This is a genomic window from Ideonella aquatica, assembly GCF_018069755.1.
GTDB classification, from domain to species: Bacteria; Pseudomonadota; Gammaproteobacteria; order Burkholderiales; family Burkholderiaceae_C; genus Ideonella; species Ideonella aquatica.
This window is the reverse complement of the sequence record NZ_JAGQDE010000005.1, coordinates 167,500-222,336: the sequence shown is the minus strand read 5'-3', so window position 1 is coordinate 222,336 and position 54,837 is coordinate 167,500. Positions and strand designations below refer to the sequence as shown.

Genomic DNA, 54,837 nt, shown 5'->3' with positions numbered 1-54,837 from the left:
CTATGCGTGGTGGATCACTGCCGGCATCGCTGTGCTGTGTGTGCTGGTGCCGTTTTTCTACGCGTTCACCCGGCCAGGTGGCGCGCCGGATCAGTTCAACGCGGCGGCCAATCTGGCCGAACTGGTCGGGATGGCCGGCAGCCTGTCGACGCTGTCGTTTCTGGTCGTGGCCGTGATGTTTCGCGAGAACGGGCCCGCGGCCAGAAGGCGCTTGCCTGCGGCCATGAAGCAGGCCCTGGACGAAGGCCTGATCCTGACGGCCGGCTATTGGCTGCTGTTCATCGCGATGTCCAGCACGGGTGGGGACGGCGATGGGATTCTGCGCGGCTGGTTGATCATCCTGTACCCGCCCATTCTGGTGGCCTATGTCATGCTCAACTCCCGGCGTGGGCATGACCGTGGTGCCATCGGCTAGACGTCAATACAGCATCCAAGGAGGAGGACCGACGATGAAATCGGGCATGGGGGTCGCCGTGCTGGCGCTCATGGTGGGGCTGCTGCTGGCCGACAGCCTGTCGCCCACCGGGGCGATTGGGGTGCTGACGGCCATTGGCGCCGCCCTGTGGGTGCGCCAGCAGCGCCGGCTGGAGGCCCTGGAAGCGCAGCTCAGGCAGCAGGCGGCCCGGCTGACCAGCGTGGCCGCACAGGCCGAGCAGGCAGACAAGCGTGTTGATGCCGCGGCGGCTGCCGCGGTGAAGGCGCCCACGGCTGAGGCGCCGGCTGCGCCGACCGTGCCCGCGGCACCGACCGTCCTGGTGGCGGCAGCGGCCATGCCGGCCCCGGCCCCGGCGGCGGCAACTGCAGCGTCGCCCACCCATGCACCTGTGGCCACTCCTGTGGCTGCACCGGCCCCCGCGTCGGTGCGCGCACCGCAGGCCGCATCGCCGCTGGAGCCGGATGAGCACAGCCCCCTGGTCACCAGCTCACTGGGGGCCAGCCTGCAGGCCTGGTTCACCGGCGGCAACACCATCGTGCGGCTGGCGGTGCTGGTGCTGCTGGTCGGCGTGGCCTTCCTGGTGCGCTATGCAGCCGAGAACGCGCTGCTGCCGATCGAGCTGCGCCTGACCGGTGCGGTCGGGCTGGGCATGGCGCTGGTGTGGGCCGGCTGGCGTCTGCGCGGCCAGCGGCGCGGCTACGCGCTGACGCTGCAGGGTGGTGGCGTGGGCGTGGTCTACCTGGTGCTGTTCGCGGCGTTCCGGCTTTACCAACTGCTGCCGGCGGGGCTGGCGTTCGTGCTGCTGGTGGCGGTGGGTGTGTGCACCACGCTGCTGGCCCTGCGACAGGACGCGCAGCCGCTGGCGGCCTTGGCCTTTGCCGGCGGCTTCCTGGCGCCGGTGCTCACCTCCACCGGCCAGGGCAGCCATGTGGCGCTGTTCAGTTTCTACCTGGTGCTCAACCTGTCGATCGCCTGGCTGGCCACGCAGCGCGCCTGGCGGTTGCTGAACGTGCTGGGTGCTGGCTTCACGGTGGCGATTGGCAGCGCCTGGGGCTTGTCGAGCTGGGAAGCCGCGCTGCTGCCCAGCACCGAGCCCTTCCTGCTGGCACACCTGGCGCTCTACCTGTTCATCACCGTGCAGTACAGCCTGCGCCTGCTGGCGCAGCAGGACGATCGGCTGCCGCTGGTGGACGGGGGCTTGTTGTTCGGCGTGCCCATCGCCGCCTTCGGCCTGCAGGCTGGCATGGTGGCGCATCTGCCCTTTGGCGTGGCGGTGAGCGCGGCGCTGCTGTCAGCCGTCTACCTGGGCCTGACCCGCTGGTTGTGGCGCCGAGCCGGCGAGCGTCTGCGCGTGCTCAGCGAGGGCCTGCTGGCCCTGGGCGTGGTCTTTCTGGCCTTGGTGGCGCCGCTGGCCCTGGATGGCCGCTGGACGGCTGCCGCCTGGGCGCTGCAGGGCGCCGGCGTGGCCTGGGTGGCCCTGCGGCAGCGGCGACCGTTGGCGCTGGGGCTGGGCCTGCTGTTGCAGGGGCTGGCAGCGCTGTCGTTCTGGCTTGTCGGTGCGCTCACCGACGACACGCTGGCCTGGCCGCTCAATGCGCGGCTGGCCGGCGCGCTGCTGCTGTCGGCGTCGGCCCTGTTCTGTGCCCGTCAGCTGCTGCACGCCGCCGACCCGTCGAAGGGCGGCCTGTGGCGTCTGGGCCCGCCGAGGCTCAAGCACCTGCACCACCTGCTGCTGGCGGTGGGCGTGGCCCATGCGCTGGCCGGTGTCGGGCTGGAACTGATGCGCGCGCCGTGGCGCGTGCCCGAGGCCGAGCAGATGCTGCGCATGTGGCTGGCGCTGGCGGCCGTGGGGCTGGCGACCCTGCGCTGGCGGCTGCAGTGGCTGGCGGCGGGCACGGCGTCGCGCTGGCTGATGGGCGCGGCGCTGGTGCTGTCGGCCGGGGCGCTGCTGGAGGACGCCACCGGGCTGTCCACCGGCACCTGGCCGAACTGGCGCGACGGCGGCCTGGCTGAGCTGGCCTGGCTGTGGCTGGCCGCGCTGTGGCTGCTGCGCCGGGACGACCAGGCCGCGGACGCTGCTGCACACAGCCCGGCGATCAGCCACCTGCTGCTGTACGGCCACGCGCTGGTGGCGGTGGCGGCGCTGGCCCATGCCGTGGGCGGCGCCAGCATCGCCCGCCACGAGGCCTGGACGGCCGCGCTGCCGCTGGCCGCGCCGCTGCTGCTGATGCTGGCCCTGTTGGCGCAGGCGCGCCGCGGTGCCTGGCCGGCAGCACGCCACGCCGACGCGCTGCGCCGCGGGCTGGCCTGGCCGCTGGCCGGGCTGGCGCTGCTGTGGTCGTGGGCGGTCAACCTGCTGGTGGACGGCGCGATGTGGCCGCTGCCCTACCTGCCGCTGCTCAACCCGCTGGACCTGGCGCACGGCTTGTTGGTGCTGTATGTCTGGCGCCTGTGGCGCGATCAGCCGCCACGCGATGTGGACCCGCGCGGCGTGCTGGTGCTGCTGGCGGCCAGCGGCTTTTGGTGGCTCAATGCGCTGGCGGTGCGCACGCTGCACCACTGGGCCGACACGCCGCGCTGGCTGGAGGGCGCGCTGCAGTCGGGCACCGTGCAGGCCACGCTGAGCCTGCTGTGGACGCTGTGCGCGCTGGCGGTCATGTTCACCGCCAGCCGGCGCGCGCTGCGCGTGCTGTGGATTGGCGGCGCGGTGCTGCTGGGGGCGGTGGTGCTGAAACTGCTGCTGGTCGATCTGTCGCACACCGGCGCGCTGATGCGCATCGTCTCGTTCATCGGCGTGGGGCTGTTGATGCTGGTGATCGGCTACCTGTCGCCGCTGCCACCGGCCCATCCGGAGCGCCAACCATGAGGATGTCTCTGCGCTCCTTGCGCCCGGTGGCGGGCCTGGCTGCCGTGCTGGCCGCGCTGGCTGTGCCCGCGGCTGAGGACAGGCCGCAGGCCTATGCCGTGGCGGTGGACCTGCAGCCGCAGGGCAGCGAATCGCTGCAGCGCCTGCGGCTGCCGTTGGCGGTGCTGCAGGCCTCGCGGGCTGCCGGCTGGGCCGATCTGCGCGTCTTCGATGGCGAGGGCCGCGCGCTGCCCATGGCCTGGAGCGGAACGCCGCAGGCCGCGCCGCCGCCGCTGCGCGAGCTTGCCTTGACGCCACTGCGCTGGCCAGGCACCGCGCCACGCAGCGGCAGCGAGGCCGCCGGCGTGGTGGTGGATGCCGGTGATGTGCGCGTGCAGATCAGGCGCCCTGTGCCGGGTGCCACCGCCAGCGTGGCCGGCCAGCCCGAGGTCTGGTTCCTGGACCTGGCCACACTGGGCGAGGAGCGGCCGCGCGCACTGCGCCTGGACTGGGCGCCGCTGCCCGATGGCCAGGGCCTGGTGCGCCAGGTGCGCGCCGAGGCCAGCACCGATGCGCAGCAGTGGCGTGCCGTGGGCTCGGCCGTGCTGGTGGAGCTCCCCGCCGCGGCGGGCGAGGCACGTCACATGGTGCACAGTCGGCTGGCGCTGGCGACGCTGGACGCCACGCTGCGCTACCTGCGCCTGAGCGCCGACGGCCCCTGGCCGCTGCGCGCGGTGCAGGCCGAGGTGCTGGGTGACGCGCCGGACGACGAGACCAGCCTGGACAGCCTGCGCCTGCCGCTGCCCGAGGACGGCGTGCTCGATCCCGGTGCCGCGCTGCCGCTGCGCGGGCTGGCGCTGCACTTCGAGGGCGGCACCGGCGTGGCCCCGTTCAGCCTGCAGCGCCCGCTGGCGCCGGCCGTCGCCGGCCAGCCAGTGGCGTGGCAGGTGGTGGCCAGTGGCACCGCCTACCGGCTGCAGCAGGGCGGCTCGACGATCGAGTCGCCGCCGCTGCCCCTGTCGGTGGCCCCGGCGGCGCGCTGGCAGCTGCGCTTCGCCCCCGAAGCGACGCTGCGCCCGCAGGCCGTGACGCTGCGCTGGCGCGCGCCGGAGCTGGTGGTGGCCACTTCTGGCCGGCCACCCTACCGCCTGGCCGTCGGCCGGGCCGACGCCAGCCCCGCCATGCTGCCGCTGGCCACGCTGATGCCCGGCTACCGCCGCGGCGACGAGCACCGCCTGCCCCAGGCCAGCCTGGGCCCGCTGGTCGCGCGCGATGGCGCTGGCAGCCTGTTCAACGCGGACCCGGCGGCCCTGCGCCGCTGGCTGTTGTGGGCTGCACTGGCGGGGGCGGTGGTCGGCCTGGGCGTGCTGGCCTGGCGGCTGGCGCGCGAGATGAAGGCGCCGCCGGGCTGACCGGCGGCCCCGGCGCTCAGCGCCCCATCAGGTTGGTGGCCTCCCCGCTGAGCCGCCCGAATGCGTCCGAGGCCAGCCAGGCCTGGGCCTGTGGCCGGCCGAACACCACGGCGTCCAGGAAGGCGGCCTGGAGGTTCTCGAACCAGGCGCAGTAGACGGCCTTCAACTGGCCGCACTGGCCCAGGTCGTAGGTGCCATGCACCGGGCCGCCATCGGCCGAGCGCTGGGCGCTCCAGGCGATCAGCTTGGCGCCGCGCGCCGCGCTGAAGAAGGACGTGGGCCGCGACACCAGGAAGGCGTCCAGATCGCCACCGCGGTCGTCGCGGCCGGTGAGCCACAGCACGCCGGCACCGTCAGCGATCCCGTTGAAGCTGTGGTGCTGGTCTGCCGGATTGGCCTCCAGGGTGTCGACGAAGCCGCTGTTGAAGCCCGCCCAGGCCGGCCCGCGTGGTGAACTCAGCAGGTAGGCCTTGACGTTGGGCAGGCCGACGGGCTCGATCACCACGCCGTTGTAGCGCTGCTGAGCGCCGGCCATTTTCAGCGTCACCTCGCTGCCGCCGGACCAGCCACCCACCACCACGCGGCTCCAGTCCAGCGCCACCGGCAGCGTGGCAGCCAGCCGCTGCAGTTCGGCCGCCACGAACTGGGCGTTGAGCGGGCCGTGCACCTTCCAGCCCAGGAACTCGCGACAGGCGTCAGGCAGGACCATCCCGGCCTGGGCGCAGGTTTGCAGGTCATCCGCGGTCAGGGTGGTCCAGGGCATGCGGCCGATATGGACCACGGCAAAGCCCAGCCGGGCCAGCGCTTCGCCGTGCTCGGCGCTGCTGGTCTGGCCCCTGGAGACGCGCGAGCCCACCGGCGCGCCGGGGTCGCGCCAGCTGGTGGTGCCACCGCCGTGGTGCCAGATCACCACCGGCAGCGGCGCGCTCCCACGCACCACCGGCCAGCGCAGGCGCAAGGGCACCGGGTGGTCATGGCGGGCCGAGTCGGTCCAGTCGAAGTCCTGCGTGCGCAGCCGGGTGTGGTGATTCAGAGGCACATAGGCCGAGCCGGGGTCGGGGGTGGTGCGGGCTTCGCGGCGGTGCAGCTCCAGATGGTTGTCGCTCATGATGCGCGCATTGGGTCCGCCCAGCCAGGTCCAGGCCGCCGGTACGCCGCCGAGCACCGCATCCATCCAGGCCTGCCCCGTGCTCAGCAGGCCGGCGCAGACCGAGGCGCGCACCGCATCGCCGTCGGCGCACAGGCTGCTGTCCAGGTCGACCGTGGCGTGGTCGATCTCGGGGCGATCACTCCAGGCCAGCAGTTTGCGGCCGGGCGCGGCCTGCAGGAAGGCTGCGATCCGCGCCTGCGAGGGGCAGCGGTCCTGGCCGTTGTAGTCACCCATCGCGGTGTTGAAGAGGAAGGGGCGGGCGTCAATGCCATCGAAGCTGTCCTCCTGAAAGCCCGAGTCGCCGTCCTCGTCAAAAGCACAGGCCCAGGTGGGCCGCCGTGGCGCATCGGCCATGAAGCCGATCACGCCGGGCACGGCGGTGGGCGGGATCACCAGATCGCCGAAGCGCTGATAGGCCCCGGCCAGGTTCATCGTCGGCTGCGTGCCCGCCGACCAGCCGCCGACGACGATGCGCGTCAGGTCCAGGGGCTGGCCCATGTCCGCTGGCAGGGCGATCCGGCCCTGGCGCAGCGCCTCGACGACGAAGGCGATGTTGGCGGGCGCATGAACAGTCTGGCCCAGCTTGTGCATGCAGGTCTGGCGCTCCTGGCGCGTCAACCGGCCGCTGGGGGGCGCCCAGCCAGCCTGGCGGCACTGGCGCACCGCCGCTGCGTCGAGCTGTTCCAAGGGCATGCGGCCGATGTGGATCACCGCGTAGCCGGCCCGGGCAAAGCTCTTGCTGCGCTCCGGGCTGCCGAGCTGCCCGTCCGAGATCCGCGGCGATGGCCCCCGCGGGTTCCGCCAGAACGTGGCGCCGCCGCCGTGGTTCCAGATCACCACCGGGATCGGCGCCGTGGCGCCCACGGGATAGCGCAGCCTGAAGGGCACCGGGTGGCCGGCACGGGCGGGGTCAGGCAGCTCATAGTCCGCCGTTCTCGTGTCGTGGCTGGCGACCGGCACGTAGGCGCAGTCGTTGGTCTGACCTGGCCCGCAGGCACAGGCCGATGCCGTCAGCAGCGACGCAGCGATGCTCAGGATGCGCTTCAAGACGATCTCCTCCGCAGCTCCTGCCGAAATCTTGGGCAGGTTGGGCGCGACAGGCAACGCCTAGAACGTGTGGGGAAGCCTTGACCCAGGTCGCCCTGCCCGCCGTGCTCGGTGGGCGCGCACTGTCCCCAGGGATGCGGCCACCCGCTCACTCGTGCCGCAGCGCCTCGATCGGGTCCAGCCGCGCCGCCCGCCGCGCCGGGAAGTAGCCGAAGACCACGCCGATCAGCGCCGAGAAGGCGAAGGCCAGCAGGTTCACGCCGGGGTTGAACAGAAAGGGCACCTGCATCAGCCCGGCCAGGCCCACCGCCGCAGCGTTGGCCAGCACGATGCCCACCAGGCCGCCCAGCGACGACAGCACTACCGCCTCGACCAGGAACTGCAGCAGCACCTCGCGCTCGAGCGCGCCGATGGCCAGGCGCACGCCGATCTCGCGGGTGCGCTCGGTCACGCTGACCAGCATGATGTTCATGATGCCGATGCCGCCCACCAGCAGGCTCACCGCGGCCACCGCGCCCAGCAGCGAAGTCATCAGCTGCGTGGTGCCACTCAGCGTCTGGGCGATCTGCGCGGTGTCCAGCACGTTGAAGTTGTCGTCCTGGCCGTCGGCCAGCTTGCGGCGCTCGCGCAGCACCCTGGTCAGGGCGGCAGTGACCTGAGTGGCATCGGCGCCATCGGCCATCGACACCAGCAGCGTGTTGATGCGGGTGGAGCCGGTGACACGGCGCAGCGCGGTGCGCAGCGGCACGATGAGGGTGTCGTCCTGATCCATGCCCATCGCCGCCTGGCCTTTGGACGCCAGCATGCCGATGATCTCGCAGGAGAAGGTCTTGACGCGGATGCGCTGGCCGATGATGTCGGCGTTGGCACCGAACAGCTCGCGCTGGACGGTGGCGCCCACCAGGCACACCGCGGCACCGGCGGCCTGCTCATCGGCGGTGAAGATGCGGCCGCTGGCCAGGGTCCAGTTGGCGGCGGCGAAGTAGGCGTCGGTGCTGCCGGTCACGGTGCTCGACCAGTTCTTGCCGTTGGCCACCACGGTGACGCCGCTGCGCACCTCGGGCGCCACCGCCTTGAGGCCGCCCACCTGGCTGGCGATGGCCTCGACATCGGCCTCCTTGAAGGCCGGCGCGCCCGCGGTGTTGGGGCCGAAGGCCAGTCGCTGGCCCGGCCGCACCTGCAGCAGGTTGGAGCCCAGGCTGGAGATCTGCTGGCGCACCGCCTGCGTGGCGCCATTGCCCAGCGTGACCATGGTGATCACCGCGGCCACGCCGATGACGATGCCCAGCACGGTGAGAAAGCTGCGCAGCAGGTTGCGGCGGATCGCCCGCAGCGCCAGGAACAGGGTGTTGGCCCACATCAGGCGGGCTCCTCGGTCACGGGCTCGTCGCGTTCCACCCGGCCGTCGCGGAAGTGCACGATGCGCCGCGCGAAGGCCGCCATCTCGGGCTCGTGGGTGACCATCAGCACGGTGATGCCCTGCTCGTGGTTGAGGCGCTGCAGCAACTGCATGATCTCGCGGCTGCGCTCGGTGTCGAGGTTGCCAGTGGGCTCGTCGGCCAGCAGCACGGTGGGGCGGGTGACGATGGCGCGGGCAATCGCCACGCGCTGCTGCTGGCCGCCGGAGAGCTCGGCCGGCGTGTGGTCGGCCCAGTCGGTCAGGCCCACCTCGGCCAGCGCGGCGCGGGCGGCGGCGTGGCGGGCGGCGGTGCTTTCACCGCGGTAGACCAGCGGCAGCTCCACGTTCTCCAGCGCCGAGGTGCGCGCCAGCAGGTTGAAGCCCTGGAACACGAAGCCCAGGTGGCGCCGACGCAGGCGGGCGCGGGCATCGCGGTCCAGACGCTGCACCGCGATGCCGTCAAACAGGTACTCGCCGCCTGTGGGCGTGTCCAGGCAGCCCAGCAGGTTCATCACCGTGGACTTGCCCGAACCGCTGGGGCCCATCACCGCGACGAACTCGCCCTGGTCAATGTCCAGGTCGATGCCCTTGAGCGCCTGGAAGGCCACCGCGCCCTGGCCATAGGTCTTGGTCACGCCGCGCAGGCGGATCAGCGGGCCGTCGTTCATGGGGCGGGCGTGCTGCGCTGCTGGGTGATGACCTCCAGGCCTTCGCTCAGGCCCTCGCCGCTGACCTCGGTGACGCGGCCGTTGGACAGGCCCACGGTCACCGGCAGCGCCACCGGCCGGCCGTCCTTCAGCACCCACACCTGGCGCGGCTGGCCGGCGCGGGCGCCGGGCGCGCTGCTGCCGGGCTTGCGCTGGTTCATGCCGGGCGGGCGTGGCATCAGCTGCGCGACGATGCTGCCGCCGCCCGACGGGGCGACCGAGGCGGCGCCAGCCGCCGCCGGCTGAAAGCCCAGCGCGGTGTTGGGCACCAGCAGCACATCGGTGCGCTCCGTGGCGGCGATGGTGGCGGTGGCGGTCATGCCCGGGCGCAGGCTCAGGTCGGGGTTGTCCACCTGCAGCTGGGTGGTGTAGGTGACCACGTTGTCGGTGATGGTGGAGCCGTAGGCGACGCGGGTGATCGTGGCCGGGTAGTTGCGGCCGGCCCAGGCGCTGACGGTGAAGCGCGCCTTCTGGCCCACGCGCACCTGGCCGACATCGGCCTCGTCCACATTGACCGACAGCAGCAGTTTCGAGAGATCCGGCGCCAGCGTGAACAGCGTGACCGCCTGCAGCGAGGCGGCCACCGCATTGCCGGGCTCGACCGCGCGCGTGAGCACCACGCCGTCGATCGGCGAGCGGATCGAGGCCTTGGCCAGGTTGGTCTCGTCGGTGCGCAGCGTCGCCTGGGCCTGGGTGACGCCCGCGGCCGCGCTGGCCTCGCTGGCGCGCGCCTGGTCGAGCGCGGCGCGGGCATTGTCCAGCTCGGTGGCCGCGGGGAGTTGGCCGCCCGACAGGCGCTGCACCTCCTCCAGCCGGGCCAGCGAGGCCCTGGCCAGCGCGGCGCTGGCTCGGGACTGGGCCAGCGCCGCCTGGGCTGCCTGCAGCGCGGCGCGCGACTTGCCCACCTGGTCGCTGAGCTTGGCGGTGTCCAGGCGCACCAGCACCTGGCCCTTCTTCACGCGGTCATTGACGTCGACCAGCACCTCGGCCACGGTGCCGCTGAGCTCGCTGCCGATGCTGACCGAGCGCGTGGGCTGCAGGGTGCCGTTGGCGCTGACCGTCAGCGCCACGTTGCCGCGGGTGACCGCTTCGGTCAGGTAGTGCGGCGCCTGGGCGGCCTGGCGGTCGGCGCGCCACCACAGCGCCAGGGTGCCGGCGGCCAGCACGGCGCCCACGGCCAGCCAGGGGCCGGGGCGGCGCCACAGCGGGCGCTGGTCGCCGCGCAGCCAATCGGGAAGGTGTTCAGACGCAGTCATGGGGCAGGGGTGTGTTCAGCGGGCGGCGGGGGCATCCCAGCCACCGCCCAGCGATTTCCAGGTGCGGATCAGGTGGGACGCCTGGTCGGCGCGGGCAGCGATCCAGGACAGGTCAGTGGAGAGTGCGGTGCGCTGTGCCTCGAGCAGCGCTGCGGTGTTGATCAGGCCGGCCTGCTGGCGTGCCTGGCTGAGCCGCATCGCCTGCTGCGCGGCCTGGGCCGACAGGCGCAGCGCCGTCTGGCGCTCGGTGGCGCCGCGCAGGGCGACCAGGCTGTCCTCGGTGTCCTTCAGTGCGCTCAGCAGCGCGGCGTCGTAGCGGGCGCGGGCGGCCTCCAGCGCGGCGTCCTGCTGGTCGCGCTGGGCGGTCTGGCGGCCGCCGTCGAGCAGCGTCCAGTCCGCCGCGGCGCCCAGCGTGGCCAGCGCCGCACCGGGCTGGCCCAGGCCGGCCAGCGTGGCCGCCTGCAGGCCCAGCGTGCCGGTGAGGGCGAGGCCCGGCCAAGCGGCGCGGTCGGTCTGGCGGCGGCGCAGCCAGGCGGCCTGCACACCGGCCTCGGCCGACAGCAGGTCGGGGCGGCGGCGCAGCAGGTCGGCGGGTTGACCGGTGGCCAACTGGCTCAGCGCCTGATCCAGCTGCGGCCAGCCGAGGTCCATCAGGCTGCCGCTCGCCTCGGGCAGCGGCGTGGCCGGGCCGTCGCCGGTCAGCACCGCGATCGCGTGCTGGTCCTGGGTCACCTGGGTGTTCAGGGCCAGCAGGCTGGCGCGGGTGCTCTCCAGCGTCTGCACCGTCTGCTCCACGTCCAGCGCGCTGGCCAGGCCGGCCTGGGCGTTCCAGCGCACCAGCGAGGCGGTGTGCTCCAGGCTGCGCAGGCTGGCCTGGGTGATCTGCTGGCGCGCCAGGTCGGCCTGCCACTGGGTCCAGGCCAGGCCCAGTTCGGCCAGCAGGGCCAGGCGGGTGGCGGCCAGGTCGGCTTCGGCAGCGCGCTCGTCGGCGCGGCTGGCGGCCAAGCCCAGCGACTGGGCGCCCCACAGGTCGGCCTCCCAGCTGGCGCTGAAGCCCAGCGACAGGCTGGTGCTGCCGCCCATGCCGTCGGCCTGCTGGCGTTGGGCCTGGCTGCCCAGTGACAGACTGGGCCGCGTGGCGGCCTCGCTGGCGGCGCGCAGCGCGCGGGCCTGGCGCAGCGCGGCCTGGGCGCTGCGCAGGCTGGTGTTGCGCGTCAGCGCGCGCTCGGCCAGGGTGTTGAACTCGGCGCTGCCCAGTTGCTGCCACCAGGTGGCCAGCGCGGTGTTGGCGACTGGCCGGTCGGTGTCGGTGGCGGTCCAGCGGGCAGGCAGCTCGGCGGTGGAATCGGGGGGCGTGGCGGCGCGCTCGACGCTGGCGCAGGCGGCCAGCAGCAGGGGCAACAGCGCAGTGAATCGACGTGGGCTTGGCAAGGACATGAGGGCGGGGCGGGGCAGGTCGGGCCCGGCGATGCATGGATCGTCGCGCGCTCGTCAGGCCGGCTCGCGTCTGCCTTGTAAAGTAAATCGGCCACCCGAAGGTGGCCGATCGTCAAGGCAGGCGCGCGGGGCGCGGCGTCATTGGCTGACGAAGGCGCGCTCGATGACGAAATCGCCCGGCGTGGTGGTGCTGCCCTCCTTCAGGCCGCGGGCTTCCATCATGGTCTTCAGGTCGCGCAGCATCTCGGGGCTGCCGCAGATCATCACGCGGTCCTCGGCAGCGTTGAGCGCCGGCACACCCAGGTCGGCGGCCATCTTGCCGTTCTCGATCAGGTCGGTCACGCGGCCCTGGTTCTGGAAGGGCTCGCGGGTGACGGTGGGGTAGTACTTGAACTGCTTGCTCACCATCTCGCCCAGGAACTCGTGCTGCGGCAGTTCCTTCGTGAGGTAGTCGTGGTAGGCCAGTTCCTTCACCTGGCGCACGCCGTGCACCAGGATGACTTCCTCGAACTTCTCGTAGGTGTCCGGGTCACGGATGATGCTCAGGAACGGCGCCATGCCGGTGCCGGTGGACAGCATGTACAGGCGCTTGCCCGGCACCAGGTAGTCGATCAGCAGCGTGCCCGTGGGCTTCTTGCCGACGATGATGCTGTCACCCACCTGGATGTGCTGCAGCCGGCTGGTCAGCGGGCCGTCCTGCACCTTGATGCTGAGGAACTCGAGGTGTTCCTCGTAGTTGGGACTGACGATGGAATAGGCGCGCAACAGCGGCTTGCCGTTCACCCGCAGGCCGATCATCGTGAAGTGACCGTTCGAGAAGCGCAGGCCGGTGTCGCGGGTGGTGGTGAAACTGAACAGGCGGTCGGTCCAGTGGTGCACGCTCAGGACGCGCTCTTCGTGAAAGGCACTCATGGGTGGGGCAGGGCAAGGGATGGGGGCTGGCGCCTGCGGCTGCGCATCAGGCATGCGCTGGCCGCTCGGCAAAAACCCTGTATTGTCGCCGATTGGCGCCATGGCGCTTGCGCTGCGTCAATTCCGCGGCCCATGCACCGCCGTGCGGCGCTCAGTGCTGGTCGCCGACGATGTGCAGGTCGAAGTCCACCAGGTGGCTGGCATCGAGCGGGCCGCGCGTGCCGTCGGTGGTCAGCGTGCCCTGGACCGTGCCGCTCCAGGTGACGCCCGGCAGGCCGCGGACAATGCCGCCGGTGGCGATCGGCTGGACCCGGTAGACGGTGCTGCTGCCGGGCGCCAGCGTGGCCACCGTGGCCCAGCGGCCGGTGGGGGCGGGCAGGGCGGCGTTGCCGCGCCAGCGGTCGCCGTTGCCGGTGCGCCCCGCGCCCTGGTCATAGGCCACCAGCGTGATCCACCAGGGGTAGGTGCCCAGGTTGATCATGCCGCCTGGCAGGCTGCCGACGGGCTGGGTGCGCACCTGCAGCTTGCGGCCGTCGGCGCTGACGCGTACCGCGTCCAGCCGCCAGGCGTAGGCCGGGCCGGTGTTGGCGGCGTTGTAGGCCAAATCGATCGGCGTGGCGGCGGCCCACAGCGGCACAGCGGCCAGCAGGGCGGTGAACAGGCGGCGGGTGAGCAGGCGCATCGAAGGTCTCCCTGGGGTGGAGACCCGATCCTGGCGTGCCAGCGTGATGGCCGCCTTAAGGCCGCAGGCTCAACGCCCCAGCCAGTCGGCCAGCACCTGGGCCTGGTGCTCGCCCAGCGTGGGCGGCGCCTGGCGGTAGCTGACCGGCGAGGCCGACAGCCGGATCGGGTTGGCCACGCCGGGCACCGAGCCAAAGGCCGGATGCGGCAGGTCGATCTTCAGGCCGCGGGCGATGACCTGCGGGTCGGTGAACACCTCGGCCAGGCGGTTGATCGGGCCGCAGGGCACGGCCTGCGACTCCAGCAGCGTGATCCACTCGGCGGTGGTCTTCATCACCGTGGCCTGGCGCAGCAGCGGAATCAGCACGGCGCGGTGGGTCACCCGCGCGGGGTTGGTGGCAAAGCGCTCATCGGTGGACCACTCCGGGTGACCCGCCGCGGCACAGAAGCGAGCGAACTGGCCGTCGTTGCCGATCGCCAGGATCATGTCGCCGTCGGCGGTGGGGAAGTCCTGGTAGGGCACGATGGTGGGGTGCGCGTTGCCCATGCGGCGCGGCGACGCGCCGGTGGTCAGGTAGCTGGCCGCCTGGTTGGCCAGTGCGGCCACCTGCACGTCCAGCAGGGCCAGGTCGATCTGCTGGCCTTCACCCGTGGCGTGGCGGTGGTTCAGCGCCGCCAGCACGGCGATCGTGGCGTACAGGCCAGTCATGATGTCGACCAGCGCCACGCCCACCTTTTGCGGTCCCGCGCCGTCTTCACCGTCGGGCCGGCCGGTCAGGCTCATCAGCCCGCCCAGACCCTGGATCAGGAAGTCGTAGCCGGCGCGCGGCGCATAGGGCCCGGTCTGGCCGAAGCCGGTGATCGAGCAGTAGATCAACCGCGGGTTGATCGCCTGCAGGCTGGCGTAGTCCAGGCCATAGGGCGCCAGGCCGCCGACCTTGAAGTTCTCCAGCACCACGTCGGCCTGCGCGGCCAGCTCGCGCAGCAGCGCCTGGCCCTCGGGCGTGGCCATGTCCACCGCGATGCTGCGCTTGTTGCGGTTGGCGCACTGGAAGTAGGCGGCCTGGCGGGTGTCGGCGCCGTCGGCATCCTTCACCCAGGGCGGGCCCCAGGCGCGGGTGTCGTCGCCGGCGCCGGGGCGCTCGACCTTCACCACATCAGCGCCCAGGTCGCCCAGCAACTGACCAGCCCAGGGGCCGGCCAGCACGCGCGAGAGGTCCAGGACCTTCAGGCCCTGCAGGGCGCCGGGGCTCATCATCAAAATGCCGCGATGCCGGTCATCGCACGGCCGAGGATCAGCGCATGGATGTCATGCGTGCCCTCATAGGTGTTGACCACCTCCAGGTTGACCAGGTGGCGGGCGATGCCGAACTCATCGGAGATGCCGTTGCCGCCCAGCATGTCGCGCGCGGTGCGGGCGATGTCCAGCGCCTTGCCGCAGCTGTTGCGCTTCATGATCGATGTGATCTCGACCGAGGCGCTGCCCTCGTCCTTCATGCGGCCCAGGCGCAGGCAGCCCTGCAGGCCCAGCGTGATCTCGGTCTGCATGTCGGCCAGCTTCTTCTGCACCAGCTGGTTGGCGGCCAGCGGCTTGCCGAACTGCTTGCGGTCCAGCGTGTACTGGCGCGCGGTGTGCCAGCAGAACTCGGCCGCGCCCAGCGCGCCCCAGGCGATGCCGTAGCGGGCGCTGTTCAGGCAGGTGAACGGACCCTTCAGGCCACGCACCTCGGGGAAGGCGTTCTCCTCGGGGCAGAAGACCTTGTCCATGACGATCTCGCCGGTGATGCTGGCGCGCAGGCCCACCTTGCCGTGGATCGCCGGGGCGCTCAGGCCCTTCCAGCCCTTTTCCAGCACGAAGCCGCGGATCTGGCCGTCATCGTCCTTGGCCCAGACCACGAACACATCGGCGATGGGGCTGTTGGTGATCCACATCTTGGCGCCGCTCAGCTCATAGCCGCCGTCCACCTGGCGGGCGCGGGTGACCATGCTGCCGGGGTCGGAGCCGTGGTCGGGCTCGGTCAGGCCGAAGCAGCCGATCCATTCCCCCGTGGCCAGTTTCGGCAGGTACTTGCGCTTGGTGGCCTCGTTGCCGAATTCGTTGATCGGCACCATCACCAGCGAGGACTGCACGCTCATCATCGAGCGGTAGCCTGAATCCACCCGCTCCACCTCGCGCGCCACCAGGCCGTAGCACACATAGTTCAGGCCGGCGCCGCCGTATTCCTCGGGAATGGTCGGGCCCAGCAGGCCGAGCTCGCCCATCTCGCGAAAGATCGCCACGTCGGTCTGCTCGTTGCGAAAGGCCTGCAGCACGCGAGGCGCCAGGCGGTCCTGGCAGTAGGCGCGGGCGGCGTCACGCACCGCGCGCTCGTCCTCGCTCAGCTGGCTGTCCAGCAGCAGCGGGTCGTCCCATTGGAAGCGGGCTTTGGCGGTGGTGGCATTCATGGGGGGTGGTCTCCGTGGCTCGGTGTTCAATCCTTGCATCCTAGGCGCACAGCGGGGCGGTGACAACCGAGAATATGGCATCCACATGTGCTGAAATAGAACTCCGAAAACGAGGCTTGACGGGTAACAAGTGGTTCGAGCCCCGGGGAAGGGGCCGTGCTGCGCTAGCATCCGGCGACGCCCGCAGCTCGGGCACAACGCAAGGAGGACAACAAGCATGGCAACACTTTCTGTGCTGGCGCCGGTTCGCACCGCGCTGGTGTTTTCCGGTCTGCTGCTGGGCATGTCGGCCTGCCAGTCCGGCGCCGCCCTGCCGGATGATGTGCGCGACTTCGTCGCCCGGCGCGACCAGTGCGACCACTTCCGCGGCGAGGAGACCGACAACGAGAAGCGACAGGCCTTTCTGGATGAGCAGCTGAAGAAGTACTGCACCGGCACCGACGCGCAACTGGCCCAGCTGAAGAAGAAGTACGCCGGCCAGTCCGCCGCGACCAAGGCGTTGTCGCGCTTCGATCCTCGCATCGAGTAAGGGGCACCGACATGGCAAGCCTGAGTGGATCGGTGGGCAAGGGTGGCGTGAACGCCGCCGCCGATGTGAAACTGGTGCAGCAGAAGCTCAAGACCTTCGCGGCCATGCCGGACGGCAAGAGCTTCGATGTCAAGGTGGACGGCAAGAACAGCAAGTCGCTGGAGGACGCGATCGCGGCATTCCAGAAGCGGGTGGCCGGCATGAGCCGGGGCGACAGCCTGGTGGAGCCCGGCGGCAAGACCTGGCGTGCCCTGAATGGCCCGGTGCCGGCACCGGCGCCTGCGGCCAAGGCCGCCGACCCGAAGAAGCTCAGCGGTGCCACCTGGTGGCGGGCCAACCAGGCCAAGTTCCCGAACAGCGACAAGGTGGGTGACCTGGCCGGTTCGTTCCAGTCGAACGTCAAGGCCTTTCTGAAGGCCCTGGACAGCGCCGGGGCCAGCGTCGACGTGGCCTCGACGCTGCGCAACAAGGAGCGGGCCTTCTTGATGCACTACGCGTGGGAGGTGTCGCGCGGCAACGTCAAGCCCGCGAAGGTGCCGGCGAACTCGGCGCTCGACATCGTCTGGGACCACGGCGACGACAAGGCCTCGGTGCAAGGGGCCAAGGAGATGGCCGACCTGTTCAAGCTGAAGTACAAGCCCTCGCTGACCTCGCGCCACATCGAGGGCAAGGCGATCGACATGAGCATCTCCTGGAGCGGCACGCTGAAGATTGCCGACAAGAAGGGCAAGACAGTGGAGATCGGCTCGCCCACCAACGGCGAGTCGAACAAGGAACTGCACAAGCTGGGCGCCACCTACGGCGTGGTCAAGCACCCGACCGATCCGCCGCACTGGTCCACCGACGGACGCTGAACCCGGTGCGCCGCAAGATCCCGTCCACCGCGGCGTTGGCCGCTTTCGAGGCCGCGGCGCGCCACCAGAGCTTCACCCGCGCGGCCGAGGAGCTGTCGGTCACGCAAAGCGCGGTGTGTCGGCAGATCGCCTCGCTGGAGGATTTCGTCGGCGTGCCCTTGTTCCGCCGCGGCCAGCGCGGCGTGCTGTTGACCGAGGCCGGGCGGCGCTACGCGCGCAGCGTGGCAGCGCGGCTGGATGCGGTGGAGCGCGACACGCTGGACCTGATGGCCCAGGCCGGACAGGCGGCGGGCGGCGCGCTGGAGCTGGCCGTGGTGCCCACCTTTGCCACGCAGTGGCTGCTGCCCCGGTTGGCGCGCTTTCAGGCGGCGCACCCGGGCATCACGCTGCACTTCACGCCGCGCACGCGGCCCTTCCTGTTTGACGACGAGTCCCCGTTCGATGCGGCCATCCAGCCGGCCGAGTCGCCCTGGCCGGGCACCCAGGGCCTGGCGCTGCTGCCCGAGCACCTGATCGCGGTGGCGTCACCCGCGCTGCTGCAGGGCCGGCGGGTGCGCAGCGTGGCCGATGTGGCGGCGCTGCCGCTGCTGCAGGCCAGCACCCGGCCTGATGCCTGGCGCCAGTGGTTCGAGGCGCAAGGCCTGCAGGTGGAGCAGGCCATGGCCGGCGCGCGCATGGAGTTGTTCTCGATGCTGGCCGAGGCGGCGGCCCAGGGGCTGGGCGCAGCGCTGGTGCCGCGCCTGCTGGTCGAGAACGAGCTGGCCTCCGGCCGGCTGCAGCAGTTGCTGCCCTTTGCGCTGGACAGCGGCCGCCGCTACCACCTGCTGTACCCACCGCACAAGGCCGACCTGGCGCCGCTGCAGGCACTGGCCGACTGGCTGGCGCAGGAGGCGCACGCCGCGCAGTCCGCCACGCTGTCGGGGAGTCCGTGACCATGAGCACCTTCACCCGGGGACACTGCCTGTGCGGTGCCGTGCAATTGCAAGCGCCGCTGCCCGCCCGCTGGGTGGCGCATTGCCACTGCACAATGTGCCAGCGCGCGCACGGCGCCGGCGTGGTCACCTGGGCCGGCTTCGATGAGGCGGCGGTGCAGGTGGACGATGCGCAGGGCCAGCTGCGCTGGTACGCCTCCAGCCCCGAGGCGCGCCGCGCCCACTGCGGCCGCTGCGGCACGCCGATGCTGTTCGCCTCCAGCCGCTGGCCGGGCGAGCTGCACCTGGCGCGCGCGCTGCTGGACGAGGCGCTGACCCAGCCGCCCGCGGCCCATGTGTTCCATGACACCCATGTCGACTGGCTGATGCTGGGCGACACGCTGCCGCGCCATGCGGCCACCGACAGCACCTGAGCACTACACTGGCCGTCCAACTCCATGGAGTGCCGACGATGAAACCCAGGCTGGAATCCGTGCTGCTGGCGGCCTTGCTGGGTACGCTGAGCAGCGGCCCCGTTGCCGCCCAGACCACCGAGCCCGCCTGGACCGTGGCCGGCCGCCAGGGCCTGGTGCGCCAGGTGATCGTGCCCACGGCGCTGGCCAAGAACGAGGCGGCCTACCAGCGCCAGATCGCCCAGCTGTGCGGGGCCGATGAGACCTGCTTCCTGAACTTCTACACCAACAGCACCGGCGCCGAGGTGGCGCTGCCGCTGCCCGACGCCATCGCCAACGAGGCCACCGCCACCTGGCGGCGCTCGATGAAGAACGGCGCGCGGCTGTTCACCTGGAGCTGCCGGCTGCAGGTGCCGGACCGGCCCTGTTTCTGATGTCCACCAGGCACCCTGCCGGCGAACTGCTGCCCATCGACCGCGAGCCGTCGGTCGCGTTGCGTGCGGCGGCCGACAGCGTTGAGCCGTTGGGCTGGGTGCTGCAGGCCACGCTCGATCTGTACGCCAGGCGCGGCTACCAGCCCCCGTGGATCGGCTATGTGTGGCGAGAGGACGATGCGTACCGGGGCTCCTGTGGCTGGGCCGGTCCACCGGATGCCACGGGTGAGGTGGAGTTGGCCTACTTCAGCTTCCCGGGACACGAAGGGCAGGGCGTGGCCACGCGCATGGCGCGGGCGCTGCTGGCGCAGTGCTTCCCGGCCGCCGATGGCCTGCGGCTGATCGCTCACACGCTGCCGCAGGAGGGGCCGTCGTGCCGCATCCTGCGCGGCCTGGGCTTCGAGTGTCTGGGGCCGATCGAGCACCCCGACGACGGCACGGTCTGGAAGTGGCGCGAGCCCGCCCATGTCGCAGCCGAGGCCCCGCAGGCGGCGCTGTTGCAGCGTCTGGCAGCCATGCCGGCCGAGCTGCGCGCGGCGCTGTCCGGCCTGGACACCGCCACGCTGCGCCGCCAGCCGCTGCACGACCGCTCACCGCTGCAGGAACACGCCTTCCACCTGTGGGACTGCGAGGCCCGGCTCTACGCGCCGCGCATCCGCCGCACGCTGACCGAGACCCTGCCCTGGCTGGCGCCGGTGGCCATTGGCGGCTGGGTCGAGGCGCATGGCTACTTCAACCGTCCCTTGGTCGAGGGCTTGGAGGGATTTGCCCAGGCCCGGGGCGCGCTGGTCGAAACGCTGCGCGCATTGGCATCCGCCGACTGGGGCCGTCTGGCGCGCCGCGCCGATGGGCGGCATCACAGCGTGCGGGCCTTGCTGGATGAGCTGCTGGCGCACGACGAGGACCATCGACAGCGCATCGCGGCGATCCTGTCGGCCTGATCAGGCCTTGTCGGCTGCGCTGGTGAAGCTGTCGGCGAAAAATTGCTCGGCGGGCAGGCCGCAGCGCCCGGTGAAGTCGCGCTGCGCCGCGTCCACCATCGCCGGCAGGCCGCAGGCGTAGACCTGGTGGCCGCTCAGGTCCGGGTGGTCGGCCATCACCGCCTGGTGGACCAGGCCGGTGCGGCCGCGCCAGCCGTCCTCGGGCCCCGGCTCGGAGAGCACCGGCACGTAGCGCAGGTTCGGCATCTGCGCGGCGGTGGCATCGGCCCAGTCGTGCAGGTACAGGTCGCGCCGGCTGCGGCAGCCCCAGTACAGCGTGGCGGGGCGGGTGATGCCTTGCTGCTGCAGGCGCTCGATCAGCGCCTTGATCGGCGCCAGGCCGGTGCCCGAGGCCAGCAGGATGATCGGCGCGGCCGAGTCCTCGCGCAGGAAGAAGCTGCCGAAGGGGCCTTCCATGCGCACGATGTCCTTTTCCTTCATCGTGCTGAAGACCTGGTCGGTGAACAGGCCGCCGGGCAGGTGGCGCAGGTGCAGCTCGATGCTGGGCGGCGTGCCCAGGTTGTGCGGCGCGTTGGCCATGGAGTAGGCGCGGCGGCTGCCGTCACGCAGGATGAACTCGATGTACTGGCCGGCGTGGTAGCCAAAGGCCTGGTTGGCCGGCAGCTGCACGCGCAGACGCATCACATCGGGCGCCAGCCGCTCCATCGCCAGCACGCGGCCCGGCAGCTTCACCACCGGGTGCTCTCCGGCACCGGTGACGCTGCGGGCCTCGACCACGCAGTCGGTCTGTGGTGTGGCGCAGCAGGTCAGCACCAGGCCCTGCGCCTCCTCGGCGGCACTGAGCGCCTTCTCGGCATGCGCGCCGTGGATCACGCGGCCGTCCAGCAGACGTGACTTGCACGAGCCGCAGGCGCCGTCCTTGCACCCGTAGGGCAGGCCGATGCCGCTGCGGATCGCGGCGTTCAGGATGGGCTCGTCGCGCGCCACGTCGAAATGGCGCTCGGAGGGAGTCAGGGTGATGCGAAAGCTCATGATAGGCAGGCCACTACACTGCCGCGATTGTCCCCGATGCCCCGAAAGACCCGATGCCGCGTACCCTCGACCACCGCCCCTCGCTGCTGATCGTCGGCTGCGGCGATGTGGGGATGCGGGTGCTGCGCCTGCTGGCTGGCCGTTGGCGCGTGCTGGCGCTCACCAGCCAGGCTGCGCGAACGGCTGAGCTGCGCTCGGCCGGGGCCACACCGCTGATCGCTGACCTGGACCAGCCCGCCAGCCTGTGGCGGCTGGCCGGCCTGGCTGATGCGGTGCTGCATCTGGCACCGCCACCGGGCAGCGGTCGCGAGGATCCGCGCACCCGACATCTGCTGCAGGCGCTGGCGCGCTGCGGCCAGCGGCCGCGGGTGCTGGTCTATGGCAGCACCACCGGTGTCTACGGCGACGCTGGCGGCGCGCTGTTTGACGAGACCCGTCCGGTCGCGCCCAGCACCGAGCGCGCCTGGCGCCGGGTGGATGCCGAGCGCGCGCTGCGCGCCGCCGGCCGATGCGGCTGGCGCGTGGCGCTGCTGCGCATTCCCGGCATCCACGCTGCGGACCGCGTCGGCGGCTCGGTACTCGACCGGGTGCGCCAGGGCCGGCCGCTGCTGCGGCCCGAGGACGACGTATTCACCAACCACATCCACGCCGATGACCTGGCGCGCGCCTGCGTGGCCGCGCTGTGGCGTGGCGGCCCGCAGCGGGCCTACCACATCACTGATGGTGTCGATTGCCTGATGGGCGAGTGGTATGACCAGGCGGCCGACCTGGCCGGCCTGCCGCGGCTGCCGCGCGTCTCGCGCGACGACATGGCCCGCACGGCGTCGCCCATGAGCCTGAGCTTCATGGGTGAATCACGCCGGCTGCGCAACGAGCGCATGCGGGCTGAGCTGGGCGTCGAGCCCCGGCACCAGACGCCGGGTTGAGCCTGCAGAACCGTTTTACCAGCGGCGGCGGCCGCTGAACGGCGGCTGCCCGCGCCAGTAGCGGATCATCAGCCAGGCGCCCAGCATGCCGCCCAGGTGGGCGAAGTGCGCCACCCCGGTGTAGCCCATCAGGCCCTGCAGCAACTCCAGCCCGCCGAAGACCAGCACGAAGGTGCGCTGCTTCATCGGGATGGGCGGGAACAGCGGCATGATGGTGCGGTTCGGGAACAGCATGGCCGAGGCCAGCAGCAGGCCGTACAGGCCGCCCGAGATACCGATCGTCGGGCCCATGCTGCCGGCCAGTGCGGTGATCAGCATCTGGGTCAGCGCAGCCGTCAGGACCGAGGCCGCAATGAACTGCAGGTAGCGCTTCTGGCCCCACAGGCGCTCGATCTCGGCGCCGAACATGTACATGCCCAGCATGTTGAAGAACAGGTGCAGCATGTCGCCATGCAGGAAGGCGTAGCTCACCACCTGCCAAGGCATGAACTGGCCGCTGGCCAGCGGCCACAGGCCGAACCAGTTGACCAGGCCGTAGCCACCCAGCAGGAACTGCAGGCAGAAGATGGCGGTGCAGGCCAGCATCAGGGCCTTGGTGACGGGAGGCAGGGGTGGCATGGCGTCGGTGTTGCGGCGCTGGTGCCCATGGCCAGACTCGAACTGGCACGCCTTGCGGCGGCGGATTTTGAATCCGCTACGTCTACCGATTTCGTCACATGGGCGCATCGGGCCGGGGCGGGGCCCCGGTGCTGCGAGGGATGGATTATGGCATGGGGGGGTGTTGGCCTGGGGGGTGGGGGAGGGACATCGGTTGGCCATCGGTTGGCCGCGGCCGTCGCCAGCGGTCGGACAGTGGACCCACCCCGGCAGACCCCATCGCCGGGGCCCCCATCCGATCACCGCATAGCGCAGGAGAACCGCCATGACCTCCAACACCTTCATCCACCTCGCCTTGGGCCTGGCTGGCCTGGTCAGCGCCGCTGACGCGCTCGCCGACACCGCCGATGCGCAGCTGAGCGTCCACAGCGACGGTCTGCCGGCGCAGCTCAGCACCACCGCGGCGCCGCCGGCAGCGGGCTTTCGCGGCCGCTCGGGCCCCGGCGTGGTGGCCGATGCCGAGTCCGAGTTCCCGGCGCAGAAGTTCAGCCCCGCTGAGATGGCTGAGTTCGCGGCGCGCTACCGCCCGATGGTGGCACCGTCCGCCCGTGGTGGCGACGCTGCAGTGCCGGAGTCGGTGCTGGATTCGGACCGGCGATTCCGCGTCTATCCGCAGGAGTCGGGCTACCCCTACCGGGCGGTGGGTCTGCTGAGCTTCACACAGGGCAGCGGCAGCTACACCTGCACCGGCTGGCTGATCAGTGCCGACACCGTGGCCACCGCCGGCCACTGCGTGCACTCCGGGGGCACGGGCGGCGTGTGGTCCACCAGCATGCGCTTCTACCCGGGCCGCAATGCTGGCAGCGCGCCCTATGGCTCGTGCACGGCCAAGCGGCTGAGCTCGGTGACCGGCTGGACCCGCAACGCCGACGAGAACTACGACTACGGCTCGGTCAAGCTCAACTGCACCGTGGGCAACACGACGGGCTGGCTGGGCCGCTGGTGGACCACCGGCAGCCAGGTGAACCTGCCGATCGCGATCGTCGGTTACCCCGGTGACAAGCCCAGCGCCACGCAGTGGGGCGGCGCCGGCCGGATCGCCGCCTCCGAGACGCGCAAGACCCGCTATTTTGTCGACACCGCAGGTGGCCAGAGCGGCGCGCCGGTGATCCAGGCCGACGGCACCGGCCCCGGCGGCTGCCAGGGCGATTGCGGCCTGGCGATCCACGCCTACGGCGCCGACAGCCTGGGCCGCAACAGCGCCACGCGCATCACGCAGACGGTCAACACCAACTTGCAGACCTGGATCGACACGCCCTGAGGCCTGAAACCCAGGCCCGGCAAGGAGCGCGGGGCAACGTGATAATCGGCCGTCAACGCGCCTGCCTCCTTGCCATGCCCACCTACCTGACCCTGGAAGACGCCATCGGCCGCACGCCGCTGGTGCGCCTGCAGCGCCTGCCCGGCGCCGAGATCGCCGCGCGCGGCAATGTCATCCTGGGCAAGCTCGAGGGCAACAACCCGGCCGGCTCGGTCAAGGACCGGCCCGCCATCAACATGATCCGCCAGGCCGAGGCGCGCGGCGAGATCCGCCCCGGCGATACGCTGATCGAGGCCACCTCGGGCAACACCGGCATCGCGCTGGCGATGGCCGCGGCGATCAAGGGCTACCGCATGGTGCTGATCATGCCGGAGGACCTGTCGATCGAGCGTGCGCAAACGATGAAGGCCTTTGGCGCCGAGCTGATCCTGACGCCCAAGTCCGGCGGCATGGAGCTGGCCCGCGACCTGGCCGAGCAGATGCAGCAGGCCGGCAAGGGCCGCATGCTCGACCAGTTCGCCAACCCCGACAACCCGGCGGTGCACTACGACAGCACCGGTCCCGAGATCTGGGCCGACACCGACGGCCGGATCACCCATTTTGTCAGCGCCATGGGCACCACCGGCACGATCACCGGCGTCTCGCGCTTCCTGAAGGAAAAGAGCCCGGCGGTGCGCATCGTCGGTGCGCAGCCCTCCGAGGGATCACGCATCCCCGGCATCCGCAAATGGCCCGAGGCCTACCTGCCCAAGATCTACGACCCGGCGGCGGTGGACGAGCTGGTCTACGTCAGCCAGTCCGATGCCGAGGACATGGCACGCCGGCTGGCGGCCGAGGAAGGCCTGTTCGCCGGCATCTCGGCGGCGGGTGCCTGCTGGGTGGCGCTGCAGCTGGCGCGCACGCTGGAGAACGCGACCATCGTCTTCATCGTGTGCGACCGCGGCGACCGCTACCTCTCGACCGGGGTGTTTCCGGCGTGAGTGAAGGCTGGCGCTTCTGTCCGCAGTGTGCGGCGCCTCTGGCGCTGCGTGTGGCCGACGAGGACGGCGGCCCCAAGGAGCGCCTGCGCTGCACCGCCTGCGACTTCACCCACTGGAACAACCCCACGCCGGTGCTGGCGGCGGTGGTGGAATGCACCGACCGCGACGGCCGCATCCTGTTGGCCCGCAACGCCGCCTGGAGCGGGCGCATGTTCGCGCTGATCACCGGCTTCATGGAGGCCGGCGAAACCGCCGAGGCCGGCATCGCCCGGGAGGTGGCGGAAGAGACCGCGCTGACGGTGGACCGCGTCGAGCTGATCGGCGTCTGGGACTTCCAGCGCATGAACCAGGTGATCATCGCCTTTCATGTGCAGGCTCGTGGCGAGATCCAGCTGTCGCCCGAGCTGGCTGAGTACAAGCTGTTCGCGCCGGCCGACGTGGTCTGCTGGCCCGCCGGCACCGGCCATGCGATGGCGCAGTTCCTGCGCAGCCGAGGCCTTGAGCCGCGCTATTTCCAGCCCGGTGAACAGCCGGCGCGTTGAGCCCTAGAATGTCCTCAGGAGAACGCACGCCATGGACGCCCAGAAGGAAATCGACACCCGCGGTCTGAATTGCCCGCTGCCCATCCTGAAAGCCAAGAAGGCGCTGTCCGAGATGTCCAGCGGCGACCTGCTCAAGGTCGTGGCCACTGACCCCGGCTCGATGCGCGACTTCCAGGCCTTTGCCCGCCAGACCGGCAATGAACTGGTGGAGCAGACGGCCCAGGGCGAGGAGTTCATCCACCTGCTGCGGCGCCGCTGAGCGCTCTGGCGCCCCAAGAAAAAAGGGCCTGCAGTTGCAGGCCCTTGTCGCTGATGGCGTGGGATCAGAGATCCAGCGTCTTCAGGAAGTCCCGGAAGCCAGGGCCCAGCTGCGGGTGCGCCAGCGCCAGCTCCACATTGGCCTCCAGGAAGCCTTCCTTGCTGCCGCAGTCGTAGCGGCGGCCTTCATAGCGGTAGGCGAAGACCTTCTCGCGGCGCATCAGCGCGGCAATGCCGTCGGTCAGCTGGATCTCGCCGCCCACGCCGCGCGGCAGGTTGGCGATCTCGCGGAAGATGCCCGGCGTCAGGATGTAGCGGCCGGCCACACCCAGGCGCGAGGGGGCGTTCTCGGGCAACGGCTTCTCGACGATGTGGGTCAGGTCCATCAGCCGGTCATTGATGGGGGTGCCGGCGCAGATGCCGTAGCGCCTGGTGTGCTCGGCGGGCACTTCCTGCACCGCCAGGATCGAGGCCTGCCACTCGGCGAACTGGTCGACCATCTGCTTCATGATCGAGGGCTCGCCCACCATCAGGTCATCGGCCAGCAGCACCGCGAAGGGTTCATTGACCACCACCGACTGCGCACACAGCACCGCGTGGCCCAGGCCCAGGGCCTTGGGTTGGCGGATGTAGATGCACTCCATGTCGTCGGGCTTGATCGAGTGCACCAGCTCCAGCAGCTCGCGCTTGTTGCCGGCCTCCAGCTCGGACTCCAACTCGTAGGCAGTGTCGAAGTGATCGGGAATGGCGCGCTTGTTGCGGCCGTTCACGAAGATCATCTGCTTGATGCCGGCCGAGTAGGCCTCCTCCACGGCGTACTGGATCAGCGGCTTGTCGACCACCGGCAGCATTTCCTTGGGGTTGGCCTTGGTGGCCGGCAGGAAACGCGTGCCCAGACCGGCGACGGGGAAGACGGCTTTGTTGACGCGCATGGGCTCGTTGTTCCAGTTGGGGAGGTTCATGGAAATTCTGGCATGCATAAACCTTGCCTACGATGACAAAAGACACCGTTTGGCAAGGCAGCATCCCCTGGACAGGGGATGTCTGCGCTGGATCAGGCCGCGGGCAGCTGGGCCAGCTGCGCACGCAGCCGCTCCAGGGTCTGGCCGAAATCGGCCAGGCGCTGGCGCTCCTGGGCCACCACGGCCTCAGGGGCGCGGGCGACGAAGCTCTCATTGCCCAGCTTGGCCTCGGCCTTGGTGATCTCGCCTTCCAGCCGGGCGATCTCCTTGCCCAGGCGGGCGCGCTCGGCGGCCACGTCGATCTCCACCTTCAGCGCCATGCGCGCCGCGCCCTGCACGGCCACAGGCGCGGCGGCGCTGGCCTGCGCAAAGGCGGCATCGTCCAGCAACTGCACGTCGGCCAGCTTGGCCAGGGCCTTGAGCACCGGCGCGGCCTGGGCGAAAAACTCGGCGTCGCCGTTGACCAGCAGCGGCACCCGCTCGGCTGGCGACAGGCCCATCTCGCCACGCAGCGAGCGGCAGGTGCCCACCAGGGTCTTCAGATGGGCCATCCAGGCATCGGCATCGGCGTCAATGCGTTCGGGCTGGGCCACCGGGTAGGTGGCGCTGGCGATGGTGTCCGCGCTCTTGCGGCCGGCCACCGGCGCTACCACGTCCCACAGCTCGGCGGTGATGAAGGGCGCCACCGGATGCAGCAGGCGCAGCACGGTTTCCAGCGTGCGGATCAGCGTGCGGCGGGTGGCGCGCTGCTGGGCCTCGCTGCCGGCCTGGATCTGCACTTTGGCGATCTCCAGGTACCAGTCGCAGAACTCGTCCCAGACGAACTGGTAAATCGCGTTGGCCACATTGTCCAGGCGGTACTCGGCAAAGCCCTGGGCCACCGTGGCCTCGACGCGCTGAAGCTCACTGCTGATCCAGCGGTCGGCGGCGCTGAAGCTCATGTAGCCATGCGCTTTGCCACCCACGCTGCAGTCGGCCTTGGTGTGTTCCATCAGGCCGCAGTCCTGGCCCTCGCAGTTCATCAGCACGAACTTGGTGGCGTTCCAGAGCTTGTTGCAGAAGTTGCGGTAGCCCTCGCAGCGCTTGCTGTCGAAGTTGACGCTGCGGCCCAGCGTGGCCATGGCCGCGAAGGTGAAGCGCAGCGCATCGGCGCCATAGCCGGGGATGCCCTCGGGGAATTCCTTCTCGGTGGCCTTGCGCACCTTGGGCGCGGTCTCGGGCTTGCGCAGGCCCTGGGTGCGTTTGTCCAGCAGTGCGGGCAGGTCGATGCCGTCGATCAGGTCCACCGGGTCCAGCACATTGCCCTCGGACTTGCTCATCTTCTTGCCGTGGGCATCGAGCACCAGGCCGTGGATGTAGACGTGGCGGAACGGCACCTGGCCGGTGAAGTGCTTGGTCATCATGATCATCCGGGCGACCCAGAAGAAGATGATGTCGTAGCCGGTGACCAGCACGCTGCTGGGCAGGAACAGGTCCTGCTCGACGGTCTTGGCGGGCCAGCCCAGCGTGCTGAAGGGCACCAGGGCGCTGGAGTACCAGGTGTCGAGCACGTCCTCGTCGCGGGTGAGCGCGCCGCTGTAGCCGGCCGCGGTGGCCTGGGCACGGGCCTCGTCCTCCGAGCGGGCGACGAACAGCTCGCCGCCCGTGCCGTACCAGGCCGGGATCTGGTGGCCCCACCACAGCTGGCGGCTGATGCACCAGTCCTGGATGTTCTTCATCCACTGGTTGTAGGTGTTGACCCAGTTCTCGGGGACGAACTTGACGTCGCCCGACTCGACGGCCTCGATGGCCTCCTCGGCAATTGACTTGCCGTTGGCGCCGGCCTTGGTCATGGCGACGAACCACTGGTCGGTCAGCATGGGCTCGATGACCTGACCAGTGCGGGCGCAGCGCGGCACCATCAGCTTGTGCTTCTTGACCTCGACCAGCAGGCCCTCGGCCTCGAGCTGGGCGACGATGGCCTTGCGTGCGGCAAAGCGGTCCTGGCCCACGTAGACCGCGGGAATATCGGCGGCCTCATGGGCACTGACCTTGGCTTCCAGATCGAAGATGGTCAGCATCGGCAGGCCATGGCGCTGGCCCACCTGGTAGTCGTTCTGGTCGTGCGCGGGCGTGACCTTGACCACGCCGGTGCCGAAGGCCTTGTCCACATAGGCGTCGGCGATCACCGGCACCAGGCGGCCGGTGATCGGCAGCCGCACCTGGCGGCCGATCAGGTGGGTGTAGCGCTCGTCCTCGGGGTGAACCATCACCGCGGTGTCGCCCAGCATGGTTTCCGGCCGGGTGGTGGCCACCACCAGCGATTCGTTGCTGCCGTCCACCGGGTAGCGGATGTGCCAGAGCGAGCCGTCTTCCTCCTCGCTCTCGACCTCAAGGTCGGACACCGCGGACTTCAACACCGGGTCCCAGCTGACCAGGCGCTTGCCACGGTAGATCAGGCCTTCCTGGTACAGGCGCACGAAGGTCTCGGTCACCACGCTGGAGAGCTTGTCGTCCATCGTGAAGTACTCGTGCGCCCAGCTGACCGAGTCGCCCATGCGGCGCATCTGGCGGGTGATGGTAGAGCCGGACTGCTCCTTCCACTCCCAGACCTTGGCGACGAAGTTCTTTCGGCCGAGGTCGTGGCGGCTGAGCTTCTGCTCCTGCAGCTGGCGCTCCACCACGATCTGGGTGGCGATGCCGGCGTGGTCGGTGCCGGGCACCCACAGCGTGTTGAAACCGCGCATGCGGTGGTAGCGTGTCAACGAGTCCATGATGGTCTGGTTGAACGCATGGCCCATGTGCAGCGTGCCGGTGACATTGGGCGGCGGCAGCTGGATGCAGAACGACGGCCTGGCCGGGTCCAGCGTGGGCCGGTAGACACCGCTTTGCTCCCACAGCGGGGCCCATCGGGCTTCAATGTCTCGGGGTTCGAAGGACTTGGCGAGTTCGGTCATGGCGGGGGGATACTGGCAACAGGCAGTGGCCATGGCAACGCCTGGACACCCATTGGATGTCAACGCAGGGGCCACCTGGGGAGTTGCTGGGATTGTAGGCGGTGGTCGCCCAGGCACAGGAGATGCAGATGAGGATGAACGAGCTGTGGCGCCGGGGGCGCGCCGGTCTGGGGGCCGCGGCGGCCGGTCTGGTGCTGGCCGCCTGTGGCGGCGGGGGTGGGGGCGATGGGGGCCCGCCGCCGCCGCTGAGCTGTTCAGTGACCGACCAGAAGATCTGGCTGGCCGACTACATGGCCGACTGGTATTTCTGGTACGCCATCAGCCCGAAGCCCGACCCGGCCAACTACGCCAGCGTCGAGACCTACTTCGATGCGCTGCTGTTCCGCGGCAACACCAGCTTTCCGGCCGACGGCTGGAGTTATGCCACGCCGACCATCGACTACCAGCGCTTTTTCGGCGATGGCCAGACCCTGGGCTACGGCGTGATGGTCGCCGGCCTCGAGGTCACGGGACATCCCGACTGGCCGCTTTATGTGCGCTACATCGAGCCCGGCTCGCCCGCTGCCAGCGCCGGGGTGGTGCGTGGCGACGAGATCCTGCGCATCAACGGCCGGCCGGTGTCCGAGCTGATCGCCGCCAATGATTTTTCGGCCCTGGCGGCCAGCGCCACGGGCCAGTCGCTGACCCTGCTGCTCGACAACGGCGTGTCGCAGCGCACCGTCACGCTGGTCTCGCGCGTCTATGACCTGGTGCCGGTGACCAACGCCAGTGTGATCAGCACGCCGGGCGGTCGCACGGTGGGCTATCTGCAGCTCAAGGACATGGTCAGCCAGGCCGAGCGGCCGTTTGACACCGCCTTCGCGCAGTTCCGCCAGGCTGGCGTGCAGGACGTGGTGATCGACCTGCGCTACAACGGCGGCGGCCTGGTGTCGACCTCGGGGCGCCTGGCCTCGTATGTGTCGGCGCCGCGCACTGCCGGCCAGACCTACTCAAAGCTGCTCTACAACGACCGGCATGCGTCCAGCAACCAGGTCTATGCCTTTGGCAATCCGGCCAATGCGCTGGGCCTGTCCAGGGTGTACCTGCTGACCGGCCAGCGCACCTGCTCGGCCAGCGAGCAACTGATCAACGCGCTGCGCCCCTTCGTGCAGGTGGTCACCGTGGGCGACACCAGCTGCGGCAAGCCGGTGGGCTTCCTGCCCCAGGATGATGGCTGCGGCACCACCTGGAGCGTGGTGAACTTCGAGTCGGTCAACGCGCGCAATGAGGGCCGCTACTTCGACGGCTTCGACGCCACCTGCGCCGTGGCCGAGGACTATGGCCAGCCGCTGGGCAGTGCCTTCGAGCCCTTGCTGGCCACGGCCATGGACCACGCCGACACCGGCGCCTGTCCGGTGGCCTTGGGTGCCCAGGTGAAGGGGCGCTCGCGCGCGCTGGCGCTGCGTCCGCTGTCCGAGCGGCCGCACTGGCTGGAGCCGGGTGACCGGCGCGGCATGGTGGCCCGCTGATCAGCGGCCCAGGAAATCGAGCAGCCGGGCCGCCAGGGCCTCGGGCTGCTCGTGGTGCAGCATGTGGCCGCAGGGCGAGAGCCGCTCACGGCGCAGCTGCGGCACCACGGCGATGCGCTGGTCGAACTCGGCCAGGCTGTAGCGCTGGCCCCACCACAGCGACAGGTCGGTCAGGTCGCCGTCCACCCACAGCACCGGCGCGCTGATGCGGCGCCAGGCGGCCAGCACCTCCTCCACCCGGTAGAGCAGCGGGTTGATGCGCTTGTGCGCCGGATCGCCCAGGATGTGCCAGCGGCCCGTGGCGTCCGGCTGCGCCCACCGGCGCGCCAGCCAGGCCGCCTTGTCCTCGAGCAGGCGCGGATTGGTCTGGCGCAGGCGCGCGGCCACGGCCTCGGCGCTGTCGTAGCTGCGCAGCGGCGCGGCCTCGGCCAGCTCGTCCAGCCACTTGGCCAGCCGGCGCGGCGCCTCATCGGGTTCCGTGCGGGGCATGCCAAAGCCCTCCAGATTGACCAAGCGGCGCACGCGCGTGGGCCGCACGCCAGCGTAGTGCATCACCACATTGCCGCCCATGCTGTGGCCCAGCAGGTCGATCGGCCGCTGGCGCGCATCCAGGCCCGCGACACGGCCGTCCAGCAGCGCATCCAGGTCGGCCAGGTAGTCCGGGAACCAGTAGTGGTCGGTGGGCGGCACGCGGGTGTGGCCGTAGCCGCGCCAGTCCAGCGCCATCACCCAACGTGTGTCGCCCTCCAGCGCGGCCAGCGCGTCGACCATGAATTGGAATGACGCGCCCACGTCCATGTAGCCATGGCACAGCAGCAGCGGTGGGCGATCAGGCGTGGCCATCGAGGCATCGCCCCAGACGGTGAGGTGGTAGTCCAGCCCGCGCAGCGGCACGAACAGTGAACGGCCGGCGCGGCGCGGCAGGTAGGCGTCAGTCATGGCCCGATGGTAGAGGGCCGCTGCCGGGCCTGCTGGCGCGCGGGTGACAGAATCGTCCCCATGGATAAGCCATTTCAACTGCGCGCGGCGGCGCCGGCCGATGTCCCGGCCATCGTCGGCCTGATCCGCGAGCTGGCCGAGTTCGAGCAACTGTCGCACCTGGTCGAGACCACGCCCGAGCGCCTGCATCCGCACCTGTTCGGCGAGCGGCCGGTGGCCGAATGCCTGGTGGCCGAGGTGGATGGCGCGGTGGTGGGCTTTGCGCTGTTCTTCACCAACTTCTCCACCTTCCGCTGCCGACCGGGCCTGTACCTGGAGGACCTCTACGTGCAGGCCGATCACCGCCGCGCCGGCATTGGCCGCGCCCTGCTGCGGGCGGTGGGCCGTCTGGCGGCCGGTCGCGGCTGCGGCCGCTTCGAGTGGTCGGTGCTGGACTGGAACGCCAACGCGATCGCGATGTACCAGGCCATGGGCGCGACGGTGTTGCCCGACTGGCGCATCTGCCGCGTCAGCGGCGAGGACCTGGCGGCCTGGTGATCAGCCGCGGCCGCGGTCCCAGCGCGGCAGCGTCAGCGTGAAACAACTTCCCTGGCCGGGCGTCGAGCGCGCCGACAGTCGGCCGCCCATCTGCTCGGCGTAGCTCTTGCAGATGCTCAGGCCCAGGCCGTGGCCCTTGATGCGGCTGCGCTCCGAGCCCAGGCGGTTGAAGGGCTCGAACAGCTGGGGCAGCAGGTCCGGGGCGATGCCGATGCCGTTGTCCTCGACATCGATCCAGGCCTGGTGCTCGTCATGGCCGGCGTGCAGTCGCACCTGGCCGCCATGGCGGCCGTACTTGATCGCGTTGGACAGCAGGTTGATCAGGATCTCGCGCACGCGCAGCGCGTCGGCGCGCACCCGTGGGACCTCGACCAGGTCGCTGTCGATGCGGATCTCCAGCGCATCCGCTGCGGCGCGGTTGAGCTCCACCGCCGAATGCACCTCGTCGGCCAGGGTCACGGCCACCATGTCCAGCTTCAGCTGGCCGCTCTCGGCACGGTTGATGTCCAGCACCTCCTCGACCAGGCCCAGCAGGTCGGCGCCCGCACTGCGGATGTGGGCCAGGTAGGGGCGGTGCTCGGCGGGCAGGTGGTCCAGATCGGCCATCAGCAACTGGGCAAAGCCCATGATGGCGTTCAGGGGCGTGCGCAGCTCGTGGCTGACGCGGGAGAGGGTCTGGGCGCGCGCCTGGCTGCGCGTCTCGGCCTCGCGCTGGCGGCTCTCGGCCTGCTGGCGCGCTTGCTCGGCCTCGCGCGCCTGCACCGCATCGGTCAGGTCGATCAATGAACAGATCAGCGCCACACCGCGCACCGCCGCCTCGGCGTTGTCCACCCGCCGCAGCACGATGCGGGCGATGCGGTGCTGGCCGTTGCCCGGCTTCAGCGCCTGCTCGTCCAGCGTGGCCTCGCCGTGCGTGCGGGCGCGCGCCAGCGCGTTGACCCAGCGCAGGTCGGCGTCCCGGCCATCCAGCAGGCGCCGCAGCATCAGTGGCGCCCGCGGCAGCGGCCGCGACAGCGCCAGGTAGTCCACCGCGCTGCCATTGGCCTCGACCACCGTGCCCACTTCGCTGAGCAGCAGCACCGGCACTGGCAGCGCCTCGAACAGACTGGCAAACCAGGCCAGCGCCTGCTCCGTGGCGGCCTGTTGCTCGCGCAGCTCTTCCAGGTGCTGCGACAGCTCGTTCTGAAAGCGCTGCACCGTGGCCGAAGGCGCGTCGGTCTCGGAGCCGACCATCGAGGGGCGCAGGGTCATGGCGTGAGATTCCCCGGATGGCCCGGCAGCCGGAAGTGCGTGATCACCAGGCCCCCACCCTTGGCCGGGAAGGGGCGGGCGTACATCGCAAACCAGCGCTGCTCGCTCGGACCGTGGCAGTCGTAGACCTGGCGGAACTCGGGCTGTCGGCCGGCGATGACCTCGTGCAGCCCCGACAGCGTGGTGCGGGCCATCGGATGGTCCGAGCGCGCCAGCACCGCCAGGTAGTTGGCCCCGACGGCCACCAGGGGCGAATGTTCGCCGCCATTGGCACGGGCGAAATCGCTCCAGGCGCGGTTGACGCGGCGGATCGTGCCCTGGGCATCGAGCACGGCGATGTGTTCGGGCAGCGAGTCGATCAGGTCCTGCAGCAGCGTGGCATCGCGCACCCGGGTGATGTCGATGAAGGTGACCACGGCGCGGCGCGGCAGCCCGGGCCGGTGCGAGTAGCCCACCATGCTGGCCATGAAGCGGGTGTCGTGCGGGCCGTCGACCATGCGCTCGATCGGCGTGTCCTGGTGCAGCGCCTGGCGCAGGTCGGTGCTGAGGCCGGGGTAGTCGAGCAACGAGTTGAAGTCCTCGATCGAGCGGCCCAGGTCGCTCTGGCGCAGGCGAAACAGCATCGCCGCCTCGGGCGTGAAGCGCACCAGGCACAGCGCCTGGTCGACAAAGATGGTCGCCAGCCCGGTGGCCTGGGCCATGCCTTCGAGGTCGGCGTTCAAGGCATTGAGGGCGTCGAGCTTGGCGTTGAACTCGGCGTTGACGGTGTAGAGCTCCTCGTTGACCGACTGCAGTTCCTCGTTGGTGGACTGCAGTTCCTCGTTCGAGGACATCAGTTCCTCGTTGGTGGACTGCAGCTCCTCGTTCGAGGATTCGAGCGCCTCGATCGTTGCCTGCAGGCTCTGACGGGTGGCGCTGAGTTCCTGCTCCAGCGCACCGATCGCGTCGACCGACGGGGTCTCGGCAGGGCCCGACTCGGGGCGCGGCGGCAGGGCCTCGATCGACACCAGCACGCCGTCATGCGCATGGCCGGCCTCCAGCGGCTGGGCGTGGACCACCAGGCGCTGGGTCACGCCGTCGATCTCAAGCTCTACCGGCGCCGAGCGGTGCAACTGCCGATCCGCCTGCACCAGGTGCTGCAGGTGCAGCACCACCGGGCCCAGCCGCTCGGGCAGCATACGCATCACGTCGAGCGAGCCTTCACCTTCAGGCATGCGCAGGTAGCGGCGCGTGGGGCCCCAGGCGTGGATCAGCTCACGCTGCGACGAGATCAGCAGACTGGCCGGCAGCCAGGAGGTCATCAGTTGGTGAAGACCCTGGTCGATCAGGCTGCGCGGGCTGACCGGCGCGCCGGCCGCGTGCAGGGGCCGCACAGTCTGGGTGCTGCGCGCAAAGGCGTCGCGCAGCGTCGAGGCGGTGGTCACCGGCCGCTCCAGGCGGTAGATCTTGTGCAGACTGTCCAGCGTGGAGAAGTCGGCCTGGATCGGCCCCAGCGACTCGCTGGCGCCCAGGAACAGCGTGCCGCCAGGCAGCAGCGCGTACTGCAGGCGGCGCAGCAGCCGCTCCTGCGCGGCGGTCTGGAAATAGATCAGCGTGTTGCGGCAGGAGACCAGGTCCATGCGCGTGAACGGCGCGTCATCGAGCAGGTTGTGGCGCGCGAACAGCACCAGCTGGCGCAGCTCGGGCCGCACCACCCACAGTTCGCCCTGGCGCACGAAGAAGCGCTCCAGCCGCTGCGGACCCAGCGCCTCGGCCGTGACCGCGGGGTATCGGCCCTGGGCGGCGATGTCCAGCACCTGCGGATCGACATCGGTGCCGAAGACCTTGATCGAGGCGCCCACGCCCAGCCGCTCGGCCGTCTCGACGCAGGCCATGGCCAGCGAGTAGGCCTCCTCGCCCGAGGCGCAGCCGGCGCACCACAGCCGGACCGTCTGGCCGCGGCGCTCGCGCAGCAGCGGCTCCAGCACCTGCCGTGTCAGGGCCTCGAAGGAGGCCGGGTCGCGGAAGAAACTGGTCACCGGGATCAGCAACTCGCGGCGCAGGCGTTCGCGCTCCTCGGATGACTTCTCCAGCCGGTCGGCGTATTCGTTGGCGGTGGAGGCGCGCGTGACCAGCAGTCGCCGCTCCAGCCGGCGCAGCACCGTGGGCAGCTTGTAGACGCTGAAGTCAATGCGGCTGTGCTCCAGCAGCGCGTCGAAGATGCGCTGCAGCGCGGGACGCAGCTGCCGCGAGGCCAGCAGGTCGCCCTGGCCCATGCGGGCCGATTCGCCGCGCAGGATCTCCTGGGTCAGCTCGGCCAATGCGGTCGGGGGCAGCGCGGCGTCCACCGCCGTGCTGGCCATCACGCTGCGCGGCATGCTGTCGAACTTGGCGCTGTCGGGCGCCTGCACCAGCACGTAGCCGCCCGCCCGGCGCAGCGCGTCGGCGCCCACGCTGCCATCCGAGCCGGACCCCGACAACACGACGGCCACCACGCGCTCCGGCGCATGCTGGGTCAGCGACAGCAGGAAATGATCGATCGGCAGCGCCAGACCCTGGGGTGGACGGGGCTCGAAGTGCAGCGTGTCGATGGCCAGCGACATCGAGACGCCCGGCGGCATCAGGTAGACCTGGTCGGGCTGCAGCGCCATGCCTTCCTGGGCGGTGCAGACCGGCAGCGTGGTGTGTCGGCCCAGCAGCTCGGCCATCAGCGACTTGTGGTCAGGTGCCAGGTGCTGGATGACGACAAAGGCAGCTCCGGTCGGGCTGTGCAGCGCCGCGAAGAACTGCTGCAGGGCCTCAAGCCCGCCCGCGGAGGCGCCGATGGCGACCACCCAGGGCAGCTCGTGAGTAGCGGTGACAGGGGCGGCGGACTGGTTCACGGGACAGGGACGGGGGACGGGCGGTGGCAGTCCGGCCATGTTCCCCGCTGTGCTTTGCCAAGGTCAAGATCCGGTGTCAATCTGGTCGCACACTGCCGACTGCTCCGTCCCGGTTACTGACGCAGGGTTTGATCCTGCTCAAATCGTTGGACCCGGTGCGCCGCGACCGGGCTGCTCCCGATGGCTGCGGCCAGGGTGCTAGGCTCCTGCCATGTCCGCCCCGCTGCCCGATGCCCTTGACGCCTGGTCCGCCCTGCATGGTGGCCTGACCTGGCAGGTCCCCACCCACTTCAACATCGCCCAGGTCTGTTGCGGTCGCTGGGCCCGCAGCCACCCGCGGCGCGTGGCCTTGCGCACCGACCACCCCGAACGCCCGGTGCGCCTGACGCGCTTTGGTGAGCTGCAGGCGCAGGCCAACCGGCTCTCCCGGGTGCTGAGGCGCCTGGGCGTGCAGCGCGGCGACCGGGTGGCGGTAGTGATGGCACAGCGTGTCGAGACCGCCGTCGCCCACATCGCGATCTATCAGCTGGGCGCCGTGGCCATGCCGCTGTCGCAGCTCTTCGGCCCGGAGGCCCTGCTGTACCGCCTGCAGGACAGCGAGGCGGTGGTGGCGCTGGCTGACGCGTCCACCATCGCGGCGCTGCGCACGGTGCGCGGCGAGTGCCCGGCGCTGCGCCACCTGATCGCGGTGGACACGCCCGCCGGCAGCGACGTCGACTGGCGTGCCGCGCTGGCCGCCGAGCAGGCCCGCTTCACCGCCGTGCGCACCCATGCCGACGAGGCCGCGGTGCTGATCTACACCAGCGGCACCACCGGTCCGCCCAAGGGTGCGCTGATCCCGCACCGGGCGCTGATCGGCAACCTCAGCGGCTTTGTCTGCAGCCAGAACCTGTTGCGCAGTGGCTGCGGCCGGCCGCCGCGGCGCGCGCTGGGCCCCGGCGGCGTGCCGGCCGACGCGGTGTTCTGGAGCCCGGCCGACTGGGCCTGGACCGGTGGCCTGATGGATGCGCTGCTGCCCAGCCTGTATTTCGCCATGCCCATCGTCGCCAGCGCCGAGCGCTTCGACCCGCAGCGCGCGCTGGCCCTGATGGCACGCCACCGGGTGACCAACACCTTCCTGTTCCCCACGGCGCTCAAGGCGATGATGAAAGCCTGCCCGCGCCCGCGCGAGCAGCATGCGCTGCGGCTGCGGGCGATCATGAGCGCTGGCGAGGCCGTGGGCGACACGGTGTTCCACTGGTGCCGCGAGGCGCTGGGCGTCACCGTCAACGAGATGTTCGGCCAGACCGAGATCAACTACATCGTCGGCAACTGCAGCCAGACGCTGGGCACCGACGGCCACCCGGCCCCGGGCTGGCCGGCGCGCCCGGGCAGCATGGGTCGGGCCTACCCCGGCCACCGCGTGGCGGTGATCGACGACGATGGACAGGAGTGCCCGCGCGGCACGCCGGGCGACGTGGCCGTGCACCGCCGCGACGTGCACGGCCAAGCCGACCCGGTGTTCTTCCTGGGCTACTGGAAGCGCGACGACGCCACCCAGGCCAAGTACACCGGCCCGGTGGACGACAGCTGGTGCCGCACCGGCGACACCGCGGTGATGGATCAGGACGGCTACCTCTGGTACCAGGGCCGCAGCGACGATGTCTTCAAGGCCGCCGGCTACCGCATCGGCCCCAGCGAGGTCGAGAACTGCCTGGTGCGTCATCCGGCCGTGGCGAATGCCGCCGTGGTCCCCAAGCCCGATCCCGAGCGCGGCGCGCTGGTCAAGGCCTATGTGGTGCTGGCGCCAGGCTTCCACGGCGATGCGGCGCTGGTGGCCGAGCTGCAGCAGCATGTGCGCGGCCGCCTGGCCCCCTACGAGTACCCCAAGGAGATCGAGTTCATCGAGTCCCTGCCGATGACCACCACCGGCAAGGTCCAGCGCCGCGTGCTGCGTCTGCAGGAGGAGGCGAGGGCGGCCGGTCGCGGCTGAAGCCTGGCGGCCCACCGGCTGGAGCGTCATGTCCTGGCTGCCGCGCAGGTAGAACTTGTCGCCGGTCCACGCGGTGCAGCACAAAGCCCAGGTTGTTGCCCACCTCGCGCCAGGTCCAGAACACCAGGTGGACGCTGTCCACCGTGGTGGCCACGCCCCAGGTGCCGAAGCCGCTGCGGGGGCACCCTCGTGTTCGGGGGGCTGGGGTCTGCCACGGCCCAACGCGTCTCAAGTGCAACGCTGACCGGCCGATACCGCTGAGCACGGACCCACCCCGAGGTCCGATGCCGAACCGCTCCGATGCCTTCCCGATTCCCACGCGCCGTCCTGGCCCTGCTGTGTCTGGCGCTGGCCCTGCCCGCCAGCGCGGATCAGGATGCCGAACTCGCCGAACTGCCGCTGGAGACGCTGCTGGACCTGCCGGTCAGCGGGGCGTCGCGCCTGGGCTCTCGGCGCAGCGACAGCCCGGCTTCGGTGAGCGTGATCGATCGCCAGCAGATCGAGGTCCTGGGCTTGCGCCGCCTGTCCGATGTGCTGCGCCTGGTGCGGGGCATCGACATCAGCAGCGACGGCAGTTACACCTACGCTGCGGTGCGCGGCATGTCCTCGATCGGCGACTACAACACCCGGGTGCTGCTGCTGATCGATGGCAACCGGGTCAATGACAACGTCTTCGACCAGGCCATGCTGGGCACCGAATTCGTGCTCGACCTGTCGCAGGTCGAGCGGGTTGAGTTCATTGCCGGCCCGGGCTCGGCGGTGTATGGCGCCAATGCCTTGTTCGGCGTCATCAACATCGTCACCCGCACACCGGGGGACGGCGGTGCGCGCGGCGGCCTGCGCCTGTCGCACCGCGGGGCCGTGGACAGCTGGCTGAGCCTGGACACCGCGCTGGGTGACGGCCATCTGGCGTTGGGGGCTGCCTGGCAGCACGACCGCGGCGAAGCCGTCCAGGAAGCCTGGTTCGGCGCTGCCCGGGCCGAGGGCACGGCGCGCCTGGTGCGCAGCAGCTGGTCCGCAAGCTGGGCGACCGCGGGCTGGCGCGTCAACCTGATGACGGCGCGGCGCAGCCAAGGCACGCCGGCGGCGCCTGGGATCGTGTTTGGCGACACCCGGGCGCGCTATATCGACGGCACCACGCTGCTCGATGTCGAGCACCGCCAGTCCCTGGGCGAGCACCTGGACAGTGTCGTGCGCGCCTTTGCCGGTCGCTACCGCTACCTGGGCGACTACCCGATCGACTACCCGCCGGTGACGCTGAACCGCGACCACGCCGACGGCGACTGGTGGGGGCTGGAGGGCCGGCTGCTGTGGTCGCCGGTCGCGCAGCACCGCGTCGTCGTGGGGGCGGAGCTGCAGCGCCAGCAGCGGCAATGGCAGTACAACGCGGACATCGATCCGTCGCCCTGGCTGTACCTGAACGACCTGCAGCGCGGCTGGCGCTGGGGCGCCTACCTGGACGACCAGTGGTCGCTGGCCGAGGACTGGACCCTGCACGCCGGTGCGCGGCTGGACCATGAGCTGGGCCGCTTCCACACCAGCCCACGGCTGGCGCTGGTCTGGCGCGCCACGCCCGAGTGGACCTGGCGCTGGCAGCATGGCCGCGCCTTCCGTGAGCCCAACGCCTATGAGCGCCGCTACCACGGCGACGGGCCCGGCAGCTGGCAGCTCAATCCGGCCCTGCACGGCGAACAGGTGCGTGCCGACGAGATTGGCGTGAACTGGTCGCGCGGGCCCTGGCGCGTGGCCGCAGCGGCCTACCGCAACCAGGCCGACGGCCTGACCGTGCTGCACCACGATCCGGTGGCCGACCGCTACCAGGTGCGCAACCTGGGCGCGCGGGGGACGCAGGGCGTGGAGGCCGATGTCGAAGCCCTGTGGGGCGCCGACCGCTACCACCTGCAACTGGGCCTGAACCGCACCATGCACGCCAGCCCATCGCTTGGTGCCCAAACCTATCCGCAGCGCATGGCGGGGGCTCAGGCCCAGTGGCAGCTGGGCGAGCGCAGCGTGCTGGCGGTCGACGCACTGGCGCGCTCACGCCGCGGCGCGGCCGCCGGCCACCTGCTGCTCAACGCCCAATGGACGCTGCGCAGCGAGGGCCGGTCCTGGCGCCTGGCCCTGGGCCTGCGCAACCTGGCCAACCGCCGCTGGTACGACCCCGGCCCCGACCCGCTGCGCCAGCCCCTGGTGCGTGGCGAGGCCCGCCAGCTCTGGCTGAGCTGGACCTGGGAGCCGCCGCGATGAGCCGTTTGCGGATCCTGCTGACGCTGGCCTGGCTGGCCTGGGCGCCCTGCCCGGCCAGTGCGGCCCCGCCCGCGCCCGTCAACGAGTGGTCGCTGAAGGCCGCGATCGCCTACAACCTGCTGCTGTTCACCCAGTGGCCCGACGAGGAGCGCTGGGCGCCTGGGGCGCCGCTGGTCTGGTGCGTCGATCCAGCCAGTCCCTGGTGGTCGGCGCTGCAGGGGCTGCAGGAGCGGCCAGTGCGCCAGGCCCGCGTGGCCATGCGTGCGCTCAGCCGCCCCGCCGACACGGCGGCCTGCCAGGTGATCCAGCTCGACGCCGGATTGCGCCAGGCCAGCCGCCAGGGCGCACAGCTGCTGATCGCCGAGGGCCGCGAGGCCTCCGCTCCCTGGGCGGTGCGCCTGGCGGTGCAGGGTGAGCGCGTGGTGTTCGATATCGACCTTGCCGGCCTGCGTGCCGGGGGCCTGCAGATCAGCTCGAAGGCCCTTCGCCTGGCCCGGGAGGTGCGCGAATGAGCTTGCCCGCGGACGCCGACGGTGCGGTCTGCACCCTGAACGCACAACGGCCCCTGCTGCCGCACGGCGAGCCCACCCGGCCCGCACCGGGCTCGCTGGCGGCCCGGCTGACTTGGCTGTCGATGTGGGCCGCCGCGCTGGCCTTGCTGGTGACCGGGGCGGCGCTGAATCTGGCGACCTACCTGATGGGCCGCGAGGCCCTGCTGCGCCAGTCGGCCGAGCAGGCGCGGCTGGTGGCCGCGCAGCTGGGCGCCGCCGTGGCCTTCAATGACCGCTCCGCGATGGGCGAATCCCTGCAGAGCCTGGAAGGCGTGCCCTCGATCACCCGGGCCATGCTGCATGGCGCCGGCGGCCTGCTGCTGGGGCGCTATGACCGCGTCGGCGAGCGCAGCCTGCCCGTCGCCAGTGGGCTGGCGCCTGACACCTGGGTCGAGCGCCTGAGGGTCGCCGCGCCCGTGCTGCTGGACGGGCGCGAACTGGCGCATCTGGAGCTGGAGGTCGACACCGCCAGCCTGCTGCAGCGCAGCCTGGTGTTCGGCGGCGTGACGATGGCCGTGGGGGCGGTGGCACTGACCATGGCCTGGCTGTTTGCGGTGGGTGTGCGGCGCGACATGGACCGCGTCGAGCGCCGCCTGGACGACCTGGCGCACCGCGATCCGGTCACCGGACTGTTCAATCGCCATGCGGCCACCAGCCACCTGCAGGCCTTGATCCAGTCCCCTGGCCGGCCTCGGCGGGCGTTCTCGCTGATCTCGATCGATCTGGACGACTTCAAGCTGATCAACGACACCCTGGGCCATGCCGCCGGTGACGCGGTGCTGACCCGGGTGGCGGTGCGCTTGCAGCGCGGTTTGCGGCCCGGGGGGCAGGCCTACCGTTTCGGCGGTGACGAGTTCGTGGTGATCTGTCCCTGCGAGCAGGGGCTGGAGGAGCCGGCGGTGTACCACCGCATGGTGATGGACGCGCTGGCGATCGAGCCGCTGGCCGAGGCGCCGGACATGCAGCTGGGCGCCAGCGTCGGCGTGGCCCGTTTCCCGCGCGATGCCGACGACGTGGCTGGCTTGCTGCAGGCGGGCGACATTGCGATGTATGCCGCCAAGCAGCGCGGCAAGAACCAGGTGGCGATCTTCGACCCGGCGCTGCGCGAGCGCACCGAGCAATGGATGCAGACCGCCAACGACCTGCGCGGCGCATTGCGGCGCCACGAGCTGCGCCTGCAGTTCCAGCCCATCATGGACCTGCAGACCGGTCGCACCATCGGCGCCGAGGCTCTGGTGCGCTGGCAGCACCCGGTGCGCGGCTGGCTGCTGCCCGGCGAGTTCGTGCCGGTGGCCGAGCGCTCGGGCCTGATTGCCGAGCTGGGCGGCTGGGTGCTCACCGAAGCCGCGCACCAGTGGGTGCGATGGCGCGACAGCGGTCTGGGCTGGTTGAATCTGGCGGTCAACGTATCGCCCCAGCAGTTGCGGCGCGGCCTGCTGATGCAGCAGTTCGACCAGGCGATCGCGGCCAGTGGTGCCGATCCGCGCCAGCTGACGGTGGAGCTGACCGAGCACAGCCTCGTTGAGACCGCCGATGGCCAGATCGGCCTGCTCGAAGGCCTGCAGCAGCGCGGCGTGCAGGTGGCGATCGATGACTTCGGCACGGGCCTGTCCTCGCTGTCCTACCTGAAGCGCCTGCCGGTGAACAAGCTGAAGATCGACCGCAGCTTCGTGGCCGGCATGCTGGACCACGAGGGCGATGCCGCGATCGTCGGCGCCACCGTGGCGATGGCCGGCGCGTTTGGCCTGCAGGTCGTGGCCGAGGGCATCGAGTGCGAAGGACAGCGGCGCGAACTGGCGGCGCTGGGCTGCCACCAGGGCCAGGGCTACTGGTTCAGCCGGCCGCTGTCGGCCGCCGATCTGGAGCAGCGGGTGCGCCAGGAGATGGCGCACGCGGCAGCCGAACTGGCCGTTTGAATCAACGCGCGCACTGCCCGCGCGCTGCCGCCACCGCCAGCGCCGGCAGGCTCAGCAGGCCCCAGCCGGCACCGGAGAATTCACCCTTGAGGCAGTCGCCATGCTGGGCGGCCTTGACGCCGTTGGCCAATGCGGCATCCGTGCGCGTCACCTCGGTGTCCATCGCCCGCGCGGCGCGCTCGCTCAGCAAGGGCTGGGCGCCCATCTGGCGCAGGGCCTGACGGCTGGCGGCCGAGTCCAGCAGCCGGGTGGGCGGCGCCGAGGCGGCGGATGCGGGAGGCGCCACCGGCTCCGGGGCGGTTGGCGCCTCGACCAGACGCAGCGCGGCCTCGCGCGGTGCCAGCGCCGGCGGCTGCGGCGCTGCGGCGGACGGACGGATCACCGCGCGGGGCGCCGTGGCCGCGCGCGGCGCCGGTGCTGGCGCTGCCGGTACCGCCGTCAGTGGGGGCAGGGTGATCCATTGCAGCGTTGGCTCAGCGGCCGCTGGCGCCGTCGGCCGCCGCATCAGCGTGTGCAGTGCCCAGGCCAACAGCAGGTGCAGCAGCAGCACCAACGCCGCGCTGTGCCAGTCAGCGCGGCTCATCCGGCGCCCAGCTCAGCAGGTCGCCGGGCTGGCAATCCAGCGCGCGGCAGATGGCCTCCAGCGTGTCGAAGCGCACGCCCCGGACCTTGCCGGATTTCAGCAGCGAGATGTTCTGCTCGGTGATGCCGACCAGCTCGGCCAGCTCGCGCGAGCGCATCTTGCGCCGCGCCAGCATCAGGTCCAGGTGAACGACGATGGGCATCTCAGACGAACTCTTGGTTCTCCTGGGCCAGTCGGGCCGCCTCGCCAATCACCCGCCCCAGCGCCAGGAAGACCAGGGCGCACATCAGCACGGCATAGTCGCTGGAGCCGATGATCAGCACCACCGCACGCTGGCCTGGCGGGTTGTCCAGCGACGCGGCCACGGCGGCGAGCGAGGTGCTGAGCGGCTGTACCACCGCCAGCGCCACCATCGCCGCGCCAAAGCGCCGCAGGCGCTGCACGGCCCGCTCGCTGAACACGTCGCCGTGGCGGTAGTGGCCGAACAGCCACCACAGCTGCCACAGCGCAGCCACCGCCACCGCCACCGGCAGCAGGGTCACGCCGGCCAGGCGCCAGCGCACTGCCGCGGTCAGGCCGGCCTGGGCCAGACCCACCACATGGCCGCCGTACAGGCCCTGCAAGGGCTCGGCAGAATCGGCCGAGCCACCGATGATCCAAAAGGGCAGCACCAGCAGGCACAGACTGCCCAGCAGGGCCAGGCCGCGCACTGCGCCAGCCAGGCGCCGAAGCCGATGGGCCAGCACCGGTGAGCGTGGTGGCGAAGCCGACGACGAGGGGGTTTCAATCTCCATGAAATTACTGTAAAACAATAAAACATGAACGTCAAACAATCAATCCTCCAGCGCCCGCGCGCCTTGGCGCTGACCGCGATGCTGGCCTTGCTGCTGGCGGGCTGCAGCAAGATTCCGCTCAGCAGCCTGTGGGCGCTCAAGGGCTTGCAGTTCAGCGAGGTGGATGGCGCCGCGCTGCGGGCCCTGATCTACCTGCCCGAGGGCGTGGCCATCCGCGATGGTGGTCTGGCCGTCACCGTCAAGGTGGCGCGTGGCAATGGCCATGCCGACGAGCGCGCGCTGAAACTGGCCTTCACGCCGATGCAGGGGCCCGCGGCGGCCCATGCGCAGGCGGCGCCGCGGCCCGGCGGGCGCTGGCTGGTGCTGGGCTTGTCCGCAGCCGAGCAGCAAGGGCTGGCGCAACTGCGCCGCGACATCGAGGCCTGGCGCACGGCAGACGGTCCGCAGTCCAAGCGCAGCCTGTCGCTGGGCGCCGAGCTCAGCAGCTGCCAGCAGGGCGGCGCCAGCCGTTCGGCCGACGAGGTGCTGGTGGATGCCTGGCTGCGCTGGAAGCCCGGCCAGGCCGACCTGCGCCTGCTCGACGGCGCCTCGATGGCTGACCTGCTGCCCGACGAGCAGCGCGGTCCCTTGCCCCGCTGCTGAGCAGATCCACGCATCTGCGGCACACTCGCCGCTGTTGCAGCTCAGCTCCTTGCGGACATGACCCCTCTCCAACTTGGCCTCAGCGACCTGCGTGTCACCCCGATCTGCCTGGGCACGATGACCTTTGGCGAACAGGTCGACGCCGATGGCGCCCACGCCATCCTGGACCGCGCCCTGGCGCGCGGCATCAACTTCCTCGACACCGCCGAGATGTACTCGGTACCGCCCAGGCGTGAGACCTTTGGTGCCACCGAGACCATCCTTGGCCAGTGGTTCGCCAAGCGCCCCGAGGTGCGCCGCCAGGTGGTGCTGGCCACCAAGGTGGCCGGTCCCAGCCGCAACATGGACTGGATCCGCGGCGGTGCGCGCGACCTGCGGCCCGAGCACATCATCCAGGCCTGCGAGGACAGCCTGCGGCGCCTGCAGACCGACGTCATCGACCTCTACCAGATCCACTGGCCCAACCGCAACGCACCGGCCTTCGGCGCGCTGTACCACGACCCGTCCAAGGACGCCGAGCAGACCTCGATCGAGGCGCAACTGCGCGCCATGGAAACGCTGGTGAAGGCCGGCAAGGTGCGCCATGTCGGCTTGTCCAACGAAACGCCCTGGGGCCTGATGGCCTTCCTGCGCGAGGCCGAGCGCCACGGCCTGCCGCGCGTGCAGACGGTGCAGAACCCCTATGCGCTGACCAACCGGGTGGTCGACAACGGTCTGGACGAGGTCATGCACAAGGAGTCGGTGAGCCTGCTGGCCTACTCGCCGCTGGCCTTTGGTGGTCTGACCGGCAAATACGACGGTCCCGGCTTCGATCCGGCGCAGCCCGAGCTGGGCCGCATCGCCCGTTTCGACAGCATGCGCAAGCAGCGCTGGGCGCGCCCCGAGGCGCTGACGGCCGCGCGGCGCTACAACGCGCTGGCGCGTGCGCACGGCCTGAGTCCGGTGCAGATGGCGCTGGCCTTTTGCTACCGCAACTGGCGCGTGGCCTCCACCATCATTGGCGTCACCAGCGTGGCGCAGCTTGATGAGTGCCTGGACGCCTGGAGCGTGCCGCTCTCGCCCGAATTGCTGGCCGAGATCGACAAGCTCCGCTGGGAGATGCGCGACCCCGCGCAGTGACATGGCCAAGAAGGACAAGCACGTCAGCGAGACGCCGGCCACCCAGTGGCTCAAGGCGCAGGGCATTGCCTACACCGAGCATCCGTACGACTACGTCGACCATGGCGGCACGGCCGAGTCGGCGAAACAGCTCGGCTGGGACGAGCACGCGGTGGTGAAGACGCTGGTGATGCAGGACGAGCAGGCCGAGCCGCTGATCATCCTGATGCACGGCGACCGCCAGGTCAGCACCAAGAACCTGGCGCGCGAGATCGGCGTCAAGAGCGTCGAGCCCTGCAAGCCCGAGGTGGCGCAGCGCCACAGCGGCTACCTGGTGGGCGGTACCTCGCCGTTTGGCACCCGCAAGCTGATGCGGGTGTTCGTCGAGGCCGGTGTGCTGGACCTGCCGCGCATCCTGATCAATGGCGGCAAGCGTGGCTATCTGGTGGGCATCGAGCCCGCGGTGCTGAGCGGCCCGCTGGGTGCGCGGGCCGTGCGCTGCGCCTTGTGATTCAGCGCTTGCCGAACATCACGCCGATGGCCTTGCCGATCTGCTCGCGGTTGCCGCCCACAGCGCTGGCCAGCGTGGCCTGAGGGCCTTCGACGGCGATGCCGGCGGCCGCCAGGTCGGCCTGCAACTGCTCGACCGGCCGGCCCGTCAAGGGGGCCAGCTGCGCCAGCGGTGCCTGCGTGATCGCGCGGATCGCCAGCTGCGGTGGCGAGCCGCCGCCCTCCTGGGCGCCCGGCGGTGAGACAAAGCTGCCGGCCAGCACCAGCAGGCTGACCGCCATGATGCCGCGACCGGTGCGGCTGCTCAGGAAGTAGCGCTTGAAGCCCAGCCAGTTGGCGGCGGCGTGGGCGGCCACCCCGGCCACCATCAGCCAGCCCAACCATTCATGGGCGGTCTTGTTCAGGCCGCTGTCGAGGTGGAAGAACATCAGGACGCCAGTGACGGCCATCAGCGTGAAGCTGCCGATCGTCAGCGGGGTGGCCCATTCGCGGGAAACTTTCATGGAGGTGTCGTTGTTGAGAAGGGGAACGGGGTCAGCATAGGTCCCGTATGTGAAGCGCGTGTAGCGCGGAACTGAGGCAGGTCAAAGTCGGCCGTCTCAGGCCTGGGGCGCCTGGTCATTCGACTGGCCGCGCTGCCAGTAGGCCGCCACGCGCATCGCGCCGGTGGCCACGCCCGCCGCCTGCAGCGACTGGCGGGCGCGGGTCATCAGGCTGGCCTCACCGGCGCACCAGACATGGCCTTCACCGTGCGCGGGCACGGCCTGCGCCAGCGCGGCAAGCCAGGCGTCGGCGTTGTGGAACGCCTGCACCGTCATCCGGGCGGCCGACGTCGGCAGGGCCAGCTCGTGGGCGTCGTCGGCCAGCGCGAGCACCTGCACGCGGGCCGACGCCGGCAACTCGGCCAGACGGCGGCGGATGGCGGGCAACGCACAGGCGTCGCCGGCCAGCAGGTGCCAGTCCAGGTCGGTGTCGATGATCATCGAGCCGCGCGGGCCGCCCACGCGCAGCGTCTGGCCCGGCGCGGCCTGACGCGCCCAGCGGGTGGCCGGGCCATCGCCGTGCAGCGCGAACTCGATCGTCAGCTCGCGGCGGGCCGCATCAAAGGCCTGGGGCGTGTAGTCGCGCCGGGCCTCGCCGCCCGCGCCATCGGGCACGAAGAGCTTGACGTGGTCGTCGAACGACAAGGAGACGAAGTCGGCAAGGTCCTCGCCGCCCAGCACCACACGCGCCAGCGACGGGTGGGGGTGTTCGACGCGCAGCACGTGCAGGCTGCGCAGCTTCAGTTCGTGGCGGATGCGCCGGACACGGCGCTCGGTCACCAAGGGTTCCATGGATCAGCTTATTGGTTGATAATGTCATCCATCATGCCGAAGAAAGTTGATACTGTCAACCAACAAGCCGGTGACCCGGTGGCGGGCGTCGTCGATGCCCTGCACGCCGTGGTCCATCGTCTGCGCGCCGCGGCCGCCGCCGAGCCGCTGGAGGACGGGCTGGCACCGATGGAAGGCCGGGCCCTGGGCTTCTTCCTGCGCCAGCCCGGCGCCACCGCCTCGCAACTGGTCGAGCACAGCGGCCGTGACAAGGCGCAGGTCGCGCGCCTGGTGGCCGTGCTGCGCGAGCGTGGCCTGCTGGAGGCGCGGCCCGACGAGCAGGACCGCCGCATCAGCCGGCTGCACCCCACGGCCGCGGCGGCACGGCTGCACCAGCGGGTCATGCAGGTGCGCCGCCGCAGCGCCGCCCAGGCGCTGGCGGTGTTGAACCAGGACGAGCAGCGGCAGTTGCAGGCGCTGCTGCAGCGGGTGGCGGCGGGCGGCTGAGCTCAGCCCGGCCAGGTGTCGCCGGGTCGCAGGCCGTGTGCGGCCAGCCTGTCCACCACCTCCGCCACCTGTCTGCGGCCCAGGTGGGGCAGGGCCAGCAGACCGCGCTCATCCAGACGCGCCAAGGCACCAAGCGTCTCGATGCCGGCCCGCCGCAGCGCCAGCTCGCAGCGCAGCGACAGCCCCAGGGCGTCAATCGGCCAGTCTCGCAGCCCCCGCCGGGCAGGGCGGGGTGGCGGCGGTGGGGGCTCGGCGGGCAGCCAGGCGACGCAGGCGGCCCGCAGTGCGCGCGCCACGCCGGTCAGCATGCCGCCCAGGTCGGTGCCGGCTTCCACCTTGAACTGCAGGCGCAGGCGCTCGGGCTCGCCCGGCTGCCCCAGCGGCGCGGGCCGCACCCGCGACTGCAGGCCGCGCCATCCCGGCTGAGCCTGCAGATGAGCGGCCAGCAGCACGGCCAGTGTCTCGCCCAGGCCGCGGGCCACGGGCAGCTCCAGGACCCTGGATACGCAGGCGTGTTCAGCTTGGCCCGCCGTGGGTCCCATGCCGGGCAGCGCCTTCATGTCCGCGCTCATGACCGCGCTCCTGCCGCTGCGCGGTCGATGGCGGCGCCCGCCTGGCGGTGACTCTCGTCGAGCCAGGCCTGCACTTGCGCGAGGCTGCGCACCCGGGGACCCATGTCCACCACCCGCCCATCACGCAGCACCTGCGTGCCGCCGCCGACCACGAAGTCGAAGCCGTCGAAGACGTCGTAGCCAGGCAGGTCCCGGCAGATGGGCGGGTGGGCGTGGTTCGGGCAGCGGGCGTAGCCTTGAAAGCGGTTGGCAATGGCCTGCACGGTCAACGCGCCGGCTTCCAGCATCACGCAGGCGTTGCGCTCGGCACGGGCCTGCAGCGCGCGCAGGCGGCCGCCGGCGTGCTCGTGGCTCTGCGGCAGCCCCAAGCGGCGGCGATGAAAGTTCTGCCAGTCGCGCTGCGCCTGCTGGGCCTGCGGGCAGTCGGTCTGGGCGCAGGTCAGGCGCAGCAGCAAGGGGCGCTCGACGCGGATGCCATCGCACAGCCAGGTCTCGCGGCGGCGGCCGGCGGCGTCCATGCGTACCGCGATCGCCACCTCGTGTGCCTGAGCGCCGGTATCGACCCGGCCCTCGACCCGGTGACGCGTGCCGGGCGCCGCGCCCGCAGGTACCGCGGCCTCGATGGCCTGAATCAAGTCGTTCACGTGCATGCCAACCTCCTGTGCTGAGACCCACAAAGACAATCGCACCGCGCCCGCGGCCGGCGTGAAGCGGGCTGCGGGCGACAGGTGCGATCGGGCGCGGATGATCTGCCGGCCAGGTGGGCGAGTCAAGGCCAGGACCGGGTGCCGTGTTCGGGATCCCCTTGACAGGGCAGCGGTGTCTGCGGCAGGCCCGCGGTGGTCTGCCTGCGTGATCGCCGGGTTGAACCGGTCAGCGGGCCGGCCCCAGCAACAGATCGTCGAAGCGTTGCAGGTGCTCGCGCAGCGCCTGGGTGAATCGCGGGTCGCCACGCGGCACGACCCAACTGGTGTTGGCGAAGGCAGGCGCGCTGGCAGGCGGCGGTGCGTCCAGGTGCAGCTGGGGCTCGGCATTGAGCTCGGCGATACGCCCGCGCAGCGGCTTCAGCTCATCAGGGCGGGCCCACAGCAGGGTCAGGCGTCCATCGGCGTCCAGGCGGACCGTGGCGACCTTGATCGAGCGCTGGCCGACCCTGCGCAACAGGTCGTGGCGCGTGCCGGCACGCTCGGTGGCCGTGGCCGGTACGGCGGCGCCGGCCAGCGGGGTGACCGCAGCCACGAGGCCGCCGACCAGGCAGCCCACCAGATGTCGACGCCTGGCAGGGCTGGCGGGCTGTGCCGGGGTGCTCACGGTGGGGGGCGATGCGGCGTCTGTCATGCGTCCTGCAGCTCGATGTCGTGGTAGCGCCGCAGGTGCTCGCGCAGCGCGGCCAGGAAGCCGGGCGTGCCACGAGCCACCGGCCGGGTGTAGACGCCAAAGCGCGGCGCGCCCGGCGGCGGCGCCGCCTCCTGGTGCAGCGCCTGCTCGGCGTTGAGTTCGTCGACCACGGTCTGCAGCCGGTCGTCTTCGGCCAGTGCGGTGTCCAGGATGCTCAGCTGGCCCTGCTCGTCCACCGCCACCGTGCCCAGCGTCAGCGCCGGCGCGTCCTCGTCGTGCATCACGACCTTGAATCGTTGCAGGGTGCTCATCGTTTCACCGCTTCCTGGGCCTCACAGGCCCTTGATGATCTGTTTGGCGGTCTGGGGACCGGTGGTCCAGGCGTGGTCCTCGAGCGGCTGCTTCTTGTAGGCCGCATAGTCTTCCTGTCCGGTGATGTAGCCGCCGGGGTGGATTTCATTGACCGCAAACATCTGCGCCTGCTCGAAGTTGGGGTCGCCGGGTTTGAGTGCTCCGGCCTTGAGCTGGCGCACCAGATGGGCCTGCCAGTGATGGGCATTCTCGAGGATGGCCAGGTCCACGGCGCGCTCGAAGTTCTGCACCGAGCTGGCAGGATCCATGTTGATGTGCAGCTTGCCGTCGGCGGGCGAGAAGTAGCCGTTGGTGACCAGCCCGTCGGCGGGCGGGATGTGCTCGATCACCAGCTCCGGTGGCGGGATGCCCAGGCATTTGCTCTGCGCGGCCACCACCTTGCGCAGGGCCTTGATCTTGTCCTCCTCCGAGACCGTCTTCCAGTTCTTGCGGGCTGCCTTGAGCTCGGTGTCACTCTTGAGCTGGCCTGCGATCTCCTTGCCCTGGTCGGCCTGGTCCTGGGCTTCCTTGATGCGCTGTGGCAAGGCGGCCTGCAGGTCCTCGAGCGCCTGGACGGCGGCGTCCATCGGGTCCAGAAAGGCCGCAGCGTCGGTGAAGCGTCCCTGGTCGAACAGCGCCTTGCAATGCTTGTACTCGCCCATGAAACGCTTGGCTGCCGCCACCATGTCGGCGGTGCGGTAGGGGTCCGGGATGGCGTTGAAGCGCTTGACGATGGCCGACAAGCGACGGGTGACCTCGGCCTGGGCCGGGGAGGGAGCGGCGGGCGCGGGCACCGAAGCGGGCCGTGTCAATCGGCGCGCCGCTGTCGTCATCGAGGCTGAACTCGGGCAGCCTGGGCAGCTCGGGCAGGGCCCCGGGGTGGTCGATGGGCGATGGGCGCCGCACGCCCAGCACCTCTTGCAGCCACTGCCATTGGGTCTCGTTCACCTGTGCTTCCCTGTCGTGCCGCTGCATGACGCGGTCTGCGGGCATGGTAGCGCCGGGCTGCCACCGGCAGGGTCGGTCGGTCCCCCCAATGCTGGGTGCCGGTGTTGCCGTGGTTCAGAAGGGTGCCGGCGCGTGCGACGGGCCCGACACCGCTTCGAAGAAACGCCAGATCGCTTCGTTGGCATCCAGGGCCGTGGACGCCGCCGGCTTGCCGCGCCGCACCTGTTCGGCCCCGGGCCAGGCATGGCCGCCGGTGTCGGTGACGCACAGGCGCACCCGGCTGCCGGCGGCGCAGTCGCTGTGTTCCTCACAGACGGCGCCGGGCCGATCCAGGATGCGCCGCGGCGGGCCGCTGCAGCGGTTGCGCTGGGTCCAGCGGGCGATGGTGTCGGGCACCGAGACGAAGTCCATCACCGCGTCGCGGTCGCGAAAGGCGTTGGGGCCGGCGCCGCCGTTGAACAGCACATGCGTGTCGTCGCGCGCATGGATGTGCAGCACCGACACCGGCCGCGACGGCGTGCATTGCCGCGTGGCGTCGGTGCCGGCCACCGCGGCCACGGCGCGGAACAGGTCGGCGCCGTCGCAGGCCAGGCGGTGCGCCAGCATGCCGCCGTTGGACATGCCGGTGGCAAAGATGCGCGCCGGGTCGACGGCGATGCGCTCGCGCACCGAGGCCACCACCGCGCGAATGAAGCCGACATCGTCGCTGCCGCGGTCGCGTGCGGCGCCGCAGCAGCCACCGGCGTTCCAGGTGGCGAAGCGGCCGCCCGGCAGGCGGCTGAAACCGTTCGGGTAGGCCACCACGAAGCCGCTGCGGTCGGCCTGGCGGCTCAGGCCGTAGCGCTCATCGTCGGCCATGAAGGCGGCATGGCCGCCGCCGCCGTGCAGCGCCAGCACCAACGGCGCCGCCTGGCCCGCAGGCAGCCCGGGCGGCACATGGACGATCACGCTGCGCGACTGGCCTGCCCAGTCCAGCCGCCATTCGTGGGTGCCAGCCCCCATCGGCGCGCCGCGCGCGGCGGTGGCCGACCCGAGGAACAGCAGCAACAGCAGCGGGCGCAGGATCGTCGGCATGCACCGATTGTGCGCCGCCTTGCCTCAGGGCTTGGCGTCGGCCGCGGCCTTGGCCAGTTCGGCATTGAAGGCGCGCACACCGTTCATCACGCCCTGGGTGTAGGCCTCGCGGTCGATGGCCAGTTTGTACAGACCGCTGCTGGCACTGATGCTGCCTGTGCCGGTGAGGGCGCCCAGCAGCCCGCTGACCACGTTGGCGGCCTGCGGGGTGGTGTCGGCCACCTTGGTCACGGTGCCAGCCTTGTCGGTCACGTTGATCACCTGCTGCTTGGTGGCCACGCCCGGGATGCCGCGCATCATGCGCGACTTGGGCTGGCCCATCCAGTGCGCATTGGCCACCCACAGGTTCATGCCCTCGGCGACGTTGGCCTCGGCCGAGATGGTCTTGTAGCCGGCACTGGTGCCGGTCCAGGCCTGCGGCGCGTGGATGGTGTAGGTGGGGATGATCAGCGTGGCATCGGTGAAACGGTTCTTGCCGCCCTGCTGGAACTCGGCAAACCAGCCGCCGCCCAGGCCCTTCTTGAAGAACTGCTCGTCGCTGGGCGTGGCGATCACATAGTTGTTGCCACCCTCGGAGAAGGTGGGCAGGCCCATCGGGCCGGTGCTGGTGTCGCGGGCCAGGCTGCGCACCATCTCGCGGTCCTTGATGTCGGCCCAGGTCAGCACGGTGTAGCCGGCGGCGCGCAGCCGCGCCACGGCGTCGTCGTAGGCGGCCTGGGCCAGTTGCTGGGCGAAGGCCTTGTCCAGGCCCTCGACCTGGTAGCTGGCCGCAGCCTTGGCGCTGTTATTGCCGCCGCTGAACAGCCCCGACTGCTTGGTGGCGGCCACCCGGCCATCCACCAACAGGCTCAGATAGACCGTCGGGATGACGACCGTCTTGTTGGTGTCCAGCAGGTCCTCGGGGTTGACCACGTTGACCTGGATCGGCAGCGAGGGCGGGGCCGGCGGTTCCGCCTGGGCGGCGGCCCACAGGGGCAGGGCGGCCAGCACGGCCAGGCAAGTCAGGCGACGGGTGCAGCGCATGGGTCATCTCCAGTGGTGGGTGAGATACCTGCAGACGCCCGATGCGGGCGACAAACGGCTCACTCATGCCCTGGGCGCATAGCAGCTAGACATTTGTGTGCTGGCAGCGGTGACGTCCGAGCCCAACAATGCGTCGCCCGCCCCCCGTCAACGCAGGAGACACCCCATGGCCATTCAACGCGTCCAGGTCGCGATCATCGGCGCCGGCCCTTCGGGCCTGCTGCTGGGCCAGTTGCTGCACAAGGCGGGTATCGAAGCCCTCATCCTGGAGCGCCAGACCGGCGACTATGTGCTGGGCCGCATCCGCGCCGGCATCCTGGAGCAGGTGACGATCGATCTGGTCGACGAGGCCGGCGTGGGCGCGCGCATGCACCGGGAGGGCCTGGTGCACGATGGCTTCGACATGCTGTTCGACGGCCAGCGCCACCGCGTGGACCTGGCCGGCCTGACCGGTGGTCAGCATGTGATGGTGTACGGCCAGACCGAGCTGACGCGTGACCTGATGGAGGCCCGCGCGGGTGCCGGTCTGCCCACCGTCTACGAGGCGCGCGATGTGGCGGTGCATGACTTTGACACCACCCACCCGCGCGTGACCTACACGAAGGACGGCGTGGCACACGAGATCCACTGCGACTTCATCGCCGGCTGCGACGGCTTCCACGGCGTGTGCCGCGCCAGCGTGCCGCGCAGCGCGATCACCGAGTACGAGAAGGTCTACCCCTTCGGCTGGCTGGGCCTGCTGTCCGACACACCGCCGGTGCACCATGAGCTGATCTACATCGCCACGCCGCGCGGCTTCAGCCTGTGCTCGCAGCGCAGCACCACCCGCAGCCGCTACTACCTGCAGGTGCCGCTGACCGACAAGATCGAGGAGTGGAGCGACGAGGCCTTCTGGCAGGAACTGCGCCTGCGCCTGGATGAGGAGGGCCGCGACAGGCT

53 protein-coding genes and 1 tRNA gene (2 of these 54 cut by a window edge) are annotated in these 54,837 nt (G+C 70.8%); 25 read left to right on the top strand and 29 right to left on the bottom strand.

Annotated elements, in window-relative coordinates; all coding sequences use genetic code 11:
• The 3 genes in view from KAK06_RS08460 to KAK06_RS08450 are tightly spaced (at most 34 nt apart) and all read left to right on the top strand, a layout consistent with a single transcriptional unit that may run on beyond the window.
• Window positions 1-415 carry the 3' portion of a hypothetical protein gene (locus KAK06_RS08460; RefSeq protein WP_210801501.1) on the top strand. Its footprint begins 47 nt before the window's first position, so only the last 415 of its 462 coding nucleotides appear in the window; its start codon lies beyond the left edge, outside the window; the stop codon is at window positions 413-415.
• Window positions 416-449: 34 nt separating this feature from the next.
• The gene (locus tag KAK06_RS08455; protein WP_210801500.1) at window positions 450-3,302 is read left to right on the top strand and encodes a DUF2339 domain-containing protein; all 2,853 of its coding nucleotides are present in this window, start codon (window positions 450-452) and stop codon (window positions 3,300-3,302) included.
• Entirely contained in the window at window positions 3,299-4,693 is a 1,395-nt protein-coding gene (locus KAK06_RS08450) for a DUF3999 family protein (RefSeq protein ID WP_210801499.1), read from the top strand. Before KAK06_RS08455 ends, KAK06_RS08450 begins: the two co-directional genes overlap by 4 nt.
• 16 nt (window positions 4,694-4,709) lie before the next feature.
• Here KAK06_RS08450 and KAK06_RS08445 read toward each other — a convergent pair whose 3' ends face one another.
• The 9 genes from KAK06_RS08445 to KAK06_RS08405 form a co-directional block, all read right to left on the bottom strand.
• Window positions 4,710-6,890, bottom strand: a complete 2,181-nt coding sequence (locus KAK06_RS08445; RefSeq protein WP_210801498.1) for an alpha/beta hydrolase — start codon at window positions 6,888-6,890, stop codon at window positions 4,710-4,712.
• Window positions 6,891-7,038: 148 nt separating this feature from the next.
• Complete coding sequence (locus KAK06_RS08440) at window positions 7,039-8,250, bottom strand: ABC transporter permease (RefSeq protein ID WP_210801497.1); 1,212 nt, start codon at window positions 8,248-8,250, stop codon at window positions 7,039-7,041.
• The gene (locus KAK06_RS08435; RefSeq protein ID WP_210801496.1) at window positions 8,250-8,957 is read right to left on the bottom strand and encodes an ABC transporter ATP-binding protein; all 708 of its coding nucleotides are present in this window, start codon (window positions 8,955-8,957) and stop codon (window positions 8,250-8,252) included. Before KAK06_RS08435 ends, KAK06_RS08440 begins: the two co-directional genes overlap by 1 nt.
• On the bottom strand, window positions 8,954-10,252 hold the full coding sequence (locus tag KAK06_RS08430) for an efflux RND transporter periplasmic adaptor subunit (protein ID WP_210801495.1): 1,299 nt from the start codon (window positions 10,250-10,252) through the stop codon (window positions 8,954-8,956). Before KAK06_RS08430 ends, KAK06_RS08435 begins: the two co-directional genes overlap by 4 nt.
• A gap of 15 nt (window positions 10,253-10,267) precedes the next feature.
• Window positions 10,268-11,653, bottom strand: coding sequence for an efflux transporter outer membrane subunit (locus KAK06_RS08425; protein WP_210801494.1), 1,386 nt, complete (start codon window positions 11,651-11,653; stop codon window positions 10,268-10,270).
• Window positions 11,654-11,827: 174 nt separating this feature from the next.
• Window positions 11,828-12,601: a ferredoxin--NADP reductase gene (locus KAK06_RS08420; RefSeq protein ID WP_210801493.1), complete on the bottom strand. Its 774-nt coding sequence runs from the start codon at window positions 12,599-12,601 to the stop codon at window positions 11,828-11,830.
• 151 nt (window positions 12,602-12,752) lie between these two features.
• Window positions 12,753-13,283: a hypothetical protein gene (locus KAK06_RS08415; protein WP_210801492.1), complete on the bottom strand. Its 531-nt coding sequence runs from the start codon at window positions 13,281-13,283 to the stop codon at window positions 12,753-12,755.
• Window positions 13,284-13,352: 69 nt separating this feature from the next.
• The gene (locus KAK06_RS08410; RefSeq protein WP_210801491.1) at window positions 13,353-14,540 is read right to left on the bottom strand and encodes a CaiB/BaiF CoA transferase family protein; all 1,188 of its coding nucleotides are present in this window, start codon (window positions 14,538-14,540) and stop codon (window positions 13,353-13,355) included.
• Entirely contained in the window at window positions 14,540-15,727 is a 1,188-nt protein-coding gene (locus KAK06_RS08405; RefSeq protein ID WP_210801490.1) for an acyl-CoA dehydrogenase, read from the bottom strand. Before KAK06_RS08405 ends, KAK06_RS08410 begins: the two co-directional genes overlap by 1 nt.
• 217 nt (window positions 15,728-15,944) lie before the next feature.
• Between KAK06_RS08405 and KAK06_RS08400 the strand changes: the two genes are divergently transcribed.
• The 6 genes from KAK06_RS08400 to KAK06_RS08375 are packed head-to-tail and all read left to right on the top strand — an operon-like array spanning window position 15,945 to window position 19,809.
• A complete protein-coding gene (locus KAK06_RS08400) occupies window positions 15,945-16,256 on the top strand; it encodes a hypothetical protein (protein WP_210801489.1) in 312 nt (103 codons plus the stop codon).
• An 11-nt stretch (window positions 16,257-16,267) separates the two neighbouring features.
• On the top strand, window positions 16,268-17,110 hold the full coding sequence (locus KAK06_RS08395; protein ID WP_210801488.1) for a peptidoglycan-binding domain-containing protein: 843 nt from the start codon (window positions 16,268-16,270) through the stop codon (window positions 17,108-17,110).
• A gap of 5 nt (window positions 17,111-17,115) precedes the next feature.
• Window positions 17,116-18,042, top strand: a complete 927-nt coding sequence (locus KAK06_RS08390; protein WP_210801487.1) for a LysR substrate-binding domain-containing protein — start codon at window positions 17,116-17,118, stop codon at window positions 18,040-18,042.
• A 2-nt stretch (window positions 18,043-18,044) separates the two neighbouring features.
• Entirely contained in the window at window positions 18,045-18,455 is a 411-nt protein-coding gene (locus KAK06_RS08385; protein ID WP_210801486.1) for a GFA family protein, read from the top strand.
• 38 nt (window positions 18,456-18,493) lie between these two features.
• Window positions 18,494-18,868: a hypothetical protein gene (locus KAK06_RS08380; RefSeq protein WP_210801485.1), complete on the top strand. Its 375-nt coding sequence runs from the start codon at window positions 18,494-18,496 to the stop codon at window positions 18,866-18,868.
• On the top strand, window positions 18,868-19,809 hold the full coding sequence (locus KAK06_RS08375; RefSeq protein ID WP_210801484.1) for a GNAT family N-acetyltransferase: 942 nt from the start codon (window positions 18,868-18,870) through the stop codon (window positions 19,807-19,809). Before KAK06_RS08380 ends, KAK06_RS08375 begins: the two co-directional genes overlap by 1 nt.
• On the opposite strand, the gene KAK06_RS08370 is transcribed toward KAK06_RS08375, so the two are convergent.
• Window positions 19,810-20,841 (bottom strand): CDP-6-deoxy-delta-3,4-glucoseen reductase, encoded by a 1,032-nt coding sequence (locus KAK06_RS08370; protein WP_210801483.1) that lies wholly within the window; start codon window positions 20,839-20,841, stop codon window positions 19,810-19,812.
• A 53-nt stretch (window positions 20,842-20,894) separates the two neighbouring features.
• On the opposite strand from KAK06_RS08370, the gene KAK06_RS08365 reads away from it, so the two are divergent.
• Window positions 20,895-21,767 carry an NAD-dependent epimerase/dehydratase family protein gene (locus tag KAK06_RS08365; RefSeq protein ID WP_210801482.1) on the top strand — a complete coding sequence of 291 codons (873 nt, stop codon included), beginning with the start codon at window positions 20,895-20,897 and terminating at the stop codon, window positions 21,765-21,767.
• Between the two features lie 15 nt (window positions 21,768-21,782).
• On the opposite strand, the gene KAK06_RS08360 is transcribed toward KAK06_RS08365, so the two are convergent.
• Window positions 21,783-22,385 (bottom strand): rhomboid family intramembrane serine protease, encoded by a 603-nt coding sequence (locus KAK06_RS08360; protein WP_210801481.1) that lies wholly within the window; start codon window positions 22,383-22,385, stop codon window positions 21,783-21,785.
• A 19-nt stretch (window positions 22,386-22,404) separates the two neighbouring features.
• Window positions 22,405-22,489: transfer RNA gene (locus tag KAK06_RS08355), tRNA-Leu, on the bottom strand.
• A gap of 200 nt (window positions 22,490-22,689) precedes the next feature.
• Between KAK06_RS08355 and KAK06_RS08350 the strand changes: the two genes are divergently transcribed.
• The 4 genes from KAK06_RS08350 to KAK06_RS08335 all read left to right on the top strand — a co-directional run bounded on the left by KAK06_RS08350 (window position 22,690) and on the right by KAK06_RS08335 (window position 25,466).
• The gene (locus KAK06_RS08350; protein WP_210801480.1) at window positions 22,690-23,685 is read left to right on the top strand and encodes a trypsin-like serine peptidase; all 996 of its coding nucleotides are present in this window, start codon (window positions 22,690-22,692) and stop codon (window positions 23,683-23,685) included.
• Window positions 23,686-23,759: 74 nt separating this feature from the next.
• The gene (gene cysM, locus KAK06_RS08345; RefSeq protein ID WP_210801479.1) at window positions 23,760-24,665 is read left to right on the top strand and encodes a cysteine synthase CysM; all 906 of its coding nucleotides are present in this window, start codon (window positions 23,760-23,762) and stop codon (window positions 24,663-24,665) included.
• The gene (locus tag KAK06_RS08340; RefSeq protein WP_210801478.1) at window positions 24,662-25,207 is read left to right on the top strand and encodes an NUDIX hydrolase; all 546 of its coding nucleotides are present in this window, start codon (window positions 24,662-24,664) and stop codon (window positions 25,205-25,207) included. Before cysM ends, KAK06_RS08340 begins: the two co-directional genes overlap by 4 nt.
• A 31-nt stretch (window positions 25,208-25,238) precedes the next feature.
• Complete coding sequence (locus KAK06_RS08335; RefSeq protein ID WP_210801477.1) at window positions 25,239-25,466, top strand: sulfurtransferase TusA family protein; 228 nt, start codon at window positions 25,239-25,241, stop codon at window positions 25,464-25,466.
• A 64-nt stretch (window positions 25,467-25,530) separates the two neighbouring features.
• Here KAK06_RS08335 and galU read toward each other — a convergent pair whose 3' ends face one another.
• A complete protein-coding gene (galU, locus tag KAK06_RS08330) occupies window positions 25,531-26,397 on the bottom strand; it encodes a UTP--glucose-1-phosphate uridylyltransferase GalU (protein ID WP_210801520.1) in 867 nt (288 codons plus the stop codon).
• Window positions 26,398-26,519: 122 nt separating this feature from the next.
• On the bottom strand, window positions 26,520-29,363 hold the full coding sequence (locus tag KAK06_RS08325) for a valine--tRNA ligase (RefSeq protein ID WP_210801476.1): 2,844 nt from the start codon (window positions 29,361-29,363) through the stop codon (window positions 26,520-26,522).
• Between the two features lie 128 nt (window positions 29,364-29,491).
• Here KAK06_RS08325 and KAK06_RS08320 point away from each other — a divergent pair, with 128 nt between their 5' ends.
• Entirely contained in the window at window positions 29,492-30,871 is a 1,380-nt protein-coding gene (locus KAK06_RS08320) for a S41 family peptidase (protein ID WP_247652725.1), read from the top strand.
• Here KAK06_RS08320 and KAK06_RS08315 read toward each other — a convergent pair whose 3' ends face one another.
• Window positions 30,872-31,810, bottom strand: coding sequence for an alpha/beta hydrolase (locus KAK06_RS08315; protein WP_210801474.1), 939 nt, complete (start codon window positions 31,808-31,810; stop codon window positions 30,872-30,874).
• Window positions 31,811-31,870: 60 nt separating this feature from the next.
• Here KAK06_RS08315 and KAK06_RS08310 point away from each other — a divergent pair, with 60 nt between their 5' ends.
• Window positions 31,871-32,347, top strand: coding sequence for a GNAT family N-acetyltransferase (locus KAK06_RS08310; protein ID WP_210801473.1), 477 nt, complete (start codon window positions 31,871-31,873; stop codon window positions 32,345-32,347).
• On the opposite strand, the gene KAK06_RS08305 is transcribed toward KAK06_RS08310, so the two are convergent.
• Window positions 32,348-33,598 (bottom strand): PAS domain-containing sensor histidine kinase, encoded by a 1,251-nt coding sequence (locus KAK06_RS08305; RefSeq protein WP_210801472.1) that lies wholly within the window; start codon window positions 33,596-33,598, stop codon window positions 32,348-32,350.
• Window positions 33,595-36,459: a CheR family methyltransferase gene (locus KAK06_RS08300; protein WP_210801471.1), complete on the bottom strand. Its 2,865-nt coding sequence runs from the start codon at window positions 36,457-36,459 to the stop codon at window positions 33,595-33,597. The genes KAK06_RS08305 and KAK06_RS08300 overlap by 4 nt, the downstream gene beginning before the upstream one ends.
• A gap of 211 nt (window positions 36,460-36,670) precedes the next feature.
• Here KAK06_RS08300 and KAK06_RS08295 point away from each other — a divergent pair, with 211 nt between their 5' ends.
• From KAK06_RS08295 to KAK06_RS08280, 4 genes are all read left to right on the top strand, one after another.
• Window positions 36,671-38,431: an acetate--CoA ligase gene (locus KAK06_RS08295; protein ID WP_210801470.1), complete on the top strand. Its 1,761-nt coding sequence runs from the start codon at window positions 36,671-36,673 to the stop codon at window positions 38,429-38,431.
• Between the two features lie 300 nt (window positions 38,432-38,731).
• Window positions 38,732-40,678: a TonB-dependent receptor plug domain-containing protein gene (locus KAK06_RS08290; protein WP_210801469.1), complete on the top strand. Its 1,947-nt coding sequence runs from the start codon at window positions 38,732-38,734 to the stop codon at window positions 40,676-40,678.
• Complete coding sequence (locus tag KAK06_RS08285; RefSeq protein WP_210801468.1) at window positions 40,675-41,190, top strand: YfiR family protein; 516 nt, start codon at window positions 40,675-40,677, stop codon at window positions 41,188-41,190. Before KAK06_RS08290 ends, KAK06_RS08285 begins: the two co-directional genes overlap by 4 nt.
• Complete coding sequence (locus tag KAK06_RS08280; RefSeq protein WP_210801467.1) at window positions 41,187-43,145, top strand: putative bifunctional diguanylate cyclase/phosphodiesterase; 1,959 nt, start codon at window positions 41,187-41,189, stop codon at window positions 43,143-43,145. Before KAK06_RS08285 ends, KAK06_RS08280 begins: the two co-directional genes overlap by 4 nt.
• A gap of 1 nt (window position 43,146) precedes the next feature.
• Here the strand turns inward: KAK06_RS08280 and KAK06_RS08275 are convergent, their stop codons facing one another.
• Genes KAK06_RS08275 through KAK06_RS08265 form a run of 3 tightly spaced genes read right to left on the bottom strand, consistent with a single transcriptional unit; the run spans window position 43,147 to window position 44,522 of the window.
• Entirely contained in the window at window positions 43,147-43,728 is a 582-nt protein-coding gene (locus KAK06_RS08275) for a hypothetical protein (protein ID WP_210801466.1), read from the bottom strand.
• On the bottom strand, window positions 43,715-43,930 hold the full coding sequence (locus KAK06_RS08270) for a helix-turn-helix domain-containing protein (protein WP_210801465.1): 216 nt from the start codon (window positions 43,928-43,930) through the stop codon (window positions 43,715-43,717). The genes KAK06_RS08275 and KAK06_RS08270 overlap by 14 nt, the downstream gene beginning before the upstream one ends.
• A 1-nt stretch (window position 43,931) precedes the next feature.
• Entirely contained in the window at window positions 43,932-44,522 is a 591-nt protein-coding gene (locus KAK06_RS08265; protein WP_210801464.1) for a DUF2975 domain-containing protein, read from the bottom strand.
• Between the two features lie 24 nt (window positions 44,523-44,546).
• On the opposite strand from KAK06_RS08265, the gene KAK06_RS08260 reads away from it, so the two are divergent.
• The 3 genes from KAK06_RS08260 to KAK06_RS08250 are packed head-to-tail and all read left to right on the top strand — an operon-like array spanning window position 44,547 to window position 46,773.
• Window positions 44,547-45,164 (top strand): hypothetical protein, encoded by a 618-nt coding sequence (locus KAK06_RS08260; RefSeq protein ID WP_210801463.1) that lies wholly within the window; start codon window positions 44,547-44,549, stop codon window positions 45,162-45,164.
• Window positions 45,165-45,221: 57 nt separating this feature from the next.
• Entirely contained in the window at window positions 45,222-46,283 is a 1,062-nt protein-coding gene (locus KAK06_RS08255) for an aldo/keto reductase (RefSeq protein WP_210801462.1), read from the top strand.
• A 1-nt stretch (window position 46,284) separates the two neighbouring features.
• On the top strand, window positions 46,285-46,773 hold the full coding sequence (locus tag KAK06_RS08250; protein ID WP_210801461.1) for an aminoacyl-tRNA deacylase: 489 nt from the start codon (window positions 46,285-46,287) through the stop codon (window positions 46,771-46,773).
• 1 nt (window position 46,774) lies between these two features.
• Here KAK06_RS08250 and KAK06_RS08245 read toward each other — a convergent pair whose 3' ends face one another.
• Together KAK06_RS08245 and KAK06_RS08240 are read right to left on the bottom strand one after the other, a co-directional pair.
• Window positions 46,775-47,275: a DUF4405 domain-containing protein gene (locus KAK06_RS08245; protein ID WP_210801460.1), complete on the bottom strand. Its 501-nt coding sequence runs from the start codon at window positions 47,273-47,275 to the stop codon at window positions 46,775-46,777.
• 96 nt (window positions 47,276-47,371) lie between these two features.
• The gene (locus KAK06_RS08240; protein WP_210801459.1) at window positions 47,372-48,106 is read right to left on the bottom strand and encodes a siderophore-interacting protein; all 735 of its coding nucleotides are present in this window, start codon (window positions 48,104-48,106) and stop codon (window positions 47,372-47,374) included.
• Between the two features lie 33 nt (window positions 48,107-48,139).
• On the opposite strand from KAK06_RS08240, the gene KAK06_RS08235 reads away from it, so the two are divergent.
• Window positions 48,140-48,592 (top strand): MarR family winged helix-turn-helix transcriptional regulator, encoded by a 453-nt coding sequence (locus KAK06_RS08235; RefSeq protein WP_210801458.1) that lies wholly within the window; start codon window positions 48,140-48,142, stop codon window positions 48,590-48,592.
• Window positions 48,593-48,594: 2 nt separating this feature from the next.
• Here the strand turns inward: KAK06_RS08235 and KAK06_RS08230 are convergent, their stop codons facing one another.
• The 7 genes from KAK06_RS08230 to KAK06_RS08200 form a co-directional block, all read right to left on the bottom strand.
• The gene (locus KAK06_RS08230) at window positions 48,595-49,164 is read right to left on the bottom strand and encodes a DNA-directed RNA polymerase subunit alpha C-terminal domain-containing protein (RefSeq protein WP_210801457.1); all 570 of its coding nucleotides are present in this window, start codon (window positions 49,162-49,164) and stop codon (window positions 48,595-48,597) included.
• On the bottom strand, window positions 49,161-49,814 hold the full coding sequence (locus tag KAK06_RS08225) for a hypothetical protein (protein ID WP_210801456.1): 654 nt from the start codon (window positions 49,812-49,814) through the stop codon (window positions 49,161-49,163). Before KAK06_RS08225 ends, KAK06_RS08230 begins: the two co-directional genes overlap by 4 nt.
• Window positions 49,815-50,037: 223 nt before the next feature.
• Window positions 50,038-50,403 carry a hypothetical protein gene (locus tag KAK06_RS08220; protein WP_210801455.1) on the bottom strand — a complete coding sequence of 122 codons (366 nt, stop codon included), beginning with the start codon at window positions 50,401-50,403 and terminating at the stop codon, window positions 50,038-50,040.
• Between the two features lie 95 nt (window positions 50,404-50,498).
• On the bottom strand, window positions 50,499-50,813 hold the full coding sequence (locus tag KAK06_RS08215; protein WP_210801454.1) for a hypothetical protein: 315 nt from the start codon (window positions 50,811-50,813) through the stop codon (window positions 50,499-50,501).
• Between the two features lie 21 nt (window positions 50,814-50,834).
• Window positions 50,835-51,647 carry a hypothetical protein gene (locus KAK06_RS08210; protein WP_210801453.1) on the bottom strand — a complete coding sequence of 271 codons (813 nt, stop codon included), beginning with the start codon at window positions 51,645-51,647 and terminating at the stop codon, window positions 50,835-50,837.
• A gap of 268 nt (window positions 51,648-51,915) precedes the next feature.
• Complete coding sequence (locus tag KAK06_RS08205) at window positions 51,916-52,875, bottom strand: extracellular catalytic domain type 1 short-chain-length polyhydroxyalkanoate depolymerase (protein WP_210801452.1); 960 nt, start codon at window positions 52,873-52,875, stop codon at window positions 51,916-51,918.
• A gap of 24 nt (window positions 52,876-52,899) precedes the next feature.
• Entirely contained in the window at window positions 52,900-53,898 is a 999-nt protein-coding gene (locus KAK06_RS08200) for a hypothetical protein (protein ID WP_210801451.1), read from the bottom strand.
• Window positions 53,899-54,064: 166 nt separating this feature from the next.
• Here KAK06_RS08200 and pobA point away from each other — a divergent pair, with 166 nt between their 5' ends.
• Window positions 54,065-54,837: the 5' portion of a 4-hydroxybenzoate 3-monooxygenase gene (pobA, locus tag KAK06_RS08195; RefSeq protein ID WP_210801450.1), read on the top strand. 421 nt of this gene lie beyond the right edge of the window; only the first 773 of its 1,194 coding nucleotides appear in the window; it begins with the start codon at window positions 54,065-54,067; its stop codon lies beyond the right edge, outside the window.

Bases quoted from the DNA above. Each gene is read 5' to 3' on its own strand.
- KAK06_RS08455 (WP_210801500.1), top strand. From the start codon at position 450: ATGAAATCGGGCATGGGGGTCGCCGTGCTGGCGCTCATGGTGGGGCTG.
- KAK06_RS08450 (WP_210801499.1), top strand. From the start codon at position 3,299: ATGAGGATGTCTCTGCGCTCCTTGCGCCCGGTGGCGGGCCTGGCTGCC.
- KAK06_RS08440 (WP_210801497.1), bottom strand. From the start codon at position 8,250: ATGTGGGCCAACACCCTGTTCCTGGCGCTGCGGGCGATCCGCCGCAAC.
- KAK06_RS08435 (WP_210801496.1), bottom strand. From the start codon at position 8,957: ATGAACGACGGCCCGCTGATCCGCCTGCGCGGCGTGACCAAGACCTAT.
- KAK06_RS08430 (WP_210801495.1), bottom strand. From the start codon at position 10,252: ATGACTGCGTCTGAACACCTTCCCGATTGGCTGCGCGGCGACCAGCGC.
- KAK06_RS08420 (WP_210801493.1), bottom strand. From the start codon at position 12,601: ATGAGTGCCTTTCACGAAGAGCGCGTCCTGAGCGTGCACCACTGGACC.
- KAK06_RS08415 (WP_210801492.1), bottom strand. From the start codon at position 13,283: ATGCGCCTGCTCACCCGCCGCCTGTTCACCGCCCTGCTGGCCGCTGTG.
- KAK06_RS08410 (WP_210801491.1), bottom strand. From the start codon at position 14,540: ATGATGAGCCCCGGCGCCCTGCAGGGCCTGAAGGTCCTGGACCTCTCG.
- KAK06_RS08405 (WP_210801490.1), bottom strand. From the start codon at position 15,727: ATGAATGCCACCACCGCCAAAGCCCGCTTCCAATGGGACGACCCGCTG.
- KAK06_RS08400 (WP_210801489.1), top strand. From the start codon at position 15,945: ATGGCAACACTTTCTGTGCTGGCGCCGGTTCGCACCGCGCTGGTGTTT.
- KAK06_RS08395 (WP_210801488.1), top strand. From the start codon at position 16,268: ATGGCAAGCCTGAGTGGATCGGTGGGCAAGGGTGGCGTGAACGCCGCC.
- KAK06_RS08385 (WP_210801486.1), top strand. From the start codon at position 18,045: ATGAGCACCTTCACCCGGGGACACTGCCTGTGCGGTGCCGTGCAATTG.
- KAK06_RS08380 (WP_210801485.1), top strand. From the start codon at position 18,494: ATGAAACCCAGGCTGGAATCCGTGCTGCTGGCGGCCTTGCTGGGTACG.
- KAK06_RS08375 (WP_210801484.1), top strand. From the start codon at position 18,868: ATGTCCACCAGGCACCCTGCCGGCGAACTGCTGCCCATCGACCGCGAG.
- KAK06_RS08370 (WP_210801483.1), bottom strand. From the start codon at position 20,841: ATGAGCTTTCGCATCACCCTGACTCCCTCCGAGCGCCATTTCGACGTG.
- KAK06_RS08365 (WP_210801482.1), top strand. From the start codon at position 20,895: ATGCCGCGTACCCTCGACCACCGCCCCTCGCTGCTGATCGTCGGCTGC.
- KAK06_RS08360 (WP_210801481.1), bottom strand. From the start codon at position 22,385: ATGCCACCCCTGCCTCCCGTCACCAAGGCCCTGATGCTGGCCTGCACC.
- KAK06_RS08350 (WP_210801480.1), top strand. From the start codon at position 22,690: ATGACCTCCAACACCTTCATCCACCTCGCCTTGGGCCTGGCTGGCCTG.
- cysM (WP_210801479.1), top strand. From the start codon at position 23,760: ATGCCCACCTACCTGACCCTGGAAGACGCCATCGGCCGCACGCCGCTG.
- KAK06_RS08335 (WP_210801477.1), top strand. From the start codon at position 25,239: ATGGACGCCCAGAAGGAAATCGACACCCGCGGTCTGAATTGCCCGCTG.
- galU (WP_210801520.1), bottom strand. From the start codon at position 26,397: ATGCGCGTCAACAAAGCCGTCTTCCCCGTCGCCGGTCTGGGCACGCGT.
- KAK06_RS08325 (WP_210801476.1), bottom strand. From the start codon at position 29,363: ATGACCGAACTCGCCAAGTCCTTCGAACCCCGAGACATTGAAGCCCGA.
- KAK06_RS08320 (WP_247652725.1), top strand. From the start codon at position 29,492: ATGAGGATGAACGAGCTGTGGCGCCGGGGGCGCGCCGGTCTGGGGGCC.
- KAK06_RS08315 (WP_210801474.1), bottom strand. From the start codon at position 31,810: ATGACTGACGCCTACCTGCCGCGCCGCGCCGGCCGTTCACTGTTCGTG.
- KAK06_RS08310 (WP_210801473.1), top strand. From the start codon at position 31,871: ATGGATAAGCCATTTCAACTGCGCGCGGCGGCGCCGGCCGATGTCCCG.
- KAK06_RS08305 (WP_210801472.1), bottom strand. From the start codon at position 33,598: ATGACCCTGCGCCCCTCGATGGTCGGCTCCGAGACCGACGCGCCTTCG.
- KAK06_RS08295 (WP_210801470.1), top strand. From the start codon at position 36,671: ATGTCCGCCCCGCTGCCCGATGCCCTTGACGCCTGGTCCGCCCTGCAT.
- KAK06_RS08290 (WP_210801469.1), top strand. From the start codon at position 38,732: ATGCCTTCCCGATTCCCACGCGCCGTCCTGGCCCTGCTGTGTCTGGCG.
- KAK06_RS08285 (WP_210801468.1), top strand. From the start codon at position 40,675: ATGAGCCGTTTGCGGATCCTGCTGACGCTGGCCTGGCTGGCCTGGGCG.
- KAK06_RS08280 (WP_210801467.1), top strand. From the start codon at position 41,187: ATGAGCTTGCCCGCGGACGCCGACGGTGCGGTCTGCACCCTGAACGCA.
- KAK06_RS08275 (WP_210801466.1), bottom strand. From the start codon at position 43,728: ATGAGCCGCGCTGACTGGCACAGCGCGGCGTTGGTGCTGCTGCTGCAC.
- KAK06_RS08270 (WP_210801465.1), bottom strand. From the start codon at position 43,930: ATGCCCATCGTCGTTCACCTGGACCTGATGCTGGCGCGGCGCAAGATG.
- KAK06_RS08265 (WP_210801464.1), bottom strand. From the start codon at position 44,522: ATGGAGATTGAAACCCCCTCGTCGTCGGCTTCGCCACCACGCTCACCG.
- KAK06_RS08260 (WP_210801463.1), top strand. From the start codon at position 44,547: ATGAACGTCAAACAATCAATCCTCCAGCGCCCGCGCGCCTTGGCGCTG.
- KAK06_RS08255 (WP_210801462.1), top strand. From the start codon at position 45,222: ATGACCCCTCTCCAACTTGGCCTCAGCGACCTGCGTGTCACCCCGATC.
- KAK06_RS08250 (WP_210801461.1), top strand. From the start codon at position 46,285: ATGGCCAAGAAGGACAAGCACGTCAGCGAGACGCCGGCCACCCAGTGG.
- KAK06_RS08245 (WP_210801460.1), bottom strand. From the start codon at position 47,275: ATGAAAGTTTCCCGCGAATGGGCCACCCCGCTGACGATCGGCAGCTTC.
- KAK06_RS08240 (WP_210801459.1), bottom strand. From the start codon at position 48,106: ATGGAACCCTTGGTGACCGAGCGCCGTGTCCGGCGCATCCGCCACGAA.
- KAK06_RS08235 (WP_210801458.1), top strand. From the start codon at position 48,140: ATGCCGAAGAAAGTTGATACTGTCAACCAACAAGCCGGTGACCCGGTG.
- KAK06_RS08230 (WP_210801457.1), bottom strand. From the start codon at position 49,164: ATGAGCGCGGACATGAAGGCGCTGCCCGGCATGGGACCCACGGCGGGC.
- KAK06_RS08225 (WP_210801456.1), bottom strand. From the start codon at position 49,814: ATGCACGTGAACGACTTGATTCAGGCCATCGAGGCCGCGGTACCTGCG.
- KAK06_RS08215 (WP_210801454.1), bottom strand. From the start codon at position 50,813: ATGAGCACCCTGCAACGATTCAAGGTCGTGATGCACGACGAGGACGCG.
- KAK06_RS08205 (WP_210801452.1), bottom strand. From the start codon at position 52,875: ATGCCGACGATCCTGCGCCCGCTGCTGTTGCTGCTGTTCCTCGGGTCG.
- KAK06_RS08200 (WP_210801451.1), bottom strand. From the start codon at position 53,898: ATGCGCTGCACCCGTCGCCTGACTTGCCTGGCCGTGCTGGCCGCCCTG.